The organism is Myroides indicus, from assembly GCF_004364575.1.
GTDB lineage: Bacteria > Bacteroidota > Bacteroidia > Flavobacteriales > Flavobacteriaceae > Flavobacterium > Flavobacterium indicum_A.
Genome location: NZ_SOAG01000023.1, coordinates 1,544 through 56,269 on the forward strand (window position 1 = coordinate 1,544; position 54,726 = coordinate 56,269).

The window sequence follows — 54,726 nt, forward strand, 5'->3', positions numbered from 1 at the left end:
GTATAGGCAGTGTGTCAACGTATTTTGGCAATGCTGCTTTTGCGGCGCAAGCAGGTATGCACGGCATCTCGGGAGGAATAATGAGTGAAATAGAAGGCGGTAAGTTTATTTCCGGTTTAGCATCCGGTGCGGTGAGTTCTTTGGTAGGCAGTGCTATTAGCTCTACGGGTAATATAAAGATGAAAGGCGGAGGATTATTTAAAGATTCTCCGTATTTTGCAGCGACGATGTACGCTTCAGGCGGATTAAGTGGAGGTTTGTCTTCTTCCATTGCCGGAGGTAACTTTTGGAGTGGTATGCGGCAGGGAGTTATTACCACGGGACTAAACCATTTGATGCATATGGCTGTTCCGAAAGATCAGGATCCACCTGTTAATAATTCTAATTTAGAAATTGCAGAATTAAAGGATTGGGGGACAACAATAGAGGAATACAATAAGCTGTCAATATATGAAAGAATTTTTACAAATCGTCCAGGAGTTATTGGAGCAGCAGGAGGATTGGAATATTTTGGAAGTGGTCCGATAAAAGGAGGTAAATGGCTTGCCAAAATGGGACGTAAATTTGGTCCTAATACCATTACTACTGTTGAAAAAGTGGGAGTTAAATATTGGAAATATACGGCAGAAGTAGCTGGGCGTAATGGGAGAACAGTTTATACAAAATATCTAAATATGGAAGGAAAAACTGTACAATGGTTCCACGATACTTATAATGCTTCAAATAAATTTTTGCACAGAGAATTTAATGCTGCTGGGGGACGTTTGAAAGTACTTTGGGATGGAACAAGAGAATATATTAAAAAATTTTAGGAAACATGAAAATATGTTTTAGTGATATTCGGGATGTTTTTTTATCTATAAAGAGAAAGTCTTATGATAGGAAATATGCTAATGAAATAGCAAATGCATATATATATGAAGAAAATCAAAATATTTTTTTTAAGGATGATATGTATGATAATTATGGTTTTATTTTTCAATTCTTGAGTTCAGAACAATTTTTCATTTCAGACAATGAGTTTCGTAATCTAATAGATAGTATTTCGTATATCTCAGAAGATAAAATGGAACCTAAGGAAATAAAAAAAATTCTATATAAAAAGCAAATAGATGAATTAAAAAGAAAGTATAAAAATAAAGTAATTTCAAAAGATATTTATAATGCACAAATTACTAAGTATCTTAATTAAAAAAATATATTTCAAATCGTTTACTTTTGATGTAGTTAAAGAAGGCTTTTGTTTAAAAGAAAGCCTTCTTTAAAAAAACTTTTATAATACTTCAACGATTTTTCAGTGTGAGCTATGTCCTTATTACAGATAGCGATTACTTTTAACACCTTACAATAATAAATATAATCAAAAAAAACACTTCTATAAACTACCTTGCAGTTCAATAATCTTTAATGTAAGAAGATGTAACCGATGAATAAACAAGCGTACATAGACAAGTCATTTACCGAAATCCGAGCAAAAAATACAGGAACCATTTTATCTGGCAACCGGACTACAAATAGAAAATTTGTTAATTGAATCTAAAAAGAATTAAGTAAAGATTCGTATGAAAGCAGTAGATTTACTTCTAAAGGAAGAGGAGACGGATTAAGTGGAGGTTTGTCTTCTTCCATTGCCGGAGGTAACTTTTGGAGCGGTATGCGGCAGGGAGTTATTACCACGGGATTAAACCATTTGATGCATATGGCTGTTCCTGATAATGGCTATGACGAATACGGAAATAAGATTAATGATAATGGAGGTGATGTAATGGATATTAAATATGACAGCGATGGAGGTATTTTAGATATTACAGATGTAGAAGTAAGATATTGGGAAAAGGTTGGCGAAACTTCTCCTTTGCCGCTTGAAGAATTTGGGATTCGTAGGTTTAGAATGGCAAGTGGTGCAATTAATCAAGATAATACTTTTTTTGAATTATACGCAGGAGGAAAAATATTAGGTAGTGGATTGTCTTACTTAAGTAAAGAGTTTACTGTTTTAACTGGTGGTTTAAAACAGTGGATTAGAACAGGATCCTCTTATAGTATTGAAGGAGGTTTTAAAACCGTTAGTACTAGATGGGGATCAGGAGGAAATTATTGGAAAAAAATAGGAAATCCAACTCTACAAAATTTAAATAAAAGTTTTAGACAAACAAAATTACCTGGTAACAGTTGGAGGGTAAAGGATGCAGGACATTTTCATTGGTGGAAAAAATAATAAAAATGAAGTATATAAAATTTAAAGAAGTAATATCTAATCGTAAAAAAAAACCTTTAAGTACTTTTAAAAAAATATTTATAGGTGCGATAACATCTATTTTTCCAAAAGCAAATCCCGATTTTGATGATAAGATTGATAGTGTTTCTATTTGGTTATTGGAATTTGAAAATGAAGAAGATTTCCCGAATAGAGAGATTGGGATAGATTCCAATAATAATGTTATTCTTAAAATGCCGTATAAAGAAAACTATGGATATTGGACGGATAATAATTTAAAATTTAAAGATTTTATTAAATTATTTAATGTTGAAGTAATTAATGAATCTGAATTTTTAAAAAAATGGAATGAACTTCGATAATAATTTACCTCAGATGGATTGGATTCGCAATCGGTGCCTTTAAAAAATAAACCCACAAGTATTTAGAGCTACATACGGTAATAACAAAAAACATTGGATTGATATTGATCTAGGTAAGATTCCCAATATTAAAAAATAATTTAAAAATGCTACCATTTATAGATAAAAGTACACTAACAGAATTGTTTAAATTACAAATATTATGTTTAGAAAGGCTGTCTAATTTGTTTTGCGTAGATAAAATAGAATGTTTTTCTTATAGAACAATCATGTATGAAGGACTATTTGGTAAATATCTAGGGAAGCCTGTTACATCTCTACAGATAAAATTTGAGTATTTAGATTTTTTATTTGAATTTTATTTAGCATATAACCAATTAGAATATTATATATTGAAAGAAGGTAAGATTATAAAAGAATGTAATTTGGAAGATTTTTATGAAGATGATATTTTAGTACAAAAATTTATTAAATATTTAGCTGATGATTTGAAAGATTTAAAATTGGAAAACTAATATTAATACTATTACAGCCATATTTTGCAGAGTGTTAGTCGTTGTTTAAAATCTTCTGATTTTAGCATGTCTAGATTTGTCCTCTTCCATTGCCGGAGGTAACTTTTGGAGCGGTATGCGGCAGGGAGTTATTACCACGGGACTAAACCATTTGATGCATATGGTTAGAGATGATTTATGGGAAATAAGAAATGGAAAAGCAAGATTAATTAATACCGATGATGATGAAATTCAAATATTAAGTCAAAACAAGATACATTTATTATCAGATTTTAATTTTTCTAATGATTTAGATGCTGCAAAAACAATTGTTGATTATTATTCTTCCGAATATCAATTGTCAATTTATAATGGTGGTACTTTTAGTTTAGATCCGCAGAATTTTATAAGTAAGCAAGCGATGTATAATGCAGGGTTAACCGAGAACACTTTAATGTCAGTAACACTTACTTATAATAGTAGTTCAGTAGATATTAATTCTAAATTTTATCTATTAAGAGGTAGATTCCATCAAGTGTTAGACAATAAATATAATTTTATCAATTCTATTGGACATGAATATAAACATTATTTAGATAATCTTGGATTCAAAAGTAAATTTAATAATGGGTTTCGTGGTATGCAAAGCATTAGTGGATCAAGAGCAGAATTGAGAGCTATAAATTATCAACAAAAGTTACCATCTTGGGACAGTACTACATCAAATTATCGTAGATCTGTAGAATTATATAAATCAAAACAATTGTAGTAAAAAGATGAAAAAAGTACTGATATTATTTTGTTTAATAATTTTTATGGTAAGTTGTATAAATAAACGTCAAAATTATGAGTTTAATTTTGATCTTGAAGCTATTACAACTAAAGAAGATAAAGAAAACTTAAATATGACAGATATAGTATTTTACTATTTAGACAAGGAAAGTATTTATCGAAATTCTATTTTATTTTCCATTGATAAACCAAATTCAATGATACATAGAAATATATTAAAAACAGTGGATAATGAAGGCATCTTAGATTTTTGGATAGAATACAACAATAAAAAATATAAAATAGATATAGGGATAGGAGATTTTTATGCATTAATACAAGGAAATTCCTTTAGTTTTAAATGTAAAATGCATGAGATAGACGTTAATTCTGATTTGTATGCTTTTTTTGTATCATTAGATGAATTAAATGAAAAAAGAAAAATTAAAGTCTTGAAGAAAGAGCTTCCGTTAATGAAAGCATATATAAATATTGATGGGCAGATAAGTGAAATAAGAATAAATGATAAAACTAGAGGGCTTTTGGTTTTAATACCAAATAGTGAAAGAGATTCCATAATTAATTAATTATTAATTGGTCTCTCTCAATTTCTTGTGATGAATAATACTTTCTTGTACTGGTTATAGTTAGCGGAGCCATCAGCTTTGGCATAGGCAGTGTGTCAACGTATTTTGGCAATGCTGCTTTTGCGGCGCAAGCAGGTATGCACGGCATCTCGGGAGGAATAATGAGTGAAATAGAAGGCGGTAAGTTTATTTCTGGTTTAGCATCCGGTGCGGTGAGCTCTTTGGTAGGCAGTGCTATTAGCTCTACGGGTAATATAAAGATGAAAGGCGGAGGATTATTTAAAGATTCTCCGTATTTTGCAGCGACGATGTACGCTTCAGGCGGATTAAGTGGAGGTTTATCTTCTTCCATTGCCGGAGGTAACTTTTGGAGTGGTATGCGGCAGGGAGTTATTACCACGGGACTAAACCATTTGATGCATATGGCTGTTCCGAAAGATCAAGATCCGCCGGCGGATAAAGTTAATTCAAGAAAAGGAGGACAAAAAGAATATGGAGATTTTTCTATAGAAAAATTATTACTGGATATTGAAAAAAATGCTCAGAATTCGGGTTACAATCATTTTGTTGATTGGTTTAAGAATAATGATTTTGCAGGCGGATTAGGTGGATTCAAAATTTGGGGTGGAGGTTATGAAGATAGCGGGAGCGGACACAACATACAAGGAAAACATAAAAGCATTGATGCAAGTGATATGATAGGAATAAATGGCGCTGGAGCAAAAACCGATAGAGGGATATTAGGACTTTTTCAGTATTTTAGTACTGCTTTCGGGTTATGGACAAATAATCAAAACAAGCCAATTATAATTAGACAAAATAATGATACTATTTTTGTTAAATCTAAAAATCCAATGGGAATTACTTCTCCTGGCTATATATTAAAAAAAGATAAAAATGAAAAATAATAAGATAATAATTGTATGTGCAATATGTGTTGCAATATTAGGTGTTTATTCTTGTGACAGAGAATCAAAAACTGATAGCAAGTATGATATTCAATTAGATAATATGTTTTATGCGTTAGGACAAGACGTGGAAAAAGAATGTGTTTTTTTTAAGGAGGATTTACAACGAAAAGAAAAAAGTATTATAGATAAGGAAAACCATCAATTTTACTTTCAAGTTAATAAAGATATGAATGTTTACTATAATTATTTAGTTGAAATAGATTCTCTTAGTTTATCACATAAGGAAAATCTTTTTTTTACTGACAATGAAATTAATGTTCAAGGAAAACTTTTTCTAAAAAAGAGTGCCGCTTTTAATACTCAAATAATTAATATTATAAAAGATGAGTCTATTAGACAGAAAGTTAATTTATTATTAAGTGTAGATGATGTAAAAAGTGAAGAAAATATTTACTTTAATTATTTAGACTATTATTATAATGGTGCTCCTTATAAAACATTTAATTTTTTAATAAAAAATCGTAAACGAAATATATTATTAATTAAAAATGAAATTATTTGTTTTTTAAACAATGAGTAATAAAAATTTTTAATCTCTCAAATCTTTAAATGAAACGAAGCTTTTATCTAAAAGTAGTGATGTTGCTACTATCATTTGTTTATATTTCATGTAATAAAGAAATTGATAATAATAAATTGCAGCTGGATAATATGTTTTTGATATATGGAGATGAAATTCAGAATAAAACGATTTTTTTAAATAATATTATAGAGCAAAAAGAAGTAGAAAATGATGTTATTTTGGATGATAATTATAAAGTTTTATGTGAGTTGATACATAATTATTATGATTATTTAGATAGTTTGGACATTAAAAGTCTTGAAAGTAAGGCAAACTTGTTTTACAGAGGATCTGAGTTATTACATGAAAGTAAAATTTTTAGTGATAAGACTAATGTATTTTTACAAAATGTGGAAAATAAAATTAAAAATAAACAATATTTAGTTCAATATTTGCATTCTTTATTTGATGTTGCTGATATAAAAAATGAAGAGGATTTTTACATTGATTATATTGTATATTATTACCACTCTTTTCCTTACCAAATTTTTAATTATAATATGAAAAGTAGGAAGTATGATTTGGTTTTATTCCAAAATGAGGTTCTTGATAACTTTTTAATAAAAAACTAAGTTAGGTAAAAGTTTCTCCCGCTGGTGAACGAATCCCTACTACCGACGAATCTTTTCGTGTACTGCTGTCTTCCGATTTTACGCATTGGGGAGGTAGTTTTGCAGGTAATACCGCAGATATGATTGCTTTTTCTACTGTTAGTGGAGGAGGAGTATCCGCATTGACCGGAGGTAACTTTTGGAACGGCATGCGTCAGGGAGTTATTACCGGAACTGACAGGTTTGGGAATCCCATGAATGCTGGCGATATTGGTGTTGATGCAGACTTCCCTATTTTAGGACACCTCTAAATTCGATAAATAATTCTTATTATGTTTAGATTTGATGAAGAATTTAAATTGTTGAGATTCCAAAAAAATCGAATATAAGGCTTCAATTGTATAAATCAGATTCAAAGAGAAATCTTTGGATATTAATTTATAAACAATCTACGTTGGATGCACATAGCTGGGAGGAAATACAGTTAGAAAACCTGTATGATAAGCGGTATAGTTTTACTTTAGAAGAGCTAAAAGCAATGAACTGGATAATTGTGTATGACGGGGAGTAATGTATAAAACAGGCTGCCTTGTTATGAGGTAGTTTGTTTTTTATTTAAATATAGATCATCTGGGCAACGTAAGCCTGAGCTATTGCAAAACCTACTTTTTATCTTTGATTGCTAGTTTTAGTCTTCAAGAATGTTTCTGTTTTTATTATTTTTGGTACTGAAAATGTATTCTGTACAATATGCAAGACACTTGGAAAAAGAAGTTTACCATTCTTTGGATTGGCCAGTTTATCTCATTAATCAGCAGTTCTGCTGTTAATTTTGCTATTATTATATGGCTTAGTCTTGAAACAGGATCCGCTGAGGTTTTAGCCTTTGCTGCCATAGCAGGGCTCCTGCCGCAGGCTGTGATCGGACCTTTTGCGGGAGTCTATATCGATCGTTGGGATAGAAAAAAAACAATGATTTTTGCAGATGGTTTTGTCGCTTTTTGTACGTTAATCATGTCGGTAAGTTTTTATCTCGGACATGAGAGCTTATGGCTTATTTACACTATGCTTGGCTTGCGTTCCGTTGGTTCCGCTTTTCACATGCCGGCAATGCAGGCGGCAATTCCGATGCTGGCACCTCAATCGGAATTATTGCGTATTGCAGGCATCAATCAAATTATTCAATCCGTATCCAGTATTGCAGGACCCGCTTTAGGTGCTTTGGCAATCGGTTTTTCGTCTATCGGCAATGTTTTGTTGCTTGATATTGTCGGAGCATTGGTAGCTATTACAGCTTTGCTGTTTATTCATATTCCCAACCCGGAGATTGCGGAACAAGCAAAGGCAAGTTTTGATCAGGTATGGAAAGATATGAAGATTGGCTTTCAGGAAATCTACCTCAACAAAGGACTATTGTATTTGTTTTTATACTCCATTATAGCCATGTTTTGTATTATGCCGGTGGCCGTTTTATTTCCTTTGATGACGATTAATCATTTTGGAGGAGATAAGTTTGAAATGAGTTTAATCGAGATTATATGGGGTGTAGGCATGTTGCTGGGAGGAAGTGTTTTGGGAATTTGGAAACCGAACATCAATAAGGTGGTAATGATTAATTTAATGAATATTATTATTGGTATTACCTTTAGCTGGTCGGGGTGGTTAACGGCAGCGCAATTTATTTTTTTTGCTATTCTTACCGCTGTCGGAGGTGTAGCCGCCTCATTGTACAATGCAAGCTTTACAACATTGATTCAGGAGGAAATAAAACCCAATATGCTGGGACGCGTTTTTTCGTTATATTATAGTTTAATAGTGATTCCTTCTGTAGTGGGCTTGCTTTGTACAGGATTTATTGCTGATTTTATAGGAATCAGCCAAACTTTTGTAATTCTGGGGTTGCTTATTTCTCTGGTCGGTGTGGTTTCGTTTTTTACTCCTTCCTTAATGAAGCTGGGCAGTAAATAAGATGAACTAAAATAAAATTTTAAAAGCTGATGGTTTAAGTTATTTTTAAGATTTGGTATAATATTTGTGATTGCTTTAACTTATGAAACTTTAAATTTTTAATTATGAAAAAGTTATTTTTATTGGCTTTATTAGCCACAGGTTTGTCTTTTTCTGCTTATGCAGATAATAGTCAGCAAAAAGCACACTATATTAAAGACCAGATTCCGGTTACACCGATTGAGTTTGAGTATAAATATCATATCAAAATTTATAAAATGGATTTGACTCCTATTAATCCATCTCCGGGCGACTTATATTTAGAAGATAATCATGGAAATGCTTATCTGCCTTCGACAATAGTATTATATGAAAATACCGGTTGTTATACCGAAGAAAACTTGGGTAGAACATTGTTTATATTAAAAGAAATGTATGTTTTGTCTGATCCAAATCCGCAATCGGTAAAGGTAGAAGTAACTAAATTAGGACGTTGTTTAGGAGATTTTATACCGTGGAATCCGTGAAATAGTTTTATAAAACCGTGAATAAGCTTCTCGGTTTTTTTATTTGATTTTTCTTTTGCCGATCAGCAGGATAATTCAGAAATAAAATGGCAGAGCCAGTTGCTGTAAGTATATTAAAAAAAAGAGATGTTCTGTTGTTTTACTATATAAATATACCTGAGTTGAAGTGAACTTTAAGCGTCTTACATTTTTACCTTGGCAGGTAATTGTCCGTAATACTTTTTGAAAGCAGAAGAAAAGTGATGGCTGTGTTTGTATCCTACAAATTCTGCTATTTCATAAATTTTATATTGATTGCTATAAATCATTTCAAGTGCCTTTTGCATTCGTAAATCGTGCATGTATTTTAAAGTAGTAGTGCCGAAGAGTGTTTTAAAACCTTTTTTTAATTTAGTTTGGTTGATACCTACTCTCAGGGCTAACTCTTGTATAGTGAAATCCTGATTGTAGTTGTTTGTAATATATGTTTTGATTTCGCGGAGTGCTTCTTCATCTCTGCTGTATAAATGTAGTTCTTTAGGTGCTTTGTTGTAATTCCAGTTGTGATATTGCAATAGATGGGCTTCTTCAACTTTACTGTTTATATAATGTTCGGCTAATTTGCCTTGATAAGGATTTGAAATTAGTTGTTTTAATACTTGTACTGTATTGATATTTAGATCAAAGGTTAGTTTTGGTGAGTTGTTTTCCAACAGTTCATCTAAGTAGTCTTTTTCTTCTTCAAACAGATTTTTGATAAAACTTTTGCTTACGGCAATTTCTATAAATTCTCCTCTGTTGTTTTTATTCGTTTTCATAATGTGCTCGTAAGGAACTGTGTTTTCTTTAAAAAGCAAAGCGCCCTGTTCGTGTATGTCTAAATTCTCGTGATTCAATGTAATACTGCTTCCCTGTATACAGTTGCAGGTTAAGATGGATTCTTGAGTGGGGAGTACGGTGTGATGAAAATTTGCTTCAGCCCTATAAACACCGTGTTTAATTTTTGCAACAGAAGTATCAATAGTAGTAATTTTCATAGTATAGTTTTGACCTTCTATCGTGTATTTATTGATGTTTAAGTTTGTTCGGGAATTTGTCTTTAGCATACCTCATTTGATTTGATAACCCAAAAGTAGTTATTTATATTTATTTTAAATAGTAAGGAAGTAAAATGGTTTTTAGGGGGTTATAATATTTCTTTTTGCGTGGTTTTTTGACCTGAAAGCGTTGTATATCCATGTACTTTGTTTTAGAGTTTTGTAAAATAATAAATATGCTTAACTGAACTCTAGCTTCGTTAACATTTTAAAATATATTTTATGATGTTTAAAAATAAATGGTACATATTGCTTTTTCTTTTGTTGGCAACTGTACTTTCTCCGTTGGATTTTTATATTGTTAATTTAGCTTTGCCCTCCATACAGCACTCGTTAAAATCAAGTAGCAGCGAATTGCAAATGATTGTTTCTTTTTATACTTGTGCTTATGCCGTATTTCAAATATCCGGAGGTCGTTTTGGGGATATTTACGGAAGAAAGAAAATATTTGTAATTGGATTAACAGGATTTATCTGCTCTTCTGTATTGTGCGGAATTTCTCAATCGTCGGTTATCATGATTTTGGGTAGAGTATTGCAAGGTGTTTTAGGCGCAGTGATGATTCCTCAGGTATTAGCTATTTTACACGCGTTATTTGACGAAAGAGAGAAGCGATTAGTGATGGCATTGTATAGCTTTACTTTTGGTATAGCCGCCGCTTTAGGGCAATATCTTGGGGCATTGTTGATAGAGTGGAATGTGTTTAACTTAGGCTGGCGTGTTATCTTTTTAGTAAATTTACCTGTGGGATTGTTCGCCTTAATCATGGCTGTTATTGCATTGCCCAGACAAGAAACGAAATCGTCAGAGCAAGTGGATTATAGAGGTACATTGCTCTTAAGTGTTGGTTTAATAAGTTTTATTTATCCGCTGACAACAATTGTCGAGCAGGGAGTACAGATCCGAACTGTGTTGTATTTATTTGTTTCTGCTCTATCTCTGTATTTGTTTTTTCGAGTGGAAAACAAGAGAAAAAAACAAGATAAGAGCGTATTAGTCAACTTTGATATTTTCAAGTTTAAAAATTTAAAGCTGGGAGTGATAGTGAGCTTTCTGTATTATGCAAGCGGAGTATTCTATCTCGTACTGGGAATTTATCTGCAAGAAAATTCACATTGGACAAGTATGGAAGCTGGCAAAGCTATAATCCCATTTGGAATAGGTTTTATTGTTATGTCGTTGTGTTCTTCTATGATGAGTGCCTTTTTTAAACAGGCTGTTTTATCCTTAGGTTTGATACTATATGGTTTAGGTTTTTTATTATTGCTGTACACACTTTATAACTTTAGCTCATTCTTTTTTAAATTTAATTTATTTGTAATAGGATGTGGAATGGGATTGACATTAGCTTCTGTGGTTAGATTGAGCTTGAGTAATATTCCGGTTCAGTTTGCCGGTTTAGCATCAGGTGTGGTAAACTGTGGCTTGCAAATAGGCTCTGCCTTTGGTGTGGCAGCAATAGGAAGCGTATTTTTCGGCATCGCAAATACGGTTGATTATACTTTGGCATTTGCGGTTGTTTTAATTTTGATAAGTTTATTTTTGCTTATCGCTCTATTACTGAGTTTTAATTTAACCAGACATTTGTCTTCTACTCTTTTGACACTCAGTCCTCTTCGGAATTTTGATCAGAATGAAGAAAAAGCATCAGAGTAAAAATAATAGCACACAAATAAACCTATTTTAAACGAGTTTATTTTTATTTAGTTTAAATTATTGTTACTTTAGCGTCGTAATAAATATTTTAAAATGGATACACAAACTATAAAACCGGCGCTTGACCAAACCAAGGTTAAACCCAAAGCACCAAAAGTAAAAGAATTGATAGAAGGCTGTAAATCAATTGTTATGGCGACGTTAAACGAAGACGGATCTCCGTTGGTGAGTTATGCGCCTTACGCTAAAGTAGATAATAGTTTTCAGATATTAGTTTCGTTTATTGCCAAACATACCAAAAATTTAAAAGACAGAAAAACAGTGTCTTTGATGTTTATTGAAGATGAGAGCAATGTAAAACAAATCTATGCCAGAGATCGTTTAACGGTTGAAGCTAACGCTGTTTTAGTAGACAAATCAGAAGCTTTATACGAAAAAGCAATTCAGGATTTAAAAGACCGACACGGAAAAGTAGTAGAAGTGCTGAGCGATTTAAACGATTTTGTGCTGTTTGATTTAAAGCCAATAAAAGGATCTTATGTAAACGGTTTTGGAAGTGCTTATTTCGTTGATGAAAACCTTGAAATCGTGGAACACAGAAGAGGAGCTCACGGCGAACAAAATAGGGATAAGTAGTAAGTTGATATATTTCATAAAAGAGGGCTTTTGCAATTGCGCAGGAGTCCTTTTTGTTTTTCATTATATTTGCTTTTAGGACGTGAAAATGCATAACCAAAAAATATGAATTATTTAAAAAAAGCCACACTGTCGCTTACTGTATTTGTAGCGGGTTTTTCTTTTGCACAAACTCAAGATGCTGTTATCAGTGCCATTATAAAAGAAGGAACAGAACACTCACAATTAAAAAATTACGCCTTTGAATTGATAGATGTCATCGGTCCGCGTTTGGTGGGAACACCTCAGATGAAGCAGGCACATGACTGGGTAGTGGATCAATATCAGAATATGGGACTCGAAGCCCGAAACGAAGAATACGGCACGTGGAAAGGATGGGAAAGAGGAACAAGTGAGATTGTGCTGACTTATCCGCGTTTGCGCTCTTTAGACGGGATGCAACTGGCATGGAGCCCGGCTACAAAAAAAGGCGGGGTTGAAGCAGAAGCAGTTGTGTTGATAAATGCAGCAAATAAAGCGGAATTCGAAGCCTGGCTGCCAACTGTAAAAGGAAAATATGTGATGGTCTCTGCTCTTCCGCCAACGGGCAGACCAGACTATCAGTGGAAAGAATTTGCTACTCTCGAATCTTATGAAAAGATGAAAGAGGAGAGGGAAAGTATAGAAAAAGAATGGAACACACGCATTTTAATAACGGGATATAATACAACAGAACTGCCTAAAATATTGGAAAAAGCAGGTGCAGCAGGTATTGTTATGTCTTATTGGACGGGAGTAATGGGAGCGAATCGGATTTTTGGAGCAGAAACCCAAAAAATTCCTACGGTTGACTTATCCTTAGAAGATTATGGATTGCTTTTCCGTTTGGCAGAAAACGGAAAAAAACCGCGAATAAATGTTGATGTACAATCCAAAGATCTGGGAGTTGCTAAAACGTATAATACTATTGCAGAGCTAAAGGGAGGAGAAAAAGCAGACGAATACGTCATCCTATCTGCCCATTTAGACAGTTGGGATGGTGCCGGCGGAGCAACAGACAATGGTACGGGGATTATAACTATGATGGAAGCCGCCCGAATTTTAAAAGCAGTTTTGCCACACCCCAAACGAACCATTTTAATAGGGAATTGGGGGAGTGAAGAACAAGGACTTAACGGGTCAAGAGCCTTTGTGGCTGATCATCCGGAATTGTTGGAAAAAATACAGGTAGTGTTTAATCAGGATAACGGAACAGGGCGTATTGTCAATATTTCCGGACAAGGTTTTACAAGTGCTTATCAATATCTGGGCGATTGGCTCCACGCTGTACCTGAGGTTTATAAAAAAGAACTTAAAACCTATTTTCCCGGGTTGCCCTCTGCGGGAGGTTCCGACCATTCTTCTTTTGTCAGTAAAGATATTCCCGCGTTTATGTTGGGATCACTAAGCTGGGGTTACGGACAATACACGTGGCATACCACCAAAGATACATATGATAAAATTGTTTTTGACGATGTGCAGAACAATGCTATTTTAATCGCTATTTTAGCTTATAAAGCAAGCGAAGAAGCCGAATTAATGCCAAGGGAAAAGAGAATCATGCCGTTAAATGCAGATGGAGAAAGAGAAAGCTGGCCTCAAGCCAAACAACCGCAACGGTCAAAACCATAACTTGATAAAAAAAACAAGAGAGAAAAATACAAAAAAGTTTTTCCTCTTTTTATTTCTTAATATTAATGTGTAAATTTAGTAAATAGAGTATATTTAAGCGTTTAAAAGATAATAAGGATGAAAAAAATAAGTATGTTGTTAATGATACTTGCCCCGATTGTAGGATTTGGGCAGCAGCCTGAAAAACAGATTCAGGAACTGTGGAATACAATTCATCAAAAAGAAGCCGAACACGAAGTAAAGAGTTTGATTCCGACGATAAACGAAGTTAAAGAATTGTCAAAACAGTTCAAAGACTATCCGAGTTTGCTAAAAGCAATGTTTTACGAAGCCAAGATAAATATTGTTACCCAAGAAGACAGCGAATACAATATTAACCAGGTAATTGATCAGTTTAAAGCCGAGTCTTTAGCTGTCAGCGGTATTTCTAAAGCTGTTACAGAGGTTTATATTGCTAAGTTATATCATCTGTATTATCAGGAAAACAGTTATCAAGTCGGAAGAAGAACAGAGGTAGAAAATCCTCAAAGCAACGATGTCCGTTTTTGGAGTGCAGCTGAATTTACGAAAGAGATAAACAAACATTATCAGACCGGATTGTCCTTGGCAAAAGACAATAAAAGTGCTGAAGTAGGACAGTGGAACGATTTGTTTATAAGTGAAAACACACTTGATATTGATTTTAGTAAATTTTCGGTTTACGATGCCCTTCGGTTGGATTACGCTGGTTATTTGGCAGATTACGATTGGCGTTTAGGAGAATCGGAAAGAGAGGAAGCAAAGAAGAAGTCAGAAGAACTTTTGGAGGAAGTGCTCAAAGAACTTCAAAGCAAAAAAGATATTAAACACTTTTTGTATACCAAAATGTATCAGCTCTCTGTCAAAACTAATGCAGATGAGGTAAAAGAACAATACCAACAGCTTTTGCAAAAGTATCCGAAAGAAGATATATTGTACTTAGGGTATGCCAATTATTTAAATGGAAAAGAACTGGTGGATTTGGCAAATCAGGTAAACAAGCTGTTCCCGGGTAGCGAAACTGCTAAAAAATTAGAGGATCTGAAAAAAGATACTGAGAAACCACAATTGTCCTTTAGGTTGAAGGAATATATTATGGGAGATCAGAGCAATCCTCTGCTGATTTCGTATAGCAATTTAAATCGGGTGTATATTCAGGTTTTAAAAAATACAGACGGAAGCCAAAACAGAAATAATCAGCAAGCTTACAATCTGTCAGACTATAAAAAGCTGATCGCTAAATATCCGGTTGCAGACCAATATGAAATTGTACTTAATCCCTTTGAAGACTATGCCAGCCACAATACGGTTGCAGAGCTTAAGCCTTTGACAAACGGAAGGTATGTTGTAATTATGAGCAGCCATCCTTTTAAAGAGCTGGAAGAAAACAAGGCAGCGTTGAGTATTGCTAACCTCAATGTAACCCCGTATTTAATTGTAAGCGGAAATAAAAAAGCCAGAGTTTATCACAGAGATACTGGAAAACCATTGTCAGACGTTTCAGTTGTACTGGCTAATGGTGCGGTCCGCAATAATTCAAAAGCGTATTGGGAAACAATTTTGAAAACAGATGAAAGAGGAGAAATAAAACTGGATTTTTTAAAGGAAAATACAAGGTTGTATTTAAACGTAAAAGAAGATGAGGTGTATGAAGTTTTTCCGTATTATACGTGGAGAAACGCAGAGCAAACTGTAGAAGAGGAAACAACAGTTTATAACGCATCCATTTTTACGGACAGAGCAATTTACAGACCGGGACAAGTAGTATATTTTAAGTCTATTGTGTCAAGAACCAAAGGGAAAGCAGAAAAATTAGCTGTAAGTGAAGAATTTACTGTTGAATTATCGGATGTAAATGGGGAAAAAGTATCCTCACTGCAATTAAAAACCAACGAATATGGTTCCGTAAACGGAGAATTCGTTTTGCCTTCCGGTGGGCGTTTGGGCAATTTTGAAATAACGATTAACCGCAAAGAGGAGCAAATAGGGTATGCCTCTATTAGCGTGGAAGAATACAAACGACCAAAATTTGAAGTTAAGCTTGAGAAACCTAAAGCCATATACCGATTTAACGAAGATGTCAAAGTAAATGGAAATGCTTTGGCATTTTCCGGTGCAAACTTGGATAATGCTGTTGTAAAATACAGAGTAACCAGACGTGAAGTGTGGCCATACTGGATATGGAAAAACAGATATCCTACTTATAACCATGTGGAAGAACCTATTGCTAACGGAGAAGTTAAAACAAACCCTGAAGGGCAATTTGATTTTAACTTTAATGCAGTTGCAAAGTCAGCGTTTGACAAGGAAAAACCACGTACCTATATTTATACAGTATATGTGGACGTAACAGATATTAACGGAGAAACACACAGCAGCAGGTCTGAGATTGTGGTGGGAGATAAAGTTATTGAATTAACGCATAAACTTTACGGAACGGTAGACGCAGAACAATTATCCGATATTGAAATCAAGACACAAACGCTTAACCACGTAGATTACGGCGTTAAAGGAGAATTTGTTTTATATGAATTAGCACCTCCCTATCCTGTTCGTTTACTGGATAAAAGTTTTAACGAAAAAACAGATAGTCAGCTATTTTCGTATGATGAATTTGTTAAACTGTTTCCGTATACTCCGTATGACAATGAGTGGGATATGAACAATTGGAAAGAAGGAAAAGAAGTATTTAAAACTGATTTTGATACCAGTAAAAATACCACGCTTCATTTTAAGAATGCCAGTCAGCTCAAGTCAGGAAACTATATCGTTAAGGCTTTTATATGGGAAAACGGTGAGAAAACAGAGTTTGAAAACCGATTTATAATTCAAAACTCAAATAAAACTGAAAATCTGAATCAGCTGGTAGAGTTATCAGCAGATAAAAAAACATATAAAGCAGGAGATACAGCAAAGATCAAACTGCAAAGTGCGGAAGACGATACCTACGCAGTAGTAACTGTAATGGCGAATGACAAAATCTTAATGCAGAAAGTGTTACAAATTGGCAAAAAAGCATCCTTTGTAGAAATACCTATCAAAAAAGAATACGAGGGAGAAGTAGCTGTTCAGGTGGCTGCCGTAAAACACAATATGGCTTTATTTAAAGAAGAATCTCTTGTTTTACCGGAAAACAATAATAATACGTTAAAAATAGAAGTAGAGTCTTTTAGAGATAAAGTCCAACCCGGAGAACAGGAAAAATGGACATTAAAGATTTCGGGAGAGGGAAAAGATAAGGTGCTTGCAGAAGTATTGGCAAATATGTATGATGCCTCACTCGATCAGTTTACACCACATAATTATCACAGTTCTTTAGGAGAAGGGAAAAGAAGATATTATGCCAACGAGCCGGAGTTCGGTTATTCATCTTTTAGCAGTACGGAAAAGAAAACTTACTCTTATATTGTTTCCAATATCCCTTTTGTGGGAGTAAGAAGTAGTTTTAGCAATCCGGTTAATTTAAATATGTACAATCTTAGTTTTGGCGGAAACAGATATACATTGATGAAGCAGAGCGTAAGAGGTGTTGCTGCCGATAGGGTTGTTGAAGAAGTAGCAAACAGTGCCCAAATCGAGTCTGCTGATGGAAGACAGGACATTAATCCGCCGTCACCATCTGCTTTTAATGAAAATGATGAATTATCTCAAACTGATTATGGAGCAAAAGAAGATAAAACTAAAGCAGATTTAGGTCAGGTGGCTGTCCGTAAAAATTTGCATGAAACAGCTTTCTTTTATCCGGTTTTACGCACAGATGAAAAAGGAAATGTAAAGGTTGAGTTTACTATGCCGGAAGCATTGACGCAGTGGAAGTTTATGGCTTTTGCCCATACAGAGGATTTGTCTTTTGGAAAAACCGAAAAATTAATTCGCACTCAAAAAGAGTTGATGGTTGTGCCAAATGCACCTCGGTTTTTACGTCAGGGGGATGTGTTGGAATTATCGTCTAAAATTGTGAATTTGTCTGAAAATGATTTGTCAGGAAACATCAGTTTACAGCTATTTGACGCGTTTACAATGGAGCCAATAGACGATTTGTTTGAAAATACGGCTGAGCCAAAGTCATTTGAAATGGCAAAAGGAAGTTCGGCTAATATCAGCTGGACGGTTCAGGTACCTAAGAATATAGACGCGGTAGTGTATAGAGTAGTGGCAAAAGCAGGTGATTACAGCGATGGTGAAGAAGCTGTATTATCGGTTTTGTCAAACAGAATGCTGGTGACAGAAACTATGCCGATTTCTGTTAAAGAAGGGCAAAATAAGCTGTTTAAGTTTGATAAGTATGAAACCCAAAATGAGTCCACGTTGGAAAACTTTAAACTGACGCTGGAAATGACGACTAATCCAGTGTGGAATGCCATTTTTGCGTTGCCTTACGTAATGGAATATCCGTATGAATGCTCAGAACAAATATTTAGCAAAGTATTTGCCAATGCTATGGCAACACAACTGTTAAACAGCAATCCACGTATTAAAAGAGTGTTTGACGATTGGAACCGCAAAGAGCAACTGAAATCCAAACTGGAACAAAACGAAGAGTTAAAACAGATTTTGATAGAGGAAACTCCTTGGGTAAGAGAGGCAGAAAGTCAGGAGGAACAGATGAAGCGTTTGGCGGTATTGTTTGATTTGAACACTATGAGAATGCAGTTGAAAACCGCTTTTTCAAAATTGGAAGAACAACAAAATAACGATGGAGGATTCCCTTGGTTTGCCGGAGATTCGTCCAATCTTTACATTACCCAGACTATTGTTGAAGGATTTGGAAATCTAAAAAAGATGGGTGTTTTAGATGCAGACTGGTTTGATGATTTAGGGATTGATTTTGAAAACATAATAAAAAACGCTGTTAATTATATGGATCAGCAGCAGAATGCTGTTTATCAGCGTCAAATTAAAGACAATAAGATCAGTGCTGATAATTTAGCAATCCATTATCTTTATGTGAGAAGCTTCTTTTTAGAGGATTTAAAAATCAGCGAAAAATATACTTCAATGATAAGTGCATACCGCAAAGGTCTGGAAGATACTGACCCAACAGGAAGTTTATATACAACTGCGATGAAAGCTGTAACTGCAAAGCGTTTCGGCTTGTCAAAAACAGCCAATTCGCTGGTCAGAAGCATGATGGAAAATGCAGTGTCTTCTGAAAATATGGGAACGTATTGGAAAGAAAATAGTGCGGGTTGGTTGTGGTATCAGGCTCCGGTTGAAACTCAGGTTATGATTATGGAAGCGGCACATGAAACCGACAGAGAAAAATATGCCGATGCTATTGAAGATATGAAGGTATGGTTGTTAAAAAACAAACAAACTACTGCATGGACTTCAACCAAAGCCACTACACGTGCTGTATATGCTTTACTTAATATCGGCAAATCGTGGATGGATTCAGAAAAAGGAATTGAAGTTAAAGTTGGAGGCTATCCGATAGATCTGAATCAAGAGGCTCAAATGGGAAGCGGATATTTTAAACAGTCATGGACAAAAGAAGAACTTAAGCCTAAAATGGGAATTGTAGAAGTGACGAAAGAGTCTCCGGGAGTTTCATATGGCGCAATGTATTGGCAGTATTTTGAAGATTTGGATAAAGTAACTTCGGCAAAATCAGAAATACAGTTTAACAAAAAACTGTATTTGAAAGCCAATACTGATCAAGGTCAGAAACTGAGAGAAATTACAGCGCAAACACCAATTAAAGTGGGGGATAAAATTACTGTTCGTTTAGAAATTACGGCTAATCAAGATATGGACTATGTTCATGTCAAGGATATGAGAGCCAGTGGTTTTGAACCTGTCAATGTTTTTTCGGGATATCGCTGGAAAGGCGAGTTTGGTTATTATGAAGAAACCCGAGATGCCGCTACAAACTTTTTTATTGCCAAGCTGAGAAAAGGGACATATGTTTTCGAATATGATTTAATAGCTAATAATGCCGGTACATTTTCTAATGGCATTACGACCATGCAAAATATGTACGCACCGGAAATGAGTGCACATAGCGAAGGAATAAAAGTGGAGATAAAACCATAAGCAGAACAGAGAAAAGAGGATGCAGATGACAAATGCATCCTCTTTTTTTGTGCGTTTTTCTTGATGTAGATTAAGTGATTAATCGGTAAAACAGCAGTAACTTTGAGTAAATATAAAAAGGAAAAGCAATGAAAACAAGAAAGATAAAAAGAGTAGTTTCTCCTCGTCCGGCACATTTTGTTGGCGATGGATTTAGAGTTCATAACTTTATTCCGGGCATGCCTGATATGGATATGCAGCAGATGGATCCGTTTATTATGTTTGATTATAATTCTAAATTTGTGTTTCCGCCTTCACAAATACCCAAAGGTGTAGGAATACATCCGCATAAAGGATTTGAAACGGTAACCATTGCTTATAAAGGAAGGGTTGAACACGCAGACAGCAGTGGCGGAGGCGGAATTATCGGAGAAGGAGATGTACAGTGGATGACAGCAGCTTCGGGAGTTTTACACAAAGAATTTCACGAAACGGAATGGAGCAAAACCGGAGGCGAATTTCAGATGGTTCAGTTGTGGGTTAATTTGAAAAGTCAGGACAAAAAAACTCCGGCTAAATATCAATCCATCCAAAATGCTCAAATAGCTAAATTTCCATTAGCGGATAAGATGGGCTTTATTGAAGTTATTGCCGGTGAACATAAAGGAACAAAAGGTACGGCTTCTACATTCTCACCCGTTCATTTGTTGAACTTAAAAGCCCAACAAGGAGCCAAAGAGACTTTTAGCTTTACTTCAGGATATACAACGCTTTTGCTGGTATTGGAAGGAGAAGTAAAGGTTAACAGCACCGATATTGTGCCGGTTGATCATGTGGGGTTGATGGAAAAAGAAGGAGAAGAATTTGTAATAGAAGTTACAAAAGACGCTGTAGTTTTGGTTCTTTCGGGAGAACCTTTAAATGAACCAATCGCACATTATGGACCTTTTGTAATGAATACGGAACAAGAATTAGTAGATGCAGTTAATGATTTTAATTTAGGCAAGTTTGGTCAAATGATTTAATAACAATTTACAATACAAGTAAAACGGACTGCAAACTGCAGTCCGTTTTACTTTTATTCTAATAATCCCGCTCGTTTTAATAAAGCATCCGATGAAGGTTCTTGCCCTCTGAACTTTTTGTATAAAGTCATCGGGTGGTCTGTTCCGCCTTGCGATAAAATATTATCTTTAAATTTGGTAGCGATTTTTTTGTTAAAAATACCATTTTGTTTGAAGTAGTCAAATGCGTCGGCATCCAAAACTTCCGCCCATTTATAGGAATAATATCCGGCAGAATATCCCCCTGCAAAAATATGGGAAAAGGAAGTGCTCATTGCGTTTTCTGTCACGTCAGGATACATTTGTGTGGAGGCAAATTTTTCGTTTTCAAATGATTTTACGTTTTTGATGTTTTCTGGATTTTCAGTGTGCCAGCCCATATCCAACAAGCCAAAACTCAACTGCCGAACGGTTGCTAATCCTTCCAGAAAATTAGAGCTTTCCTTGATTTTGTCTACGTATTCTTGCGGAATCGTTTCACCGGTTTGATAGTGTTTGGCGAATAAAGCAAGTGTTTCAGGTTCATATACCCAGTTCTCCATAATCTGGCTCGGCAATTCTACAAAATCCCAGTACACTGATGTTCCCGATAAAGTAGGATAGGTAGTATTGGCAAGCATTCCGTGCAAAGCGTGTCCAAATTCGTGAAATAGAGTAGTTACTTCGTTAAATGTAAGCAGTGAAGGCTTAGACGGAGTAGGGGGCGTAAAATTGCAAACGATAGAAACGTGCGGTCTTTCGTTTACCTTATCTTTTATCCATTGAGATTTAAAAGATGTCATCCACGCACCGTTTCTTTTTCCTTTTCGAGGAAAAAAATCGGCGTAAAAAATAGCAGTCAGATTGTTATTGTTGTCTGTAACCTCAAAGGTTTGAACGTCTTTGTGATATTTATCGATAGTATGAACTTCTGTAAAAGTTAATCCGTATAATTTATTGGCGACCTCGAATGCCCCGTGCAAAACGTTTTCTAATTTAAAATAAGGTTTCAGGACTTCATCGTCCAGATTAAAACGTTCTTGTTTCAGCTTTTCGGCGTAATAACTTCCGTCCCATTTTTGCAATTGCTCAATTCCGTCCAATTGTTTGGCGTAGGCAGTAAGTTCAGCAAATTCTTTGTCGGCGGCAGGTTTTGCTTTTGTCAATAAATTATTCAAAAAATCAAAAACTTGTTCGGGATTTTGCGCCATGCGTTCCTCCAAAACAAAAGCAGCGTGGCTTTTATAACCCAACAATTGTGCGCGTTGATTGCGCAGTTTTACAAGGTCTAAAACAATTTGCTCATTGTTGAATTCGTTGTTTTGAAAGCCTTTTTTTCCGTTGGCAATCGCGATTTCTTTTCGCAGTTCCCGATTTTTGATATAAGTTATAAAAGGGAGATAACTTGGGAAATCCAATGTAAAAATCCAGCCTTCTTTATCTTCCTGTTCTGCCAGGTTTTTGGCTGCTTCTTTTGTACCTTCAGGTAGTCCCTTCAAATCATTTTCATTCGTAATATGCAGCTGATAGGCATTGGTTTCGACCAAAATATTTTCATTGAATTTTAGAGAAAGCAAGGATAATTGCGTATCTATTTCGCGTAATTCTGCTTTTTGTTCTTCATTTAATAAAGCTCCGTTGCGCACAAAACCTTTATATGTTTTTTCTAAAAGCGTTTTTTGTTCGGTAGTCAGGTTATTGACATCTGTATTTTCAAAAACGTATTTTACCCGTGCAAATAATTCGGGATTCAGTGAAATATCATTTCCAAAAGTTGATAGTTTTGGAGCTATGGATTGTGCAATTTTTTGAAGTTCCTCGTTGGTTTCGGCTGAATTAAGATTGAAAAAAATGTTAGAAATCCGGTCTAACTGCATTCCTGAAAAAGCCATCGCTTCAATTGTATTGGCAAAATTGGGGTTTTCGGGATTGTTGATAATTTTTTGAATTTCTTCTTTGGCATCGGCAATCGCTTGGTCAAAAGCCGGTTCATAATCTGATACATTGATTTTTGAAAACGGTGCCGTATCAAAAGCCGTCAATAATATATTTTTCATAAAGATTTTTTGTATTTATATCCTCTAAAAATAAGGATTATTCCGTTAAGCAAGTATTAAAGGATAAACAGGTAAATGCTAAAACATTAAAATCGGACTAAGTATAAAGTCAAAAAAGAGGATTTTTCCTCTTTTCTTATTTCTTTAAATCCTCTGCCGCTTTTAAAACTGTTTCTTTGAGTCCTTGCTTGTAAGTGATCATTTTTTCTAATAATTCAGCATTTTGACTCGCTAATATTTGAACGGCTAATAAGCCTGCATTTTTTGCTCCGTTTAAAGCAACGGTTGCCACAGGAACACCGCCCGGCATTTGTAAAATAGACAAAACTGAATCCCAGCCATCAATAGAATTACTTGATTTTACAGGAACGCCAATTACAGGAAGCGGACTCATAGACGCTACCATTCCGGGTAAGTGCGCTGCACCGCCTGCTCCGGCAATAATAACATTGATACCGTTTATATGTGCATTAGTCGAAAAATTTACTAATTTTTCCGGAGTTCTGTGTGCAGATACGATATCTACGTGTGTTTCTACACCAAATTCGTGTAATATATCAATTGCTTGTTGCATTACCGGCATATCCGAAATGCTTCCCATTACTACTGCTACTTTCATTGTTAATGTTTTTTAGCTGTTAGCCTTTAGCTATTAGCGGTTAGGTTTATAGGTTTATATGTCTTTATAATTTGTACTGAATAATAGCTAGCTATTTACTAATAACTCGAATCGTTTCCTTCACTTGTTGTGCTATTTTTCGTGCTTCTGTCATATTTTCGTTTACAATGGTTACGTGTCCCATTTTACGAAACGGACGGGTTTCTCTTTTTCCGTAAATATGTGGTGTAACTCCGTCAACGGCCATGATCTTTTCAATATTTTCATAAATGACTTGTCCTGAATAACCTTCTTCACCAACTAAGTTTACCATGATTCCGGCAACCTTACTGTCGGTATTTCCTAAAGGTAAATCCAAAATTGCGCGGATATGCTGTTCAAATTGAGAAGTATAACTGGCTTCGATCGAATAATGTCCTGAATTGTGCGGACGCGGAGCCACTTCATTGATAAGGATTTCATCATCCTGAGTTTGGAACATTTCTACTGCCAAAAGTCCTACATGATTATAGGCTTCAGAAACTTGTAAAGCAATTTGGCGGGCTTTTTGAGAAATATTTTCATCAATACGCGCCGGACAAATTACATATTCTACCTGATTCGCCTCAGGGTGGAATTCCATTTCTACCACCGGATAGGATTTGATTTCGCCCGATGCCGACCGAGCAACAATAACTGCTAATTCGTTTTTAAACGGAATCATCATTTCTGCAATACACTCTGTTTGGGGTAATATATTTAAATCTTCAGCATTGCGAACTACTTTTACACCGTTTCCGTCATATCCGCCTTCTGTGGCTTTCCACACAAAAGGAAGATTAACAGAACCATTTTTTACTTCTGATTTTAATGCTTCTAAAGTAGCAAAGCGCTTGTAAGGTGCCGTCGGAATGTTATTTTGGATATAAAAATCTTTCTGATTGCCTTTGTTTTTGATCAGTCGAAGCGTTTTAGGCGAAGGATATACTTTTTTGCCTTGCTCTTCTAAGGCTTCTAAAGCTTCCAGATTAACATTTTCGATTTCAATAGTCAGAACATCTACTTGACTTCCCAAATCCAGAACGGTTTGATAATCGGTCAGAGCACCTTGAAAAAACTTTGTAGCTCCAAACCTGCACGGGGCATCTGTACTTGGATCAACTACATAAGTCTGTATGTCAAATTTACGAGTTTCAGTCAGTATCATCTTGCCCAATTGTCCGCCCCCTAAAATTCCTAATTTAAAATCTGAAGAAAAATAATTCATTGTAATTGTATTGTTTCGACAAAGATAATTTAAAAATAGAATATTGAATTGCCGTTTTTATAATAAAAACAAATCGGATGACTGTATTTACAGTTGGATTGGAAGAGTAATCTAATTTATGAAGTGAATTGATTTCTTGTTTTTATTTGTGAAATTGTATTTTAATATTGATTAAAAAGGAATTTATTTTTATTTGAACGATAATTTTAAATATTAAATAAAAATTAAAATAATGTTTTTTAGTTAATAAATTTAACTTATATTTGTTTTTAGAGTTGATCAAGTAAAAGGTTTTTGTGTTTGATATGTATTTGAAAATAATCTGGACGATAAAACTTAATAACTTTGGTTTTAGAGTTGGATTGAATTAGTTTGTTTTAAACGTAGCGTTGAAAAACGCTACGTTTTTTTATGCTTAAAAACGAATCAATAATTTTCTGCATTGAAAAATAATTAAAATGACTAAAATTAAAAAAATAAAAACCATTTTTATTTTTTTAATATAAAAATACAGATAAATAGACAAAAGGGAGCTAGTGTGTTTGAAATTGAATGAAAAATTGCTTTCTTTTTGTATATTTGCGAATTACGATGAAAATAGCGTAATGTCATGGATATACAAGTTTTTGATAAAACCTTTATTCCTTTTATTTCTGAGCAGCAAATTCAAACAAGATTAAAGGAAATTGCCGAACAGATTCTGCGAGATATGAATGGAGAAGTTCCCGTTTTTATAGGAGTATTAAACGGATCTTTTATGGTAATCTCTGATTTGGTAAAGCATTACAAAGGAGAATGCGAACTTAGTTTTGTTAAAATGGCATCTTATATCGGTACCCAATCAACTAATCAGGTTAATCAGTTATTGGGATTGGATATTGATGTTTCGGATAGAAGAGTGATTTTAGTAGAAGATATTGTAGATACAGGTAATACTTTGGTAGCTCTTAAAAAGTTATTTGATCAGCAGCAACCGAAAGAACTTAGAATCTGTACGCTTTGTTTAAAACCTGATGCTTATAAAAAAGATATTCCGTTGAATTACGTGGCTTTTGAAATAGAAAATAAATTTATTGTGGGCTATGGAATGGATTATAACAAAAGAGGACGGAATATACCTGAAATATATCAGATAAAAGAATAATAATTAATATAAATAAATTAATGATTGCAATAATCTTATTTGGGAAGCCAGGTGCCGGAAAAGGAACTCAGGCACAATTTCTTAAAGAGAAATATAATTTAACACATATTTCTACAGGAGATGTGTTCCGATATAATTTAAAAAATGGTACAGATTTAGGAAAGCAAGCCAAGGTTTATATCGATAAAGGAGAATTGGTTCCGGATGAAATTACGATTGATATGCTGGCGGACGAAGTAGAGAAAAATATGGATAAAGCGGGATTTTTATTTGATGGCTTTCCGCGTACTATAATGCAAGCCGAAGCGCTGGAAAAATTATTGGCAGAGAAAAAGATTGCTTTCGTAGGTACAATCGGATTAGATGCCGACGATGATGTTTTGGTTGCCCGTATATTGGAAAGAGGTAAAACTAGTGGTCGTTCTGATGATCAGGATGAAGAAAAAATTCGAAACCGCTATATTGAATACAATGAAAAAACAGCTCCGTTAATTGCTTATTACGAGCAAAAAGGCAAGTATACATCAGTTAACGGCATGGGAACTATTGAAGAAATTACACAGCGATTGAGCAATGCAATAGATGTTTTAGTATAGAAAACTTAAATTATTTTAAATTTGTTCAGCGAAAAATATAAAAAATGACTGAAGGAAATTTTGTTGATTACGTTAAAATATACGTAGCTTCCGGAAAAGGAGGTAGAGGATCTACGCATTTACACCGCGAAAAATTTATAGAAAAAGGCGGACCGGACGGTGGAGACGGCGGAAGAGGCGGTCATGTATATATTGTAGGAAACGAAGGTTTGTGGACGTTATACCATCTAAAGTTTGCCCGTCATATAAAAGCAGGGCATGGAGGAGATGGGGGGAGTTCCAGAAGTACTGGAGCAGATGGTGAAGATAAAATTATAGAAGTTCCGTTAGGAACAGTGATTAAAGATAAAGAAACCGGAGAGATTCTGTTTGAAATTACAGAACACGGCGAGAAAAAGATTGTAGCTAAGGGCGGTAAAGGCGGTTTGGGTAACTGGCACTTCAGAAGTTCAACTAATCAAACGCCTCGTTATGCTCAACCGGGATTGGCGGGGGAGGAACTTGACGTTATTCTCGAATTAAAAGTTTTGGCAGATGTGGGGTTGGTAGGTTTTCCAAATGCTGGAAAATCAACTTTATTGTCTGTGCTGACTTCGGCAAAACCCAAAATTGCAGATTATCCGTTTACAACTTTAAAACCAAATTTAGGAATTGTATCTTATCGGGATTTTAAGTCGTTTGTAATTGCTGACATTCCCGGTATTATTGAAGGCGCAGCAGAAGGGAGAGGTCTTGGACATTACTTTTTACGCCACATAGAGCGAAATTCAACATTGCTTTTTATGGTTCCTGCTGATGCAGACGATATCAAAAAAGAATATGAAATTTTAGTGGACGAATTGCGGAGATATAATCCTGAAATGCTGGATAAAAACAGATTAATTGCCATTACCAAATCTGATATGCTGGATGAGGAGTTAAAAGCTGAGTTAAAACAGCAGTTAGACAGTGATTTTAAAGGCATAAATTATATATTTATTTCTGCCGTTTCCCAACAAGGACTTACCGAACTTAAAGATAAGCTTTGGCTGATGTTGAATGAGTAATCGAACTTAAAACTGATTAATCAGTTTTAAGTTCGATTACTCATTCACCCTTCAGGATCTGCAAATGTTGCTAAATAGCCCAATGCAAAAGCTATTGGATATTGGTGAAAATGTGAAAGAGATTGAAGAAACGTATCATAAGAGAGATAAAAGGATAAATAGATTAATTGGAAAACTGGATGTAGATGCTTGTTTTTTAGTTCTTATAAAATTGAGAACCTTTTTCCAAAACCAGTAAATAAAAAAGGACTTTCGAGAGAACTTATTTATTTTTTTTAAAGCTCAGGAGTAATGGTTAAGCTATGGGCAAACAGCTATCTGTGACAGCAGAACCTTGGGAATTGGATAAGATTTATTAAAAGAAATTGCGACTAAGAGACTATTAAAAGCGGGTATCGTTTGTTTTTTTGATTATAAAGCAAACAAAAAATGAAAAAACGTTTATCTCTCGTCTATGTATTACGAGAACAGGTTTAAATTTAGAGGCTATAAATTTTTAGATGACGGTTCGCCTAATGATAAAATAGCTTGGCTTACGCAGCTCAATTGGGTGCCTTATGAATAATAAATAAAGACTATGAAGGTTTTCCCTATTTTTACAGATGAAATTCTGTGTCAGCATTTAAAAGTTGTATTTTCAAAAGGTATGATGGCTTAGCTGCATGTTAGAGGGGATACAGCAATGGATTTACAAAATTAAATATTAACCCACTGTGCATTTTAAATAATGCTAGTTTTAGTATTATTTATATTCCTGTCAAAGATAAATTTGTTGATTTACTGAAGTGAAATTTTATAAAATTTCTAAAATTCTCTCGTACTTTGCTGTAAAGTTGTGCACTAAGATTTAGGTTTATAAAAAGAAAAAAGTCATTCATTATACTGACAATAATTAAATTTTGTAATGTTTCGGAGTTAGTAATGGCACAAAGCTTTCCTCAAAAGCTAGGGCAGCTATCAATGTAGATAATACAATTTCTGAATTATACGCAGGAGGAAAAATATTAGGTAGTGGATTGTCTTACTTAAGTAAAGAGTTTACTGTTGAGACTGGTGGTTTAAAACAGTAGATTAGAACAGGATCCTTTTATAGTATTGAAGGAGGTTTTAAAACTGTTAGTAATAGATGCGAAAGCCCTTATTGGCTATATTTCCGGTATAGATAATATATTTGAGTTAAAAAAATACAGAAAAGCGTTTTTGTTATAATGGTAGACAAGTATCTTTGACGGTTCTTAATATAAAGTCATTATGAATTCCATAGCCGAAATAAATATCGCCATTCACACATTAAAAGACCAATTGATTCATCATCCGCTGTACAGAAAGATAGAGACAGTAGAACATCTCCGGCTTTTTATGCAGACTCATGTCTATGCCGTATGGGATTTCATGTCTTTATTAAAAGCTCTGCAATCACAGCTTACCTGTACTGGTAGTCCATGGTTTGCTTCTCCTAATCCTGAGGTAAGGTATTTAATTAATGAAATTGTTTTAGCAGAAGAGTCTGATCTTGCGCTGGATGGAAAGCGATTGAGCCATTTTGAAATGTATGTGCAGGCTATGAAAAAGAGCAACACGAATCTAGAGGAGCTTAATCGTTTTCTGGATTCTGTTAAATCGGCAGATGTTTTTACGGCTATACAGACAAGTAATCTGCACGTTTATATAAAAGAATTTTTAGATTTTACTTTTAAAGTCATTCAAGGCGGAAAATCCCATGAAATAGCTGCTGCCTTTACTTTTGGCAGAGAAGATCTCATACCCGGTATGTTTACAAAATTACTCAGAGAGTTTAAAGAAAAATTTCCAATCGTAGATTTGTCAGAACTGGTTTACTATTTTGAAAGACATATTGAACTGGATGCGGACGAACACGGTCCAATGGCTTTTGAGATGGTCAATTGTCTTTGTAATAATGATCTCTTAAAATGGGAGGAAGTCCGTATAGTTGCAGAAACTTCCCTGCAAAAAAGAATAAAGCTTTGGAATGCAATAGAAGAATCAATCGACAAAAACAATAATTTGTAGGGAATAAGGCGAAAAGACTATATCAAACGCAATGTATACGAAATAAAATTAATGTTTAATTGTATCAGTTGACAAGCAATCGGCTTTTGCTCAAATACAATGCTGAAAACCCAAACGAGAGGGTTTATATAAGATCCAGAGAGACTTGCTTTTGAATTATACCTTATTTTTAGTGTGGAACAGGTTAATAATATATTGTTATTAACACAAGTTTATGTGTTTGTTAAATCCAATTTTTTTAGTAGAATTTTAATATAACCACCTTCTTTTTATTGAAAATATAATTATTTTTTTAATAATATATTTATTATTAGTGATATATTTTGATTTTTTTATTCCCTCCACCCTTTTGAGTAATATGTCTTTGCAAATTAGTCTATTATGGTACGAAGTTTGATTTTTGTTGAAAATATCTTTATTTGCATAGAAGAATTAATACTATTTGTAATTATTCTATATCTATTTTAAATTTATTGCTTTATGATATTGTAATTGTGTTAAAATTATTTTGTACTTTTAAATTATATGTCATTTGTATTGTTATATTCATGTGTAAAAGTTAATTTTTTTTGATTGATTTATAAAGAAGAAATAAGTTGATATATATCAGTTTTGTAAAAATAAGAAACATATAATTTTAACGTATAAATCTATTAAATATCTGATATAGATATGTAATTTAAATAACTAATTAAAATAAAGTATAAAATGAGCACACTTTTACGTAAGATTGTAATGGCGGCAACCGGATTGTTTTTGTGTTTTTTCCTATTGATACACTGTTTGGGAAATACACAGTTATTTATGGAGCCTGAACAAGCAAGACTTAGCTTTAATGCCTATTCGCATTTTTTAACCGGAAATCCTTTAGTTAAGCTGATTTCTTATGTCTTGTATACCTCTATCATAGGTCATGCGGTTTATGCTTTACTAATTACCGCAAAAAACAAAACGGCAGGAGGAATTTATAAAAAAGATAACAGAGGGAGAGCCAGCAAATGGTACAGCCGAAATATGGGAGTATTGGGAACCGTCGTTTTAATTTTTCTTGTACTTCACTTTCAAAACTTCTGGTACGTGTACAAATTCGGTGAGATTGGTATAGACGCCAATGGTAATAAAGATCTGTATACTGTGGTGGTAACTGCTTTTCAGCAATTGTGGTTAGTCATTATTTACGTCACCGCCATGATTGCACTGTGTTATCACTTAATCCACGGTATTGCCAGCAGCGTAAGAACACTGGGTTTGTTTCACCCAAAGTTTGTGCGTTGGGTTCATGCTTTTGGCGTTGCTTATTCCGTACTTATCTGCGGTGGCTTTGCAGCCATGCCTGTTTTTATTTACATCACTAATCTTAATAGCTAGTCAGTCATGAAATTAGATGCAAAAATTCCTCAGGGACCGTTAGAAGAAAAATGGTTAAACTATAAAAAAACAGCTCGTCTAGTTAATCCTGCCAATAGAAAAAAACTGGATGTAATTGTTGTAGGAACCGGCTTGGCAGGCAGCTCTGTCGCGGCTTCTTTAGGAGAGATGGGGTATAATGTAAAGTCTTTCTGTTTTCAGGATACTCCGCGCCGAGCGCACTCTGTAGCAGCACAAGGAGGAGTGAACGCTGCAAAAAACTATAAAAATGATGGAGACAGCGTCTATCGCATGTTTGTCGATACATTAAAAGGAGGAGATTTTAGAGCACGCGAGGCAAATGTGTATCGCCTGGCAGAATGCTCTCTCAATCTGATAGATCAGGCAGTAGCTCAGGGAGTTCCTTTTGGCAGGGAATACGGAGGATATTTAAATAATCGCTCATTCGGCGGTGTTCAGGTGAGCAGAACTTTTTATGCCCGAGGGCAGACGGGGCAGCAATTGCTATTGGGTACTTATCAGGCGCTAATGCGTCAGGTAGATAAAAAAACTGTTGCACTGTATTCTTCTCACGAAATGCTGGATTTGGTAGTGATTGACGAAAGAGCCAGAGGAATAATCGTCCGCAATCTGGAGACTGGAGAAATAGAAAAACATGCCGCTCATGCTGTAGTATTGGCGACGGGAGGTTTTGGCAAAATATATTACTTATCTACTTTGGCAATGGGCTGTAACGGCTCTGCAATCTGGAGAGCCCATAAAAAAGGAGCATTCTTTGCTTCGCCCAGCTGGACACAGATTCACCCGACTTCACTTCCTCAATCAGGAGATTATCAGTCTAAATTGACGTTGATGTCGGAGTCTTTGCGCAATGATGGTCGTATCTGGGTACCTAAAAAAGCAGAGGATACCAGAGAAGCTAATACAATTCCGGAAGAAGAAAGAGATTATTACTTAGAACGACGTTATCCTGCATTCGGAAACTTGGCACCACGGGATATTTCCTCTCGTGCAGCAAAAGAACGCATTGATGCCGGACATGGAGTAGGACCACTTAAAAACGCTGTTTATTTAGATTTCTCTAAAGCGATCAAAGAGCAAGGACAAGCAAAAATTGCAGAGAAATACGGAAACTTATTCCGTATGTATGAAAAAATAACCGGGACTAACGCTTATAAAGAACCCATGAAAATTTCGCCTGCTGCCCATTTTTCTATGGGCGGACTATGGGTAGATTACGAATTAATGACTACTATTCCGGGGTTATTTGCGTTAGGAGAAGCAAATTTTGCCGACCATGGTGCTAACAGGTTAGGAGCCAATTCCTTGCTCCAGGCTTCGGTAGACGGGTATTTTATTGCGCCGTATACGATTGCTAATTATCTGGCAGATCAAATCAGAACAGGCAAGATTTCTACAGATCATCCGGAGTTTGAAAAAGCAGTAAAAGAGAACAAAGAAAAAATAAATAACCTGTTACGTATTAAAGGAAGTCGATCGGTGGACTATTACCACAAAAAGCTGGGTAAGCTGTTGTATGATTACTGCGGTTTAACCCGAACTGCTGAGGGGTTGACTTATGCAATCGAAGAGATTAAGAAATTGAGAGAAGAGTTTTATAAAAATGTCTATGTTCCGGGGGAAAACGATACGATGAATGCCGAATTGGAAAAGGCAGGTCGCGTGGCAGATTATTTGGAGATAGGCGTGTTAATGTGCTATGATGCTCTGACGAGAAATGAATCATGTGGAGCTCATTTCAGAGAAGAATTCCAGACGGAAGAAGGAGAAGCGCAGCGCAATGATGTTGATTTTCAGTATATCTCTGCATGGGAATGGCCGGGCTCGCTAGAGCAAGAACCTATTTTGAACAAAGAAGAGTTAAAATTTGAATTTGTACAACCAACTATCCGTAGTTATAAATAATACTAAAGTTTATGAAACTGCATTTAAAAATCTGGAGACAAAAAAATCGCAAAGCACAAGGAAAGCTTGTCAACTATACTTTAGAGAATGTAAATCCGCATATGTCATTTTTAGAGATGCTGGACACGTTAAATGAACAATTAATTCAAAATAAAGAAGAGCCTGTAGAGTTTGATCACGATTGCAGAGAGGGGATTTGCGGACAATGTGGCGTGGTAATTAATGGTAATGCGCATGGACCTTTAGAAAATACGACTACTTGCCAATTACACATGCGCGAGTTTAAAGATGGAGAAACTGTATTGATTGAGCCTTTCAGGGCAAAAGGTTTTCCCGTGAAAAAAGATTTAAAAGTAGATCGAAGTGCTTTTGACCGTATTATATCTGCCGGAGGTTATGTGTCGGTCAATACCGGACAAGCACCCGAGGCGAATTCAATTCCGGTGTCGCATGCCATAGCTGAAGCCGCTTTTGATTCTGCTGCCTGTATAGGTTGCGGTGCCTGCGTGGCAACGTGCAAAAACGGGAGCGCAGCTTTGTTTACATCGGCTAAAATCACTCAGCTGGCAATCTTGCCGCAATCACAGGAAGAGAGAAAGGAAAGAGCCTTGAACATGATTGCGCAAATGGACAAAGAAGGGTTTGGTCACTGCTCTAATACAGAAGCGTGTGAAGTGGAGTGTCCGCAAGGGATTTCGGTATTAAATATTGCCCGCATGAATTATGAATATAATCGAGCGAGCTTTTTGAAGTTTAAGAAATAAAATGAAAATATATGCATACATTTTATAGCAGTTTAAAAGTGAAAATAGCAATAGCAGCAGGATTGTTTTGCTATGTCATATCGTTGGCGCAAGAAGTGAAAAACGATACCGTTATGGTGTTTGAAGAAAAAGTGATTCTGCATCCGGAGCCTCAGAAATATCCGCAATTTAAAGTTGGGGGAGTTTTTCAGACCCGTTATTTGAACAACTTTAAAAAAGGAGTGGATATAGACGGATTACATCATTCTGGGGAGAGTGGCACAAATAATTCTTTTGACATTAAAAGAATGCGCGTGTCTATGAATGCAAAAATCACAGAAAATTTAGAAGTGACCACACTTGTTAACTTAGCGGATTTTAAAAATAGCGATGTCAGCACCAAGGTATTGGAAAATGCTTATGCTAAATATACTTTTAGCCGTTATTTGCAGATAACGGTAGGTCAGTTCAGACCCTTGTTCGGACTGGAAGAAACCTATCCGGTGGATATTGTAAAATCAATTGACTATTCTAATTCGTATTATTTATTTGGCAATAACGGCTGGATGAGCTTTCAGGTAGGAGCTGCTCTTACAGGGAGTGTCAATTTGGGAAGTGTGCCGATGAGCTACGGATTTTCGGTCATGAACGGAAACGGGAAGAACAAGACAGACAATGATGACGGCAAACACTATTCGAGTAGGTTGCTGTTTAATTTAAACCGGCAACACGATTTTAACGTGGGGTTTAGCGGAGGTATCGGAGAAGTGCAGAAACAAAATGTATATGCTGTAGGTATAGAAGCTGCCGCTAAGTTTCCGATTGGAGAGCGCTGGTGTTTTGACTTTCAGACAGAAGCTAAGCAAGGCACAAACCACGATGCTTTTTTTAAGTTAAAGCCGGAAGAACAATTGCTCGGCAACTTGGATGATTATGTGATGAAGAGTTTTTACATCGTGCCTAATATTCGTTATGAAATAGGTCGGAAACACTTTCAGGCAATAGAATTTGCGTGTCGTTATGAATACCTTGATGCTGAGTCAAAGGTAAATTCAAATGCTCGCCAGACGTGGGTTCCGATGTTTAGTTTAGAGTTTTTAAAAAATTATGGTGCTCGCATCCAGCTTGGCATGCAGATTGACAATTACAAAAAAAATATAAAAGATTCAAAAATATACAATTCAAATCTGGCATTTATTCAGTTGCAATGCAGATTTCAATAGTATCACCCCTAAGATATAAAAACGATGAAAGAAGTAAATCTTAAAAATCTTGCAATTACCACTTTAATCGGGATTTCATTATGGTTTTGTCCGGTCCCGGAAGGGGTAACTTCAGACGCATGGCATTTATTTGCCATCTTTGTGAGTACTATTTTAGGAATTATCCTGAAAGCAGCTCCTATGGGAACAATGTGTATGCTCGCTGTAGGGCTGACGGCACTATTCCAGCTGTTAGCACCGGGAGATCCTGCCAAGTCAATCACACTCAGTTTAAGTGGCTTTGGAGATAAAGTAATTTGGCTGATTGGTATTTCTTTCTTTATTGCCAGGGGATTTATTAAAACAGGATTGGGCAACAGAATTGCTTTTTTGTTTATCCGGGCATTCGGAAAAAGTACATTGGGATTGGCGTACGGATTAGGATTGGCTGATTTGGTTTTAGCTCCTGCTATTCCGAGTAATACAGCTCGAGGAGGAGGAATTATTTATCCGATTATGAAGTCTATGGCGATGAATTTTGGTTCTGATGCCTCCAAACCGGAAACGCATAAAAAGCTGGGCTCTTTTTTAACGCTGAATAGTTATTATATGAACTTAATTGCGTCCTCTATGTTTTTAACCGGTACGGCAAGTAATCCGATGTGTCAGAAATTTGCAGCTGATATGGGAATTAATATTTCCTGGATGTCGTGGGCAGTAGCTGGTTTAGTGCCGGGACTAGTCGCTTTTATTTTAACGCCGATAGTATTGTATAAAATATATCCGCCGGAATTAAAGAAAACCGGTGATGCGCCTAAAGTAGCTGCTCAAAAATTAAGAGAGATGGGCAAATTATCCCTTCCTGAGATTTTAATGCTGATTACGTTTGGTATTTTATTAGGACTGTGGATTACGGGAGATTTTTTCAGCATTGATGCTACCACAACGGCGTTTATCGGGTTGGCTATCTTATTGCTGACTTCGGTATTGACATGGGATGATGTAAAAGCAGAAAAAGGAGCATGGGATACGATTGTATGGTTTGCTGTTTTGGTCATGATGGCGAGTTCATTAAACAGATTGGGATTTATCGGATGGTTTAGTGAGCTGGTAAAAGGAAAAATGGGAGGTATGGATTGGCATTATGCCTATCCGGTTATTGTGATTGTCTACTTTTTCAGCCACTATATCTTTGCCAGTGCGACAGCTCACGTTGCGGCTATGTATGCGGCTTTACTAGGGGTAGGGGTATCGCTGGGAGTACCGCCGATGCTGTTGGCTATGATGCTTGGTTTTATGGGCTCTATTTACGGGACACTTACGCATTACGGACATGGTCCGGCTCCTGTGTTCTTCGGGAGTGGTTATGTGGAGTTAAAATCGTGGTGGACTTACGGTTTGGTTATAGGCATATTGCTGCTGGCTGTTTATCTGATTGTCGGAACTAGCTGGCTCAGCATTCTGGGAGCTTTTTAATATTGTAGTTTTTAATTTGATTTAGGAGGTCCGGTATTTTATTTTAGAATACCGGATTTGTTTTTCGGGGATATTTTCAAATGATTATCACTGTAATTTTTACCTTGAAAAGAGACTCAAAATTCCCAAAAAGGGCTTAACCATCTATTCTGTTTTTGGTTTGTGCTTTGAACTAACTTGTACTGTTACACTAATTAATGCTTATGATACAAGCTTTGTAAATCCTTGCTGTTAAAACTTTGCTCTATTCACAGATATGCTATTTTTTGATTTTATTATTTGTTGAGCACAATCCGAAGCACAAATTAATCCTGCCGCCAGCATTATTACATCTTTTAAGACTAATCTTCCCGCCCCTGATAAGTAAGGAAAACCAAATTGCGGGGTAGGAAAATCTCCTCCCAGATTTGGAACGTAAACTTCGGGGGTGGTTATTAAAAATGATAAAGTAACTAAAGACATTCCGAAGGTTAAAAGCCCGCCTATTAATCCGATCTTTTTAAACCAAATACCCAATAAGGTCAAGGTGCCTATTAGTACAATAACTGTTCCCAATCCATAAGAAAAAATATAAGTTCCATTTTCTTTGTGCCAATCTATATTGTTTTGAACCGTTTTTCCTTCGGGGTTTTTATACGTTGTGTATTCAGGAGCTTTTTTGTTGTAAAAAAAGGACATAACCGGGCTGTTGGCAACAAACGGAACTATTCCGTCGGCTTCGTATTGAAAGGCTTTGAGCCCGCCTATCCAAACCATTACAATAAATATTGATATTCGGATCACATTGATAAAATGTGATTGGCTGTTTGCTAAAATTAAAATGAATTTATCCATTGTTTTTTGTCTTGTGGTTGTTTTTAGGTGGTCAGGCTACAGCTGTATGGCTAATAGTACCTTTTCATTAGCTTATCTCTGCAGAATATACCGTTAAAAATATCATTTTTAATTTATTTAAGTGACTTAATTCTTTTATTTAACTTGTTCATTCTTATACACTTTAAAATTTTCTTCTCAAACAGATTGAACACTAATCCTGCCAGAATTAAAAAAGACGCCCAAAACTTCCACACTGTAAACTCTTCTCTCAGAAAAAACACAGAGCTGATAAATCCCACTACCGGAATCAGGAAAGTAAACGGAACAACTGCTGATGTAGAATAGGTTTTTAGAAGAAAACCCCAAAGTCCGTATCCCAGATGAGTGGACATATAAACGACATAAGCCAAGGCGGCTATTCCTATCCACGAAATATTTTGAATCGAACTGGCGATAGCATTTGGTCTGTCTATAAAAAAGGAAGCAAGTGCCATAAAAGGAAAAGCCGCTAAATTACCCCAGACAACTAATGAAAGAGGAGATTGAGCATTGATTTTTTTGGTAATCAAGTTTCCGGATGACCAGGCTAAAGCTGCACATATAGTTAATGTTAGTCCGATTATGGTTACATCTCCGCCAATATTGGATGCGACAATAACGATGCCTAAAAATGAAATTAAGGAACCTAAAACCTTTAAAAAGCTTGGTTTTTCTTTGAAGAATAAAAATGCCAGTCCAATGGAAAAAAATACTTGTACTTGAATAACCAAAGATGCCAGTCCTGGCGATAAACCAAGGTGAATTCCCGTAAAGAGCAATCCGAATTGCAAGGCGAAATTAAAGACGCCAAAAGCGATGATATACTTTAAAGGTGCTTGCGGTCGGGGTAAGAAAAACACAAAAGGAAGTGCTGAAAATCCAAAGCGGAATGCGCAAAAAAGAAAAGGAGGCATCTCCTTTAAGCCTAAGGCAATAGCCACAAAGTTTGTGCCCCAAATCACTACAATTAAAAGAGCTAATAACAGGTGTTTTGGACTTAAATTGACTGCTGTATTCATTATTAATTATTCTGAGTTAAATCCAATTCCATTTGAATATTTGCTCGTTGGTAAGGAGTGGGGTGTCCCTGAATTTTCTGAAATCCCATTTTATAATATAGACTGATAGCCGGTTTCAGAAGGGTGTTGCTTTCCAAATAAATTTTAGTTGCTCCCAATTGCCTTGCCGTATTGACAATATGCTGTCCCATCAGCCAGCCCATATTTTTACCTTGTGCTTTGGGAGAGACCGCCATTTTTGCCATTTCATAATCGTATTCGGGATCGTCCATTTTGATTAAAGCGCAAACGCCTAAGGGTTCGTTTTTGTAAAGCGCAACAATTATTTTACCACCTTTATTTAAAATGTATTCTTCGGGGTTGTTTAATGCTTTTTTGTCGGTTTCTTCAATTTCAAAATACGTTGTAATCCACTCTTCGTTGAGTGCTTTAAATATCGCTTTATATTTGGGTTCGTACTCCACAATTTGCACTTCCTGACTTTCCCGCAGCTTTTTTTGTTCTTCCACTCTTTTCAGCAAAGACCTTTGTTCCAGTAAAAATTCCCATTCTCCGATTGCTTCCCACAGGTTGTGTGTTGCCTCTGCAATAATTCCGTCAATAGCTTTGTCAATATCTTCACCTTGTATGGTTATCATTTTTGCAGCAACATACTTTCCTTTTTCTGTTAAATCCGCTACGTTTTTGCGCTTGTCCTTTGAACGAAGGTTGTCTTTGACCAGCCCTGCTTTTGCCATTTCTTTTACAATTTTGGTAACGGAAGGCTGAGAATGTCCGATCTGTTCGGCTATGGAGGTAATACCTTGTGCTCCTTCGTCATAGAGTACAAAAAAAACGGGAAACCATTTAGGCGAAAAATCTACCTTATACAGCTTGTAGATTTTATCAGCTTCTTCGGTTATTTTTGCCGTTAATAGCCGAAGTCTGCTGCCTAATGCCATTTTTCCTGTTCGGTTAAATAAATCCATAAGCAATTACATAATTAGTTATGTAAATGTAAAAAAATTCTTTTAAAATATAGCGTTTATTTTTAAAGTTCATTGTTGATCTTGACGTATAAAGCGAGATTTATATCCGTATTTTTTGCCAACTTTTCAACAGATGATTTAACAGTATGATAGTTTCTTTTAACTGTTTCATTCTGTAATTTTGTTCAGTTGAAAATACAGTTTAGTTTTCTTTTATGTGTTTTAATGGTTGTAAAACAGTGTTTTATGGATAGGATTCAGGAGAAGTTAATGATTCTTGCCGATGCGGCAAAATATGATGTAAGCTGCAGTTCAAGCGGGAGCAAGCGGAAAAATAAAGGAGGGATCGGCGATGCTTCTGCCTCGGGAATCTGCCACACCTACACAGAAGACGGACGATGTGTTTCGCTGTTAAAAATTTTGTTGACCAATCACTGTATTTATGACTGTGCGTTTTGTGTGAGCCGGAAGAGCAATGATGTAAAAAGAGCCGCTTTTACCGTAGAAGAAGTAGTGGAAATAACTATGAACTTTTATCGTAGAAACTACATTGAAGGATTGTTTTTGAGTTCGGGGATATTTAAAAATGCCGACTTTACGATGGAGCGTTTAATGCGCATTGTGAAAAAACTTCGTACAGAAGAGCGTTTCCACGGTTATATACACCTGAAAACTATTCCCGGAGCAAGTGAAGAACTAATTAAGGAAGCAGGACTATACGTGGATCGGATGAGTATTAATCTGGAATTACCTACGGAAGCAGGCTTAAAGCTGGTGGCTCCTGAAAAAGACCATGAATCAGTGCGCAAGCCCCTGGCTTTTGTTCAAAACCACATCAAAGAACTGCAATCAGAATCTGCCTTAATCAAGCATAAACCTCTGTTTGTTCCTGCCGGACAAAGTACGCAGATGGTTATCGGAGCTACTCCTGAAAGTGATTATCAAATTATGAGTGTGGCGGATGAATTTTATAAAAATTACCAACTGAAAAGAGTTTATTACAGTGGTTATATCCCTATTAATTCGGATAATGTACTGCTGCCTCAGGTAGGAACACAACCACCGCTGATTCGCGAAAACCGGCTGTATCAGACGGATTGGCTGTTGCGCTTTTACGATTTTAAACTTGACGAAATTTTAAATCCCCAATTTCAAAATTTAGATATGGATATCGATCCCAAACTGGGATGGGCATTGAGAAATCCGCAGTTTTTTCCAATAGATATCAATACGGCGGACTATAAACAGATTATCCGCATTCCCGGTATCGGACGGCAGTCGGCAATGAAAATTATAAAAGCCAGGAAATTTGGCAAACTTCGCGAATATCAGTTGAAAAAGATAGGCATCAGCTACAATCGGGCTAAGTTTTTTATGATTTGTGCCGATTCTCCGTTTACGCTGGGAGAAATGAGCATGATGAATGTTAAACAGAGCATTTTGCAGTTTGGGAACAGTAAGTACAAGAACACAATACCGGAAAATCAGTTATCTCTTTTTTGATGGTTTATTATATTTACGACGGGTCGTATATTGGCTTTTTGACAGCTGTGTTTGATTGCTTTGACTTAAAAGATAAAGCAGTAAAAGTGGTGACAAAAGAACAGTATTCGCCTAGTTTTTTTGATGAAGGATTCGAAATTATTTCCGATTCTGTTAAAGCAAAAAGAGTTTTAAACGGACTGAATAAAAAATTAAAAAAAGCACAGGTAAACGATTTTTACTGTGTGTTTTTGTCCGAAGACTTGCAAGCTGTTCAGTATACTTTTGATCTGATTTGCGAACTCTTTAGACAGGGAGCAGATATATTGGAAAATTACGGTGATGAAAAGGTAGTTTATTTTGCCAAGACTTTAAAGAGTGTTGGGCGAGAAAAACACCGTATGAAAGCCTTTGTCCGCTTTAAAAAAGCAACGGACGGCATGTATTTTGCCATTATTGATCCTGACTTTAATGTGCTGCCATTGATTTTTCGTTTTTTTAAAAATAGATATGCCGATCAGCGCTGGCTGATTTACGATGTAAAGCGAAATTACGGATTGATGTATACTTTACAGCAAATTGTAGAGGTAAAGCTTTTACCGCTTGAAAAACAGGCACTCGCCACGACAGAAGTTATTGCCTTTGATGAAGATGAGGTTTATTATCAAAACCTTTGGAAACAGTATTATCAAAGTACCAATATAGAAGCAAGACGCAATATGAAGCTTCATCTGCAGTACGTGCCCAAACGATATTGGAAATACCTTGTAGAAAAATAGCTATACACTTTGTTGGGGAAAGCTTTAGGTTTAGTTTTTAAGCATCGCTGCATGGAATATAACAAATAAATAACGTGTGTTCACAAAGGTTAACTTTATTTTTCATTGTAATCCGACTGTCAGTATCGCATAAAAAAAATTTAATAGTTTATTTTGTCGTTTTTATCATTTTCATCTCTGAATAATATTTGGTATACAAGATAGAAACCTATTAAGGCAGCGATGATAAATAACAGCACTGGAAATCCTGGATAGCCTGCGATAGACCAACCGGAAGGAATGCGCATAATTAGCGCAGCACCTATGATTAATGCAGCTATGATAACACCGGCAGTAATCCGATTGGCTACTTTTTGTACGGCTAATAAAAACTTATTCTGATCAAAAACATCCATCTTTATTTTAAATCGATGGTGTGCTAAATCATCGGATATTTTATTGAGTCGATAGGGAAGTTTTTCTAATAATTCTTTGCTCTCAAGCATATTTCTAAGCAGGTCCCCCGTTTTTAATTCACCCCACATATGTTCTTTCATCAACTGTTTTACATAATCTCTTACTGTTTTTTGCAAATTGTAATCAGGTGCGAGTATTGCAATAATCTGATCCATATTGAGAAGGATTTTGGCAAGAGAAACCAACTCTACCGGAAGCTTAATTCCAAGTTGGGCAGAGATTTTATTGATGTCTATAATGGTTTTTCCGTTTTGCAGATCCTGAGCTTTTTTATTTTGGTTCTCCTGCATCTTTCTCAGGATGTTCTTCTTGTATTTTTGTATATTAATTCTTTCAGGATCATATTGACTGATTTCGAGCAGTACTTCGGTTACTTCTTCGGCATTATTTTCTCCTAATCCTATCATCAGTTTTAGGATGCTTTGTCTCATTGTGTCATCAAAACGTGCCACCATGCCTAAATCCATCAAAGCCAGTTTTCCGGTTTTCATAACATGAATATTTCCCGGATGAGGATCGGCATGTGCAAAACCATCTACAATAATTTGTTGCAGATAACCTTTCACAAAATCGTCTGCCATTTCTTCTGTCGGAAGGTTATTGAGTTGAAAGGGGGATAGTTTTGTAACCTTATCTCCGTCAATATATTCCATGGTTAGCACCCTCTTACTTGTATAGTCAGTAATGACCTCAGGTACATGAAGGTATTTGAAATGCGATATGTTTTTCTTTAAAAGTCCAAGGTTTTCAGCTTCTTTTTCATAGTCTAATTCTTGTAACAGAATATATCTTAATTCTTCTATGGTTTCGTGAAGAGAAAATTTTCGGGATTCTTCGCTAAAAGATTCTGCTTTTTCAGATAGAGTCAGCAAGGTGTTCAGATCTTCTTTGAAGTGTTCTTCTGTTCCCGGGCGTTGAATTTTTACAGCTACTTTCCGTCCCGAATGCAGAATGGCAGTATGTACCTGTCCGATTGAGGCACTGGCTAATGGGACCTGGTCAAAACTTTCAAATGCTTTAGATATACGTACCCCTGTTTCTTCTCTAAAAATGGATTCGACCTCTTGATAAGGAATAGATTCAACATCGTCTTGAAGGGTAGCTAAAGCACTTAGAAAAGGTTGAGGAAGCATATCGCTCCTTGTAGATAATAATTGTCCTAATTTAACGTATGTTGGTCCCATTTCTTTGAGATCTTCTACCAGTTCTTCAGGACTGTGTTGCCATTCGGCAGTCTCCGTATCTCCAGAAAACAGGTCGTCGTTTCTATATTTTAATATGAATTTGAAAAAGCGGATGTACCGATCGTATTTTTGTGGTAATATTCCCATAGCACCAATCTTTTTACATTATAAATTATATCTTTTTTAAAGGGTAAAGTACTTTGTGTAATTTACATATTATTTGTGAATCTTTTATACTTAAAATTATTTTGCTATTAAAAATATTTAGTTTTAGGTTTGAATTTGTCTCTTTTTTGTTTAGATGCGTAGTATTTACTTCAGAAATCATGTTTTATGAATCGCATACTATTTGACGTAAAATAATATTTTATTTATTGGTAAATAACACGATATTGAAGTATTGTCTATTGTTTTTTGTAAACTTATTATGTTTTTTTATTATCTTTAAATATGCATAAAAAATGGACAATAGTTTTTTGGATCGGGACAGGAATTCTTGCTCTGCTTTTCCTTGCTGTTTTATTTGTTTCTCCTATTTTGGAACATAAAATTAAAAAAGGTATTGCTGAACAGTTGCCATCCAATTTGCAGCTTAATGACTATGCACTTTCTGTTTCGGTAATGAAAGGTGCTTTAGATATTCAGCATTTAAAATTATCTTTAAAACAGGCAGCGTCTGATTCTCTCCCTCAACAATTTATTTCTGTTGACAAAGTTTCTATTTTAGAGATGAGTTACTTTAAGCTGTTGTTTGCCAATGAAATTAAGATAGGAAGTATAGCCGTTGAAAATCCTTTAATACGGCTGGATAAAACGACTGAGTTTCAAACAGATTTTAAGAGCAGTCCAAATGAAAAAGAAGGGCCGTCTTTATTTATTGGTCAATTTTTGGTAAAAGGAATGGATGTGATTCTATATGAGAAAGATACTTTGCCGTATTTAAGGTTAACGGAGAGCAATTTTAATTTTAAGGGGATAGAAATAAATAAGCAGTCAATGAGTGATAAAATTCCTTTTCGATACAAAAACTATGAGATTGAAACCGATAATTTTTCGGTGTGGCTTAATTCGTTTGATTTACTGACCGTGGCTAGTCTGAAGTTAGAAGACGGGCAACTTTCAGCAAGAGATTTTTCTATCAAGACTCAGGATAGTAAAGAGATATTATCGACAAAAATTAAAAAAGAACGCGATTATGTCGATTTATTTATTCCTGAAATAAGAGCTCACGATTTTAATGTGAAACAGCAATCAGATTCGCTTTCAGTATATATTAACCAATTATATTTTAAAGAACCTAAAGCCGAGATTTACAGGGATAAAAGGGTTGCAGACGACTTTTCTGAGAAGCCTCTTTATAGTAAATCACTTCGTTCTTTACCTTTTTTACTTTCTGTAGATACTGTTTATTTGGAAAAAGCAGCGGTTACCTATGAAGAGAAAATACACAACGACCGCTCTGCAGGCAAAATCTGGTTCTCGGATTTGGAGGCAAAAATACATTACTTGAGCAATGTTTATGACGATGAAAATCATCTGACAGAAGCTCGTATAAAAGCAAAGTTTATGGATAATACGCCGATAGATGTAAAGTGGGAATTTGATATTCTCAATCCTGAAGATGTATTTGTTTTTAAAGCAACATTAGGAAAGCTGGAAGCAGCGGCGCTCAACAGTTTTACAACACCCAATTTAAATGTGATGTTAGAGGGGGTGCTGGATGAAACTTATTTTACAATTTACGGTAATAACTTAAATTCTGCTATTGATATGCGCTTAAAGTATCAAGATTTTAAAGTTACCATTCTCAATAAGAGGCGTAAGAAGAGAAAACTTTTGTCGGCAGTTGCTAATCTTTTTGTCAGAAAGGAAAGTTTGGCTAATAATGATCATTTTAAGGAAGGAAGTGCAACAGCAGAGCGAAATATTGACCGGTCAGTTTTTAACTATTTGTGGAAAAATATTGAAGCAGGGCTAAAAAATACAATGCTTAAGTAGAATAAATTGAGAAATAATATTTTATGGTTTGGCTGTTAATAAAGTATTATTAGGTTTTTCGTTGAAAAAAAGTTAAAGTTAAAAAATGAATGATTTATCTTTTTAATTTTGTAGTTATGATTCGGTTTGTCAAAATAATATTTATAGTATTATTCAGTTGTTTTTTAACAACAGGCAGCGCTTTTGCTCAAATCCAGTCCTCAAACGAAACCGCTTCATGCTGTGAATCTCCTTTAAAAGAAAAAGATTGTTGCAAGAAAAACACAAAATCCCAACACAATGTGTGCCATGAAAACTTTTGCTGTTTTAATCTATGTAATACCCTGGTTTTATTTGTTGGTGTTTTAGAGAAAGAGGATTTAAAAATCAGCTTTTTAAACGAAAAAAAACTGCCGGAAACTTTTATACAGTTTTTGGTCAAAGAACTTTTTTTTGTCGTTTGGCAGCCTCCTAAAATAAGTTTAAATTTATAGTTGCTAGCCCAAATTATGTCTTTTTGATAAAGATGTAACAGGGGATTTTATATAATTTAAACTTCTAAAAATGAAAAGAATATATTTATTGGGAACAATGAGTTTGTTCTCTGTTGCTACTGTTTTTGCCCAAATCAAGAATGCTGAAACAAAAACTTTTAAAGTAAAAGGAAACTGCGTTTCTGCAAAAGAAATAATCGAAACAGCAGGAAGTCAAAAACGAATTTCTACAGTTTCGTATAATGTTAAAGAAGGAACTGCGATCTTGACATTTGATAAAACCAAAACAACTTCCGAAGCCATTCTGAAAAAAATCGCTTTAGCCGGATTTGACAATGATGTTTATTTTGCTCCGGATAATGTGTATGAAAAACTAGCGAAAGATTGCCAATATACACGCGATAAGAAATCGATAGATCATTCGGTACATTCCAGTATGATGCATAATAACTCAGAAATGCAATCACATACCGAAATGGATCATGCAAATCATGAAGTGCAAACCAATGATAAATCGCAAATGATATTTGATGCTTATTTTAAGATGAAAGATGCTTTTGTGCAAGCAAATCAGTCCGAAATTTTAAAACAAGCAACTGCATTTAAAAAGGTATTGAATAATGACGAAAAAGAAGCTGTTTCTGCTAAAGAACTAACCTCTTTAAAAGATATAATCGATAAAATTATTCAAGAAAAAAATCTGAAAAAACAACGCAAGCTTTTTGCCGAGCTAACCGATCCTATGTACGAGTTGGCAAAAAACGTTAAACTAAAATCTGCCATTTATTATCAAAATTGCCCGATGTTTGAAGGCGGAGCGAATTGGTTAAGCAAAGATTCGTCTATCAAAAATCCGTTTTATGGAAACCAAATGCTTTCGTGTGGAAGTACAGTAGAAACTTTAAAATAATGTAGGGTTATGAAAACAGATTTTAAGATTCAGAATTGGTTCTTTGGACTCATCGCATTTGTTGTCTCGTTTAATTTATATGCACAAAAACGCGTAGAATATGATTTATTTGTTCGCGATACGATTGTGAACTTTTCGGGAAAAGAAAAGAGAGCTATTTCGGTAAATGGTCAAATTCCAATGCCTACTTTAGAGTTTACCGAAGGCGATACAGCGGTTATTCGCGTTCACAACGAATTAAAAGAAAGTACGTCTTTGCATTGGCACGGGTTGTGGCTTCCAAATAGAGAAGACGGTGTGCCTTTACTTACACAAATGCCGATTGAACCGGGAACTACTTATACATATTCCTTTCCCATTATTCAAAACGGAACACATTGGTATCACAGCCATTCCGGATATCAGGAACAAATCGGAATGTACGGTTCTATGATTTTAAAGAAGCGAGAAAATGATCCGACTTTTAGAAAAGGGATCGATGATTTGCCAACGGTTCCGGTTATGCTGAGCGAATGGACGGATTTAAAACCTGAAAATGTCCAGCGAATGCTGCATAATGCGAATGATTGGTTTGGAATTAAAAAAGGATCGACGCAAAGTTATGCAGAAGCGATTCGTGCGGGACACTTTAAAACGAAACTGACAAACGAATGGAAGCGTATGTTGGCAATGGATGTAAGTGATGTTTATTACGAAAAGTTTTTAATAAACGGACTACCCGAAAGTCAGTTGAAACAATTTAAAGCAGGCGATAGAGTACGATTGAGAATCTCGAACGGAGGCGCTTCGTCTTATTTTTGGCTGCGTTATGCAGGAGGAAAAATGACGGTTGTAGCAAACGATGGAAATGATGTAGAGCCTATTGAGGTAGATCGTTTAATTATCGGAGTTTCCGAAACTTATGATGTAGTCGTAACGATTCCCGAAAAAGGCGTTTCGTACGAATTTCAGGCAACTCCCGAAGACCGCACTTCTTTAACATCTTTGTTTATTGGCGAAGGAAAAAAGCAATTGATAGAACCACTTCCGAAGTTGAAATATTTCGAAGGAATGAAGATGATGAACGATATGATGAACATGGACGGGACAATGAATGATATGGGAATGAAAATGAGCTTGCAAGAAATGGATATGAATACCATAATGTATCCTGAAATTACAGGTGAAGCACAAAAGAAAATCTCAAAAAAAGAGAAAGTTCCTGAAGAACATCATCCAGAAATGAATCATTCAGAAATGAGCGAAATGGATCATTCTTCGCACGGAAATACATCCTCAAACATTACCACGTTAAATTACGGAATGTTGAAATCTCCTGAAAATACAGAACTTCCAAAAGAAGCTCCTGTAAAAGAATTACGATTCGAATTAACCGGTAATATGAATCGTTATGTATGGAGTATGGATAATAAAGTGATGTCTGAAACAGATAAAATTCCGGTTAAAAAAGGCGAGATTCTGCGTATTACTTTATACAACAATTCTATGATGCGCCATCCGATGCACTTGCATGGTTTTGATTTTCGAGTGATTAATAAAAACGGTGTTTATTCGCCTTTAAAAAATGTGTTGGATATTATGCCGATGGAAACCAATGTAATAGAATTTCAGGCAAATACCGAAGGCGATTGGTTTTTTCATTGTCATATTTTGTATCACATGATGGCAGGGATGAATCGCGTTTTCGAAGTCGGAAATTATGAAAATCCATTATTGCCTAATAAAGAAAAAGCCTATAAAATGTTACAGCGCGAAAGTAATATGACGCATTTTATGATTGAAAACGATTTTGCAACCAATGGAAATGATGGAATGTTGATGTTGCAAAATGCTCGTTGGGCACTAACTTCTGAATGGGCTTTGGGATACAACAATATGCATGGTTATGAAGTCGAAACTCATTTAGGTCGTTTTTTAGGTCGCAATCAATGGTTTCAGGTATTTGTAGGTTTTGATTGGCGTTACCGAAAAATGGGACATCATGAAGTAGAAAAGAATCTTTTTGGGCAAAAAAATACGAAAGACGAACGAGCTTTAGTAAGTGCCGGATTTGTTTACACGTTGCCGATGTTGGTTAATTTTCAGGCAGAAGTTTATCATGACGGAAATGTTAGATTGCAATTGATGCGAGAAGATATTCCGATTTCTAAACGAATTCGTGCCGGTTTTATGGTCAATACCGATAAAGAATACATGGGTGGATTAAGCTATATTCTAAATCGAAATATGAGCGTAAGAACACATTACGACAGTGATATGGGATTTGGTTTAGGTCTTAAGTTGAATTATTAGAACGACTGTTTTAGTTGTTTATGATATAAGTATGCTAATTAAAACTACAGTATCTGATAATTAAAATAGATAAGCAAAAAGAGATAGTGAAAGCTATCTCTTTTTTTTGTCATTGATAAAAATCGTCCTACGACATTATTCAAATTCACTTATACTTGTTTTTTTATCAACTCTATAAAGCTTTTATTTTAATTTATTTTTCTGTGTATGATAACGGTATATTTACTTATTTTCAACATTTCAGAAATTTGAAAAATATTTAATCCCTGTTTAATCAGATTTAAAATCATTAATTATCTGGATGTTAGGTTGTACGAGTTTTATTGGTCTATATAAACATTCTGGGATTTATCAAAAATATTATAATCATCTTCGTGGCGAATATCAAAATCTTTTATGCGTTTGTGAATGACTAACGTTTTTGTCAGGTGGCTGCTATTATTGACTTCCAACGCTTGGCATTGTTGTAAAACCCTTATATATTCGTTTTTATTTGTTTTAATTCGATATGAATATGAAAGTATATTTAAAATGCCTATTAAAGACTAATTTATTGGTAAAAGCTAATCGACTTTCTTTGGAGTTTAAGAAATATGGTAAATCTTCTGGGTGAATCATTTGAATAAGGCTGTCTGGATTAAACGTGTTGCCTTATATCCTGTTAATGTTTCAAATGCATTGTTTTACATATAGGATGCTGTTTTCGAAACGATGATAAATAAAAATATAACTATGAATATGTTCGGGAAAAGTTTTTAAGTTGTCTGATTCAGATTGCGATTTTTGATTTTTAACTAGGTCATCTCACTTTTCTAGTGCTGTATTTTTTCGAATTCATTTTTCAATTATAACTCATCACACCAATATGCACCGATATTAAAATGTTTTATACTGTAAATTACTTGTTAATAGATCCTGTATGAAAATACCTCATATGGGGGTATTTTAAGAGCCAAATATAATCCTATCCATAACAATTAACGTACCGGAGAATACTCTTAAATAGCTAATAAGGCTATTTTTGAATAAAATCTTATTTTCTGATTATAGATTTATTTGATAAGAATTTTAGTTCTAAATATAGGAATTCTTCGCCATTTTAATAAAGCTCCGGTGTTTTTTGAGTATAATGAATAAATTAAAAACTTTATGTCAGGCTGTTTAATTAAAAATGTTCCCTATTTAGAAGCAATCTGTATTCGGAAAAACGATGTTCTCTTATAGGTCTTATATAAGGTTCGGTATTAAAGTACAACACTAAGCAAGGGCTTATATTTTTATATTTATTGACAAATTCGTATTTTATTAATTCGCCGTTTTTAATTCGTTGTTTGATTTTATTGTGATAAGGATACATTCACCAATATTTTGGGGTAAAAAACAGAGCAAAATTGTTATCTCAGCTCTGTTTTTTTATTTATTACAATAAACTCTTTGATTATATTCCTAAGAATGTAAAAGGTTTAGTCACAACAAACTCTTTAGAAGTTTCTCCTGCATAAGTCTCATTTTTGCTGGCACTTAGCTTTCTAACGTTTGTTTTTTTGCTAAAGTCTATTTTCTTTAAATCCACCCAAAATGTATTCGGCGTTTGAACGGTTTCAAAATAATAAACCAGATTCTTCTGATCTGATACCGATCTCCATCTGGTAGAAGAAATATTAGGTTCTGATTCCGAGGAGATTCCAAAAGGCACTGAACAGTTACGGATTACGCTAAATACACTGGCAATTGAGGTGCGGGTATCTGTAGTTTGAGGTATGGCATCAATATAATAAGAGGCTCGTACATATCTGTCTGCGGCTCTATTCGTACCAGGAAGCATAATTGTGCCCGGAATTCCTTTCCAATATTGATTAATGGCTAATTGTTGTTCAAATATCGGCGAATTAGTCATTACAGTATAGGAAGGGTCATGGTGAATTTTTAATTTACCATTTATATATTCAAAAATAGCATTATCACCGGTCGCATCAGATAGGGAGAGGTGTAATGTTGTAAACTTGTCTGTTCCGGGAATAAAATCAGAAACAATAACAAAATCTTCTTTGCCCAGTTCATCCACAGCTTCTTTAACTGTAGCGAAGTTGTCTAAAACGTATTGTGCCCACGCAGAAATTGTAAGACCTGGTTTCGAGCCTTGAGGATTAAATTGAGGATATTCACTCTCTACCAGCCACAGTACATTGGCAACAAGCCCCTTCTCATTCATTCCGTCTGTAGTAGCTATATCCCATGCACTGGTAATAACACTTCCGTATTTTGATGTCCATTTAATGGAATTATCACCTACATTTCCGAATCTTTCCATACCTCTTGGAAAAATCCAGAGATTGGCATCAATTTCGCTTTTCCAATCCATCGAACGAGCTGTTATGATGGTATTTTGAGGTCCTTTATAGACTACTCTTGTGCAAGCATTTATTTCTTGTGCTGTGCCAAATAAAATTGCAATTAGGCAGCTTATTGCGATTTTAAAAAAGTTGTTTTTTTGCATGATAAATAAAGATTTTAATTAGAGACTGCTATATACAAACTTACAAAATAAACTTGAAATACAGTTTGGTAATTAATTAAAATGAGGGAAAATATTTTGTATATTATGACTTTTTTCTATTAATGTGAAATATATTGGATATTTTTCTAATATCTTTATAAAAAATAGCCATAATATATTACTTTAAAACACGCCATAGATAGGTTAGAGATGCTGTAATTAGTTCCTGTTTTGCTAATGCAGATCAGCTAATGTGAAGTGTTCTATTTCATCACTTGCGATTTCTTCTTTTTATAAAATTGTTTCCGTTTATTAGTTTTAAAGGGATATTGGCTCATTGTTTGTTGAATTAGATTTTATCCTGCAATTTCAAATTCTTTGGGATAAACAACAGTTCCGGATATATTTTTAAGACTGTCTTTTTCTAGTTCAATCGCCATAAACATATTTGCAGGAACATCAAAGGGAGCTGTTATTTTCCATTTGTCGGCAGGTTTAAAGCCAAATTTCGGATAATAGTTTTTATGTCCTAAGACAATAACTGATTTGAAGCCCATTTTTTTTGCCTTTTCAAGTCCGTGTTCGATGAGTTTTGTACCAATACCCTTTTTTTGTTGTTCAGGGATAACAGCTATTGGCGCAAGCCCTAAACTTTGATGAAAATTGCCTTTTCTGTCTTTTATATTGATTTTTGTGAATAAAATATGTCCGACAATTTCATCATTTTCTAAGGCTACTATGGATAGTTCCGGAACAAAAACCGTCGGATTTTTTCTTAAAGCATCTATCAATTTAGCTTCATTAGCTTGCTCGAAGGCACTACAATTAATTTCAAAAACTTTTTTGAAATCATGCAGCGTTTCCTGTCTTATTGTTAGCTGTTTTGTCATTTTGTCTCAGTCAAAAGTGTTGTTTTTAAGTGAAGTTATAAACTATTTTTCTGATGAAAAATTGCATTATATCCTTTTTATGGCATAACATTCATTTATGAATTATAAAAAATTAGATTTACAGGCTCATTTTTTTGTAAGATTTATTTGTTTTCAATTAATCTTGTATTTTATTAATGCCACTATGCTATTTGATGATTTTGTTTATAAAAATAGCGATTAAAACATAAGTATAGTTTATTTTTTTACTTCCCATCTAAAAAATTCTTTAATAATGTGCTTGAGCTCCTTAAGATCATAAATGAAGATGATTACTGCTTAGAATTGATAAAATATAATCATTGAAGTGGATAATATAATATTATGCTGTGTTATTTTATTGTAATTTTTTTAGTTACTTTTTCTTTGTCAGTAAAAAAAGTAATAAAGTAAATACCTTTTGTTATATCTGATATATCAATTTCATTTGATTTGAATGAAAATGGTTCAAAATATTTTATGAGTTTACCCGTAAAGTCTGTAATCTGAATCCTTTTGATTTCATTCAAACTGCTAAAATATAGAGTCGAGGTAGCAGGATTAGGGTAGATATAAAAATTATCATTAAAAGGAAAGTGTTCTGTAGATAAATTACTGGTTTCTAACATGTAAACTCCTTTTTTTTAGGATAATAATATGAGTTTATTTTGATATTGTACCATATCCCAAACTCCACCACAATCATATAATGTCTCTTGAAAAGAGACTGTCCAACTGTTTCCGTTGTCAACAGATTTATAAATGATAATGCTATTATTAGGACCATTTAAAGCACCCGTCGCATAGATAATATCGGGATTTGTCTCATCAAAAATAATTTTGTATATATACAAATATTCACTGAGAGCATAGGGTGGTAACCATGTAAGCCCTTTATCTATCGATTTGGAAATATGACCTTCCTGACCTGCTAATATCGAGTTTTGATCTAATGGGTTAAATGCTAGATGATGTGTACAATTGTTTTGTATAAATTCAGTAATAGATCATGTTAATCCGCCGTCATTTGAGGTTTGAGTATAGGAACTAAAAAGTTCAGTTTCTCCCGTATAATAGATCGATAAACTATCATTTGGATGGAATTCAACAGATTTTTCTTGATAACCTCCAGACCAAGCATTGAGATTATTCCAATTAAATCCGAAATTTTCAGACTTAGAAACACCATAATGATCCTGTAGGACGACAATTAAGTTTGGATTTTGTTTGTTTTGGGAGATGCGGTGAAGAGAATTAAAATTCTCATATTCGAAAAAATGGCTATTAGTATAATTTATATAAGAGTTTCCATTATCAAGCGATAGTAACATCAAACTATCTGATGATTTGGGCGTAATAGCCAAAATTTTATTTCTACTTTTAACAAAATCCCTGATAGGGATATCTTTAAAAGCAAAAGATTCCCAAATCGTATCATTTAGTATAGCTAAGTTTTTCCTGAAAATACCAGAATTTGTAGGTACATATATGTAATCGTCAATGATTTGAATTTTTGGATTTAATTCACGGACATCATGATCTTTGAAAATATCATTTAAGCCAATATAATGAAACATGTTATTAATATTATTTTTATTTTTTTCATGTGTTAGAAAATTATGTTCGCTGTTTTTGGGCAAAATTGTTATTGATGTGTGGCATACAAAAAGGTTAAAGGCTTATTTTAATGTTATGTATTATTGTCAGGCGTACAATAATAGTGAATAATTGTATTGATTTGAATAGTGAAGCTCAAATAAAATTCTTTGAAGGAGTTTTTAACTTAATCAGGTTAGATTATAATTTGATTTTTTTGTATTTGACTCTGTAATATTTAATAATCTTCTATAGCTGGCTACTTCTTTGACAGGATTAGATACAATATTTCAGGGCACTATTAGTAGGGTTTTTTATATGGGGCGTCTTTTTTATACTAAGGGTGACACCGAAAAGGACACCTCGAAAGCGATATTTTGTGTGAAGAATTAATTTGTTTATCTTATTTAAATAACTTTAAAGTAAGTAAATGTATTTTTTTAGAGTGCTTTACGTAAATAAAAAAACTTCACATTTTTGTGAAGCTTTTTAATTGTGGATTAATCTGGTATATATAAATAATACCCGTTGTGCATTTTAAATAATACACACTTTTAAGTTATTGATATTCCTATTGAAATATTCTTTGTTGATGAATTGTACAACTGTTAACGCCGTTATTTTAGCTAATAATCTGGTTTTGAAACCTTCAAATGTCTTGGCGTAATTACGTCTCATCATAAATTGGTCGCACAATTGCGAGAACAAGGTTTCAATTCTCTTTCGTTGTTTTTTGAACAAATAAAATTGTGGTTTATAATCCTTTTGATT

46 protein-coding genes and 1 pseudogene are annotated in these 54,726 nt (G+C 34.9%); 33 read left to right on the plus strand and 14 right to left on the minus strand.

The features are described from left to right. From C8P70_RS13815 to C8P70_RS10110, 13 genes and pseudogenes are all read left to right on the plus strand, one after another. Positions 1 to 812, plus strand: a pseudogene (locus tag C8P70_RS13815) (hypothetical protein); the annotation flags it as partial. Between the two features lie 5 nt (positions 813 to 817). After that, on the plus strand, positions 818 to 1,192 hold the full coding sequence (locus C8P70_RS10060) for a hypothetical protein (RefSeq protein ID WP_133713195.1): 375 nt from the start codon (positions 818 to 820) through the stop codon (positions 1,190 to 1,192). Positions 1,193 to 1,615: 423 nt separating this feature from the next. Continuing rightward, a complete protein-coding gene (locus C8P70_RS10065; RefSeq protein WP_133713196.1) occupies positions 1,616 to 2,218 on the plus strand; it encodes a hypothetical protein in 603 nt (200 codons plus the stop codon). Between the two features lie 5 nt (positions 2,219 to 2,223). Beyond that, positions 2,224 to 2,580: a hypothetical protein gene (locus C8P70_RS10070; RefSeq protein WP_133713197.1), complete on the plus strand. Its 357-nt coding sequence runs from the start codon at positions 2,224 to 2,226 to the stop codon at positions 2,578 to 2,580. Between the two features lie 146 nt (positions 2,581 to 2,726). Next, positions 2,727 to 3,095, plus strand: coding sequence for a hypothetical protein (locus C8P70_RS10075; RefSeq protein ID WP_133713198.1), 369 nt, complete (start codon positions 2,727 to 2,729; stop codon positions 3,093 to 3,095). A 76-nt stretch (positions 3,096 to 3,171) separates the two neighbouring features. After that, entirely contained in the window at positions 3,172 to 3,843 is a 672-nt protein-coding gene (locus C8P70_RS10080) for a hypothetical protein (RefSeq protein ID WP_133713199.1), read from the plus strand. Positions 3,844 to 3,850: 7 nt separating this feature from the next. Next, positions 3,851 to 4,432, plus strand: a complete 582-nt coding sequence (locus tag C8P70_RS10085; RefSeq protein ID WP_133713200.1) for a hypothetical protein — start codon at positions 3,851 to 3,853, stop codon at positions 4,430 to 4,432. A gap of 92 nt (positions 4,433 to 4,524) precedes the next feature. Continuing rightward, a complete protein-coding gene (locus tag C8P70_RS10090; RefSeq protein ID WP_133713201.1) occupies positions 4,525 to 5,340 on the plus strand; it encodes a hypothetical protein in 816 nt (271 codons plus the stop codon). After that, on the plus strand, positions 5,330 to 5,923 hold the full coding sequence (locus tag C8P70_RS10095; RefSeq protein WP_133713202.1) for a hypothetical protein: 594 nt from the start codon (positions 5,330 to 5,332) through the stop codon (positions 5,921 to 5,923). The genes C8P70_RS10090 and C8P70_RS10095 overlap by 11 nt, the downstream gene beginning before the upstream one ends. Before the next feature lie 29 nt (positions 5,924 to 5,952). Further along, a complete protein-coding gene (locus C8P70_RS10100) occupies positions 5,953 to 6,537 on the plus strand; it encodes a hypothetical protein (RefSeq protein WP_133713203.1) in 585 nt (194 codons plus the stop codon). Positions 6,538 to 6,656: 119 nt separating this feature from the next. Further along, positions 6,657 to 6,827, plus strand: coding sequence for a hypothetical protein (locus C8P70_RS13820; protein ID WP_166666217.1), 171 nt, complete (start codon positions 6,657 to 6,659; stop codon positions 6,825 to 6,827). A gap of 439 nt (positions 6,828 to 7,266) precedes the next feature. Beyond that, positions 7,267 to 8,484, plus strand: coding sequence for an MFS transporter (locus tag C8P70_RS10105; protein ID WP_133713204.1), 1,218 nt, complete (start codon positions 7,267 to 7,269; stop codon positions 8,482 to 8,484). Between the two features lie 104 nt (positions 8,485 to 8,588). Continuing rightward, complete coding sequence (locus tag C8P70_RS10110; protein ID WP_133713205.1) at positions 8,589 to 8,990, plus strand: hypothetical protein; 402 nt, start codon at positions 8,589 to 8,591, stop codon at positions 8,988 to 8,990. Between the two features lie 182 nt (positions 8,991 to 9,172). Here the strand turns inward: C8P70_RS10110 and C8P70_RS10115 are convergent, their stop codons facing one another. Continuing rightward, complete coding sequence (locus C8P70_RS10115) at positions 9,173 to 10,075, minus strand: AraC family transcriptional regulator (RefSeq protein ID WP_133713206.1); 903 nt, start codon at positions 10,073 to 10,075, stop codon at positions 9,173 to 9,175. A gap of 213 nt (positions 10,076 to 10,288) precedes the next feature. Here C8P70_RS10115 and C8P70_RS10120 point away from each other — a divergent pair, with 213 nt between their 5' ends. The 5 genes from C8P70_RS10120 to C8P70_RS10140 all read left to right on the plus strand — a co-directional run bounded on the left by C8P70_RS10120 (position 10,289) and on the right by C8P70_RS10140 (position 21,066). Further along, on the plus strand, positions 10,289 to 11,722 hold the full coding sequence (locus C8P70_RS10120; protein ID WP_133713207.1) for an MFS transporter: 1,434 nt from the start codon (positions 10,289 to 10,291) through the stop codon (positions 11,720 to 11,722). Between the two features lie 93 nt (positions 11,723 to 11,815). Beyond that, complete coding sequence (locus C8P70_RS10125) at positions 11,816 to 12,358, plus strand: HugZ family pyridoxamine 5'-phosphate oxidase (RefSeq protein WP_133713208.1); 543 nt, start codon at positions 11,816 to 11,818, stop codon at positions 12,356 to 12,358. Positions 12,359 to 12,463: 105 nt separating this feature from the next. Further along, positions 12,464 to 14,008, plus strand: coding sequence for a M20/M25/M40 family metallo-hydrolase (locus C8P70_RS10130; protein ID WP_133713209.1), 1,545 nt, complete (start codon positions 12,464 to 12,466; stop codon positions 14,006 to 14,008). Positions 14,009 to 14,125: 117 nt separating this feature from the next. Continuing rightward, positions 14,126 to 20,062, plus strand: coding sequence for an alpha-2-macroglobulin family protein (locus tag C8P70_RS10135; RefSeq protein ID WP_133713210.1), 5,937 nt, complete (start codon positions 14,126 to 14,128; stop codon positions 20,060 to 20,062). Between the two features lie 128 nt (positions 20,063 to 20,190). Beyond that, positions 20,191 to 21,066, plus strand: coding sequence for a pirin family protein (locus C8P70_RS10140; protein WP_133713211.1), 876 nt, complete (start codon positions 20,191 to 20,193; stop codon positions 21,064 to 21,066). Between the two features lie 53 nt (positions 21,067 to 21,119). Here C8P70_RS10140 and C8P70_RS10145 read toward each other — a convergent pair whose 3' ends face one another. The 3 genes from C8P70_RS10145 to C8P70_RS10155 form a co-directional block, all read right to left on the minus strand. Further along, positions 21,120 to 23,141 carry a M3 family metallopeptidase gene (locus C8P70_RS10145; RefSeq protein WP_133713212.1) on the minus strand — a complete coding sequence of 674 codons (2,022 nt, stop codon included), beginning with the start codon at positions 23,139 to 23,141 and terminating at the stop codon, positions 21,120 to 21,122. A 136-nt stretch (positions 23,142 to 23,277) separates the two neighbouring features. Next, the gene (purE, locus tag C8P70_RS10150; RefSeq protein ID WP_133713213.1) at positions 23,278 to 23,760 is read right to left on the minus strand and encodes a 5-(carboxyamino)imidazole ribonucleotide mutase; all 483 of its coding nucleotides are present in this window, start codon (positions 23,758 to 23,760) and stop codon (positions 23,278 to 23,280) included. A gap of 91 nt (positions 23,761 to 23,851) precedes the next feature. Next, on the minus strand, positions 23,852 to 25,006 hold the full coding sequence (locus C8P70_RS10155; protein WP_133713214.1) for a 5-(carboxyamino)imidazole ribonucleotide synthase: 1,155 nt from the start codon (positions 25,004 to 25,006) through the stop codon (positions 23,852 to 23,854). A 610-nt stretch (positions 25,007 to 25,616) separates the two neighbouring features. Between C8P70_RS10155 and hpt the strand changes: the two genes are divergently transcribed. From hpt to C8P70_RS10200, 10 genes are all read left to right on the plus strand, one after another. Beyond that, the gene (gene hpt, locus C8P70_RS10160) at positions 25,617 to 26,150 is read left to right on the plus strand and encodes a hypoxanthine phosphoribosyltransferase (RefSeq protein WP_133713215.1); all 534 of its coding nucleotides are present in this window, start codon (positions 25,617 to 25,619) and stop codon (positions 26,148 to 26,150) included. Between the two features lie 20 nt (positions 26,151 to 26,170). Beyond that, positions 26,171 to 26,746: an adenylate kinase gene (locus C8P70_RS10165; RefSeq protein WP_133713216.1), complete on the plus strand. Its 576-nt coding sequence runs from the start codon at positions 26,171 to 26,173 to the stop codon at positions 26,744 to 26,746. Positions 26,747 to 26,790: 44 nt separating this feature from the next. Continuing rightward, positions 26,791 to 27,792, plus strand: a complete 1,002-nt coding sequence (gene obgE, locus C8P70_RS10170) for a GTPase ObgE (protein WP_133713217.1) — start codon at positions 26,791 to 26,793, stop codon at positions 27,790 to 27,792. A gap of 82 nt (positions 27,793 to 27,874) precedes the next feature. After that, a complete protein-coding gene (locus C8P70_RS13910) occupies positions 27,875 to 28,030 on the plus strand; it encodes a hypothetical protein (RefSeq protein ID WP_208293398.1) in 156 nt (51 codons plus the stop codon). 1,013 nt (positions 28,031 to 29,043) lie between these two features. Then, on the plus strand, positions 29,044 to 29,823 hold the full coding sequence (locus tag C8P70_RS10175; protein WP_133713218.1) for a DUF3050 domain-containing protein: 780 nt from the start codon (positions 29,044 to 29,046) through the stop codon (positions 29,821 to 29,823). Between the two features lie 708 nt (positions 29,824 to 30,531). Then, positions 30,532 to 31,191: a succinate dehydrogenase cytochrome b subunit gene (locus C8P70_RS10180; RefSeq protein ID WP_133713219.1), complete on the plus strand. Its 660-nt coding sequence runs from the start codon at positions 30,532 to 30,534 to the stop codon at positions 31,189 to 31,191. Between the two features lie 6 nt (positions 31,192 to 31,197). Next, a complete protein-coding gene (locus C8P70_RS10185; RefSeq protein WP_133713220.1) occupies positions 31,198 to 33,117 on the plus strand; it encodes a fumarate reductase/succinate dehydrogenase flavoprotein subunit in 1,920 nt (639 codons plus the stop codon). 11 nt (positions 33,118 to 33,128) lie between these two features. Beyond that, positions 33,129 to 33,881 carry a succinate dehydrogenase/fumarate reductase iron-sulfur subunit gene (locus C8P70_RS10190; protein WP_133713221.1) on the plus strand — a complete coding sequence of 251 codons (753 nt, stop codon included), beginning with the start codon at positions 33,129 to 33,131 and terminating at the stop codon, positions 33,879 to 33,881. A gap of 11 nt (positions 33,882 to 33,892) precedes the next feature. Then, on the plus strand, positions 33,893 to 35,083 hold the full coding sequence (locus C8P70_RS10195; RefSeq protein WP_133713222.1) for a porin: 1,191 nt from the start codon (positions 33,893 to 33,895) through the stop codon (positions 35,081 to 35,083). A gap of 24 nt (positions 35,084 to 35,107) precedes the next feature. After that, a complete protein-coding gene (locus tag C8P70_RS10200; RefSeq protein ID WP_133713223.1) occupies positions 35,108 to 36,538 on the plus strand; it encodes an anion permease in 1,431 nt (476 codons plus the stop codon). 231 nt (positions 36,539 to 36,769) lie between these two features. On the opposite strand, the gene C8P70_RS10205 is transcribed toward C8P70_RS10200, so the two are convergent. The 3 genes from C8P70_RS10205 to C8P70_RS10215 form a co-directional block, all read right to left on the minus strand. Beyond that, the gene (locus C8P70_RS10205; RefSeq protein WP_133713224.1) at positions 36,770 to 37,372 is read right to left on the minus strand and encodes a DUF417 family protein; all 603 of its coding nucleotides are present in this window, start codon (positions 37,370 to 37,372) and stop codon (positions 36,770 to 36,772) included. Between the two features lie 113 nt (positions 37,373 to 37,485). Then, positions 37,486 to 38,412, minus strand: coding sequence for an EamA family transporter (locus C8P70_RS10210; protein WP_133713225.1), 927 nt, complete (start codon positions 38,410 to 38,412; stop codon positions 37,486 to 37,488). Between the two features lie 2 nt (positions 38,413 to 38,414). Then, entirely contained in the window at positions 38,415 to 39,380 is a 966-nt protein-coding gene (locus C8P70_RS10215) for a bifunctional helix-turn-helix transcriptional regulator/GNAT family N-acetyltransferase (RefSeq protein WP_133713226.1), read from the minus strand. A 246-nt stretch (positions 39,381 to 39,626) separates the two neighbouring features. Here C8P70_RS10215 and C8P70_RS10220 point away from each other — a divergent pair, with 246 nt between their 5' ends. Further along, positions 39,627 to 40,883 (plus strand): putative DNA modification/repair radical SAM protein, encoded by a 1,257-nt coding sequence (locus C8P70_RS10220; RefSeq protein ID WP_133713227.1) that lies wholly within the window; start codon positions 39,627 to 39,629, stop codon positions 40,881 to 40,883. After that, entirely contained in the window at positions 40,883 to 41,641 is a 759-nt protein-coding gene (locus tag C8P70_RS10225; protein ID WP_133713228.1) for a TIGR03915 family putative DNA repair protein, read from the plus strand. The genes C8P70_RS10220 and C8P70_RS10225 overlap by 1 nt, the downstream gene beginning before the upstream one ends. 140 nt (positions 41,642 to 41,781) lie before the next feature. Here C8P70_RS10225 and C8P70_RS10230 read toward each other — a convergent pair whose 3' ends face one another. Beyond that, positions 41,782 to 43,428: an ABC1 kinase family protein gene (locus tag C8P70_RS10230; RefSeq protein ID WP_133713229.1), complete on the minus strand. Its 1,647-nt coding sequence runs from the start codon at positions 43,426 to 43,428 to the stop codon at positions 41,782 to 41,784. 303 nt (positions 43,429 to 43,731) lie between these two features. Here C8P70_RS10230 and C8P70_RS10235 point away from each other — a divergent pair, with 303 nt between their 5' ends. The 3 genes from C8P70_RS10235 to C8P70_RS10245 all read left to right on the plus strand — a co-directional run bounded on the left by C8P70_RS10235 (position 43,732) and on the right by C8P70_RS10245 (position 48,954). Further along, positions 43,732 to 45,279 (plus strand): hypothetical protein, encoded by a 1,548-nt coding sequence (locus C8P70_RS10235; protein ID WP_133713230.1) that lies wholly within the window; start codon positions 43,732 to 43,734, stop codon positions 45,277 to 45,279. A gap of 543 nt (positions 45,280 to 45,822) precedes the next feature. Further along, positions 45,823 to 46,662, plus strand: a complete 840-nt coding sequence (locus C8P70_RS10240) for a DUF3347 domain-containing protein (RefSeq protein ID WP_133713231.1) — start codon at positions 45,823 to 45,825, stop codon at positions 46,660 to 46,662. 9 nt (positions 46,663 to 46,671) lie between these two features. Beyond that, positions 46,672 to 48,954 carry a multicopper oxidase family protein gene (locus C8P70_RS10245; RefSeq protein ID WP_133713232.1) on the plus strand — a complete coding sequence of 761 codons (2,283 nt, stop codon included), beginning with the start codon at positions 46,672 to 46,674 and terminating at the stop codon, positions 48,952 to 48,954. A gap of 1,438 nt (positions 48,955 to 50,392) precedes the next feature. Here C8P70_RS10245 and C8P70_RS10255 read toward each other — a convergent pair. The 6 genes from C8P70_RS10255 to C8P70_RS10280 all read right to left on the minus strand — a co-directional run. Beyond that, positions 50,393 to 51,451, minus strand: coding sequence for a linear amide C-N hydrolase (locus C8P70_RS10255; RefSeq protein ID WP_133713234.1), 1,059 nt, complete (start codon positions 51,449 to 51,451; stop codon positions 50,393 to 50,395). Positions 51,452 to 51,807: 356 nt separating this feature from the next. After that, the gene (locus C8P70_RS10260; RefSeq protein WP_133713235.1) at positions 51,808 to 52,341 is read right to left on the minus strand and encodes a GNAT family N-acetyltransferase; all 534 of its coding nucleotides are present in this window, start codon (positions 52,339 to 52,341) and stop codon (positions 51,808 to 51,810) included. A gap of 371 nt (positions 52,342 to 52,712) precedes the next feature. After that, positions 52,713 to 52,988, minus strand: coding sequence for a T9SS type A sorting domain-containing protein (locus C8P70_RS10265; RefSeq protein ID WP_133713236.1), 276 nt, complete (start codon positions 52,986 to 52,988; stop codon positions 52,713 to 52,715). Positions 52,989 to 53,003: 15 nt separating this feature from the next. After that, complete coding sequence (locus tag C8P70_RS10270; protein WP_133713237.1) at positions 53,004 to 53,213, minus strand: hypothetical protein; 210 nt, start codon at positions 53,211 to 53,213, stop codon at positions 53,004 to 53,006. Between the two features lie 153 nt (positions 53,214 to 53,366). Then, positions 53,367 to 53,936, minus strand: a complete 570-nt coding sequence (locus C8P70_RS10275) for a hypothetical protein (RefSeq protein ID WP_133713238.1) — start codon at positions 53,934 to 53,936, stop codon at positions 53,367 to 53,369. 556 nt (positions 53,937 to 54,492) lie between these two features. After that, positions 54,493 to 54,726 (minus strand): transposase (locus C8P70_RS10280; RefSeq protein WP_166666184.1); only part of this gene is annotated, 234 nt, incomplete at its 5' end.

Excerpts from the sequence above, each read along its gene's own strand:
- C8P70_RS10060 (WP_133713195.1), top strand. The coding sequence starts at position 818 with ATGAAAATATGTTTTAGTGATATTCGGGATGTTTTTTTATCTATAAAG.
- C8P70_RS10070 (WP_133713197.1), top strand. The coding sequence starts at position 2,224 with ATGAAGTATATAAAATTTAAAGAAGTAATATCTAATCGTAAAAAAAAA.
- C8P70_RS10075 (WP_133713198.1), top strand. The coding sequence starts at position 2,727 with ATGCTACCATTTATAGATAAAAGTACACTAACAGAATTGTTTAAATTA.
- C8P70_RS10085 (WP_133713200.1), top strand. The coding sequence starts at position 3,851 with ATGAAAAAAGTACTGATATTATTTTGTTTAATAATTTTTATGGTAAGT.
- C8P70_RS10095 (WP_133713202.1), top strand. The coding sequence starts at position 5,330 with ATGAAAAATAATAAGATAATAATTGTATGTGCAATATGTGTTGCAATA.
- C8P70_RS10100 (WP_133713203.1), top strand. The coding sequence starts at position 5,953 with ATGAAACGAAGCTTTTATCTAAAAGTAGTGATGTTGCTACTATCATTT.
- C8P70_RS13820 (WP_166666217.1), top strand. The coding sequence starts at position 6,657 with ATGATTGCTTTTTCTACTGTTAGTGGAGGAGGAGTATCCGCATTGACC.
- C8P70_RS10105 (WP_133713204.1), top strand. The coding sequence starts at position 7,267 with ATGCAAGACACTTGGAAAAAGAAGTTTACCATTCTTTGGATTGGCCAG.
- C8P70_RS10110 (WP_133713205.1), top strand. The coding sequence starts at position 8,589 with ATGAAAAAGTTATTTTTATTGGCTTTATTAGCCACAGGTTTGTCTTTT.
- C8P70_RS10115 (WP_133713206.1), bottom strand. The coding sequence starts at position 10,075 with ATGCTAAAGACAAATTCCCGAACAAACTTAAACATCAATAAATACACG.
- C8P70_RS10120 (WP_133713207.1), top strand. The coding sequence starts at position 10,289 with ATGATGTTTAAAAATAAATGGTACATATTGCTTTTTCTTTTGTTGGCA.
- C8P70_RS10125 (WP_133713208.1), top strand. The coding sequence starts at position 11,816 with ATGGATACACAAACTATAAAACCGGCGCTTGACCAAACCAAGGTTAAA.
- C8P70_RS10130 (WP_133713209.1), top strand. The coding sequence starts at position 12,464 with ATGAATTATTTAAAAAAAGCCACACTGTCGCTTACTGTATTTGTAGCG.
- C8P70_RS10135 (WP_133713210.1), top strand. The coding sequence starts at position 14,126 with ATGAAAAAAATAAGTATGTTGTTAATGATACTTGCCCCGATTGTAGGA.
- C8P70_RS10140 (WP_133713211.1), top strand. The coding sequence starts at position 20,191 with ATGAAAACAAGAAAGATAAAAAGAGTAGTTTCTCCTCGTCCGGCACAT.
- C8P70_RS10145 (WP_133713212.1), bottom strand. The coding sequence starts at position 23,141 with ATGAAAAATATATTATTGACGGCTTTTGATACGGCACCGTTTTCAAAA.
- purE (WP_133713213.1), bottom strand. The coding sequence starts at position 23,760 with ATGAAAGTAGCAGTAGTAATGGGAAGCATTTCGGATATGCCGGTAATG.
- C8P70_RS10155 (WP_133713214.1), bottom strand. The coding sequence starts at position 25,006 with ATGAATTATTTTTCTTCAGATTTTAAATTAGGAATTTTAGGGGGCGGA.
- hpt (WP_133713215.1), top strand. The coding sequence starts at position 25,617 with ATGGATATACAAGTTTTTGATAAAACCTTTATTCCTTTTATTTCTGAG.
- C8P70_RS10165 (WP_133713216.1), top strand. The coding sequence starts at position 26,171 with ATGATTGCAATAATCTTATTTGGGAAGCCAGGTGCCGGAAAAGGAACT.
- obgE (WP_133713217.1), top strand. The coding sequence starts at position 26,791 with ATGACTGAAGGAAATTTTGTTGATTACGTTAAAATATACGTAGCTTCC.
- C8P70_RS13910 (WP_208293398.1), top strand. The coding sequence starts at position 27,875 with ATGCAAAAGCTATTGGATATTGGTGAAAATGTGAAAGAGATTGAAGAA.
- C8P70_RS10175 (WP_133713218.1), top strand. The coding sequence starts at position 29,044 with ATGAATTCCATAGCCGAAATAAATATCGCCATTCACACATTAAAAGAC.
- C8P70_RS10180 (WP_133713219.1), top strand. The coding sequence starts at position 30,532 with ATGAGCACACTTTTACGTAAGATTGTAATGGCGGCAACCGGATTGTTT.
- C8P70_RS10185 (WP_133713220.1), top strand. The coding sequence starts at position 31,198 with ATGAAATTAGATGCAAAAATTCCTCAGGGACCGTTAGAAGAAAAATGG.
- C8P70_RS10190 (WP_133713221.1), top strand. The coding sequence starts at position 33,129 with ATGAAACTGCATTTAAAAATCTGGAGACAAAAAAATCGCAAAGCACAA.
- C8P70_RS10195 (WP_133713222.1), top strand. The coding sequence starts at position 33,893 with ATGCATACATTTTATAGCAGTTTAAAAGTGAAAATAGCAATAGCAGCA.
- C8P70_RS10200 (WP_133713223.1), top strand. The coding sequence starts at position 35,108 with ATGAAAGAAGTAAATCTTAAAAATCTTGCAATTACCACTTTAATCGGG.
- C8P70_RS10205 (WP_133713224.1), bottom strand. The coding sequence starts at position 37,372 with ATGGATAAATTCATTTTAATTTTAGCAAACAGCCAATCACATTTTATC.
- C8P70_RS10210 (WP_133713225.1), bottom strand. The coding sequence starts at position 38,412 with ATGAATACAGCAGTCAATTTAAGTCCAAAACACCTGTTATTAGCTCTT.
- C8P70_RS10215 (WP_133713226.1), bottom strand. The coding sequence starts at position 39,380 with ATGGATTTATTTAACCGAACAGGAAAAATGGCATTAGGCAGCAGACTT.
- C8P70_RS10220 (WP_133713227.1), top strand. The coding sequence starts at position 39,627 with ATGGATAGGATTCAGGAGAAGTTAATGATTCTTGCCGATGCGGCAAAA.
- C8P70_RS10225 (WP_133713228.1), top strand. The coding sequence starts at position 40,883 with ATGGTTTATTATATTTACGACGGGTCGTATATTGGCTTTTTGACAGCT.
- C8P70_RS10230 (WP_133713229.1), bottom strand. The coding sequence starts at position 43,428 with ATGGGAATATTACCACAAAAATACGATCGGTACATCCGCTTTTTCAAA.
- C8P70_RS10235 (WP_133713230.1), top strand. The coding sequence starts at position 43,732 with ATGCATAAAAAATGGACAATAGTTTTTTGGATCGGGACAGGAATTCTT.
- C8P70_RS10240 (WP_133713231.1), top strand. The coding sequence starts at position 45,823 with ATGAAAAGAATATATTTATTGGGAACAATGAGTTTGTTCTCTGTTGCT.
- C8P70_RS10245 (WP_133713232.1), top strand. The coding sequence starts at position 46,672 with ATGAAAACAGATTTTAAGATTCAGAATTGGTTCTTTGGACTCATCGCA.
- C8P70_RS10255 (WP_133713234.1), bottom strand. The coding sequence starts at position 51,451 with ATGCAAAAAAACAACTTTTTTAAAATCGCAATAAGCTGCCTAATTGCA.
- C8P70_RS10260 (WP_133713235.1), bottom strand. The coding sequence starts at position 52,341 with ATGACAAAACAGCTAACAATAAGACAGGAAACGCTGCATGATTTCAAA.
- C8P70_RS10265 (WP_133713236.1), bottom strand. The coding sequence starts at position 52,988 with ATGTTAGAAACCAGTAATTTATCTACAGAACACTTTCCTTTTAATGAT.
- C8P70_RS10275 (WP_133713238.1), bottom strand. The coding sequence starts at position 53,936 with ATGTTTCATTATATTGGCTTAAATGATATTTTCAAAGATCATGATGTC.